The organism is Paenibacillus tritici (genome assembly GCF_013204885.1).
GTDB lineage: Bacteria > Bacillota > Bacilli > Paenibacillales > Paenibacillaceae > Paenibacillus_AQ > Paenibacillus_AQ tritici.
The window spans coordinates 1-57,671 of record NZ_JABMKX010000017.1 but is presented as its reverse complement, the minus strand read 5'-3'; the positions used below and the strand labels follow the sequence as shown (position 1 = coordinate 57,671).

The 57,671-nt window shown below is 54.0% G+C and carries 46 protein-coding genes (1 of these 46 running past the window's edge); 16 read left to right on the top strand and 30 right to left on the bottom strand.

Features of this window, described 5'->3' with window-relative positions; translation table 11 throughout:
- Both HQN87_RS25500 and HQN87_RS25495 read right to left on the bottom strand, forming a co-directional pair.
- Positions 1–110, bottom strand: partial view of a saccharopine dehydrogenase family protein gene (locus HQN87_RS25500; RefSeq protein WP_173139075.1) — the 5' portion only. 1,090 nt of this gene lie to the left of the window's left edge; the window shows 110 of its 1,200 coding nt (coding positions 1–110); it begins with the start codon at positions 108–110; its stop codon lies off the left edge, out of view.
- Positions 111–627: 517 nt separating this feature from the next.
- On the bottom strand, positions 628–1,536 hold the full coding sequence (locus HQN87_RS25495) for a helix-turn-helix transcriptional regulator (RefSeq protein ID WP_173139073.1): 909 nt from the start codon (positions 1,534–1,536) through the stop codon (positions 628–630).
- Positions 1,537–1,622: 86 nt separating this feature from the next.
- Here HQN87_RS25495 and HQN87_RS25490 point away from each other — a divergent pair, with 86 nt between their 5' ends.
- Positions 1,623–3,368 carry an acyltransferase gene (locus HQN87_RS25490; protein WP_173139071.1) on the top strand — a complete coding sequence of 582 codons (1,746 nt, stop codon included), beginning with the start codon at positions 1,623–1,625 and terminating at the stop codon, positions 3,366–3,368.
- An 88-nt stretch (positions 3,369–3,456) separates the two neighbouring features.
- Here the strand turns inward: HQN87_RS25490 and HQN87_RS25485 are convergent, their stop codons facing one another.
- Positions 3,457–4,362: a helix-turn-helix transcriptional regulator gene (locus HQN87_RS25485; RefSeq protein WP_173139069.1), complete on the bottom strand. Its 906-nt coding sequence runs from the start codon at positions 4,360–4,362 to the stop codon at positions 3,457–3,459.
- Between the two features lie 119 nt (positions 4,363–4,481).
- Between HQN87_RS25485 and HQN87_RS25480 the strand changes: the two genes are divergently transcribed.
- Positions 4,482–6,755, top strand: a complete 2,274-nt coding sequence (locus HQN87_RS25480; RefSeq protein WP_436836496.1) for an ATP-binding cassette domain-containing protein — start codon at positions 4,482–4,484, stop codon at positions 6,753–6,755.
- An 84-nt stretch (positions 6,756–6,839) separates the two neighbouring features.
- Here the strand turns inward: HQN87_RS25480 and HQN87_RS25475 are convergent, their stop codons facing one another.
- The gene (locus HQN87_RS25475; RefSeq protein WP_173139067.1) at positions 6,840–7,451 is read right to left on the bottom strand and encodes a TetR/AcrR family transcriptional regulator; all 612 of its coding nucleotides are present in this window, start codon (positions 7,449–7,451) and stop codon (positions 6,840–6,842) included.
- Between the two features lie 154 nt (positions 7,452–7,605).
- On the opposite strand from HQN87_RS25475, the gene HQN87_RS25470 reads away from it, so the two are divergent.
- Complete coding sequence (locus tag HQN87_RS25470; RefSeq protein WP_173139065.1) at positions 7,606–9,051, top strand: MDR family MFS transporter; 1,446 nt, start codon at positions 7,606–7,608, stop codon at positions 9,049–9,051.
- A 114-nt stretch (positions 9,052–9,165) separates the two neighbouring features.
- Here the strand turns inward: HQN87_RS25470 and HQN87_RS25465 are convergent, their stop codons facing one another.
- Together HQN87_RS25465 and HQN87_RS25460 are read right to left on the bottom strand one after the other, a co-directional pair.
- Positions 9,166–9,372, bottom strand: a complete 207-nt coding sequence (locus tag HQN87_RS25465; protein WP_173139063.1) for a hypothetical protein — start codon at positions 9,370–9,372, stop codon at positions 9,166–9,168.
- Positions 9,373–9,391: 19 nt separating this feature from the next.
- Positions 9,392–9,973, bottom strand: coding sequence for an ATP-dependent Clp protease proteolytic subunit (locus HQN87_RS25460; protein WP_173139061.1), 582 nt, complete (start codon positions 9,971–9,973; stop codon positions 9,392–9,394).
- A gap of 194 nt (positions 9,974–10,167) precedes the next feature.
- Here HQN87_RS25460 and HQN87_RS25455 point away from each other — a divergent pair, with 194 nt between their 5' ends.
- Together HQN87_RS25455 and HQN87_RS25450 are read left to right on the top strand one after the other, a co-directional pair.
- Positions 10,168–10,929 (top strand): RNA polymerase sigma factor, encoded by a 762-nt coding sequence (locus HQN87_RS25455; protein WP_173139059.1) that lies wholly within the window; start codon positions 10,168–10,170, stop codon positions 10,927–10,929.
- A gap of 69 nt (positions 10,930–10,998) precedes the next feature.
- A complete protein-coding gene (locus HQN87_RS25450; protein ID WP_173139057.1) occupies positions 10,999–11,898 on the top strand; it encodes an NAD-dependent epimerase/dehydratase family protein in 900 nt (299 codons plus the stop codon).
- On the opposite strand, the gene HQN87_RS25445 is transcribed toward HQN87_RS25450, so the two are convergent.
- Entirely contained in the window at positions 11,878–13,911 is a 2,034-nt protein-coding gene (locus HQN87_RS25445; RefSeq protein ID WP_173139055.1) for a methyl-accepting chemotaxis protein, read from the bottom strand. The genes HQN87_RS25450 and HQN87_RS25445 overlap by 21 nt on opposite strands.
- A gap of 520 nt (positions 13,912–14,431) precedes the next feature.
- Between HQN87_RS25445 and HQN87_RS25440 the strand changes: the two genes are divergently transcribed.
- Positions 14,432–15,001: a YdeI/OmpD-associated family protein gene (locus HQN87_RS25440; protein WP_173139053.1), complete on the top strand. Its 570-nt coding sequence runs from the start codon at positions 14,432–14,434 to the stop codon at positions 14,999–15,001.
- 1,222 nt (positions 15,002–16,223) lie between these two features.
- Here the strand turns inward: HQN87_RS25440 and HQN87_RS25435 are convergent.
- The 7 genes from HQN87_RS25435 to HQN87_RS25405 form a co-directional block, all read right to left on the bottom strand.
- Positions 16,224–17,399: an N-acetylglucosamine-6-phosphate deacetylase gene (locus HQN87_RS25435; protein WP_173139051.1), complete on the bottom strand. Its 1,176-nt coding sequence runs from the start codon at positions 17,397–17,399 to the stop codon at positions 16,224–16,226.
- Positions 17,396–18,175 (bottom strand): 6-phosphogluconolactonase, encoded by a 780-nt coding sequence (locus HQN87_RS25430; RefSeq protein ID WP_173139049.1) that lies wholly within the window; start codon positions 18,173–18,175, stop codon positions 17,396–17,398. Before HQN87_RS25430 ends, HQN87_RS25435 begins: the two co-directional genes overlap by 4 nt.
- A complete protein-coding gene (locus HQN87_RS25425) occupies positions 18,169–19,833 on the bottom strand; it encodes a response regulator transcription factor (protein WP_173139047.1) in 1,665 nt (554 codons plus the stop codon). Before HQN87_RS25425 ends, HQN87_RS25430 begins: the two co-directional genes overlap by 7 nt.
- Positions 19,805–21,631, bottom strand: a complete 1,827-nt coding sequence (locus tag HQN87_RS25420) for a cache domain-containing sensor histidine kinase (RefSeq protein WP_173139045.1) — start codon at positions 21,629–21,631, stop codon at positions 19,805–19,807. Before HQN87_RS25420 ends, HQN87_RS25425 begins: the two co-directional genes overlap by 29 nt.
- A gap of 126 nt (positions 21,632–21,757) precedes the next feature.
- Complete coding sequence (locus HQN87_RS25415; protein WP_173139043.1) at positions 21,758–23,116, bottom strand: ABC transporter substrate-binding protein; 1,359 nt, start codon at positions 23,114–23,116, stop codon at positions 21,758–21,760.
- Positions 23,117–23,232: 116 nt separating this feature from the next.
- Entirely contained in the window at positions 23,233–24,021 is a 789-nt protein-coding gene (locus tag HQN87_RS25410) for a carbohydrate ABC transporter permease (RefSeq protein ID WP_173139144.1), read from the bottom strand.
- A gap of 67 nt (positions 24,022–24,088) precedes the next feature.
- The gene (locus HQN87_RS25405; RefSeq protein ID WP_173139146.1) at positions 24,089–24,943 is read right to left on the bottom strand and encodes a carbohydrate ABC transporter permease; all 855 of its coding nucleotides are present in this window, start codon (positions 24,941–24,943) and stop codon (positions 24,089–24,091) included.
- Positions 24,944–25,367: 424 nt separating this feature from the next.
- Here HQN87_RS25405 and HQN87_RS25400 point away from each other — a divergent pair, with 424 nt between their 5' ends.
- Genes HQN87_RS25400 through HQN87_RS25390 form a run of 3 tightly spaced genes read left to right on the top strand, consistent with a single transcriptional unit; the run spans position 25,368 to position 28,419 of the window.
- Positions 25,368–26,132, top strand: coding sequence for a sugar isomerase domain-containing protein (locus HQN87_RS25400; RefSeq protein ID WP_173139034.1), 765 nt, complete (start codon positions 25,368–25,370; stop codon positions 26,130–26,132).
- Complete coding sequence (locus tag HQN87_RS25395; protein WP_173139032.1) at positions 26,129–27,940, top strand: family 20 glycosylhydrolase; 1,812 nt, start codon at positions 26,129–26,131, stop codon at positions 27,938–27,940. The genes HQN87_RS25400 and HQN87_RS25395 overlap by 4 nt, the downstream gene beginning before the upstream one ends.
- Positions 27,940–28,419, top strand: a complete 480-nt coding sequence (locus HQN87_RS25390) for a GNAT family N-acetyltransferase (RefSeq protein WP_173139030.1) — start codon at positions 27,940–27,942, stop codon at positions 28,417–28,419. The genes HQN87_RS25395 and HQN87_RS25390 overlap by 1 nt, the downstream gene beginning before the upstream one ends.
- Positions 28,420–28,502: 83 nt before the next feature.
- On the opposite strand, the gene HQN87_RS25385 is transcribed toward HQN87_RS25390, so the two are convergent.
- Together HQN87_RS25385 and HQN87_RS25380 are read right to left on the bottom strand one after the other, a co-directional pair.
- Entirely contained in the window at positions 28,503–29,297 is a 795-nt protein-coding gene (locus tag HQN87_RS25385; protein ID WP_173139028.1) for an SDR family NAD(P)-dependent oxidoreductase, read from the bottom strand.
- Positions 29,298–29,443: 146 nt separating this feature from the next.
- Positions 29,444–30,451, bottom strand: coding sequence for an AraC family transcriptional regulator (locus tag HQN87_RS25380; RefSeq protein WP_173139026.1), 1,008 nt, complete (start codon positions 30,449–30,451; stop codon positions 29,444–29,446).
- 223 nt (positions 30,452–30,674) lie between these two features.
- Between HQN87_RS25380 and HQN87_RS25375 the strand changes: the two genes are divergently transcribed.
- The gene (locus HQN87_RS25375) at positions 30,675–31,661 is read left to right on the top strand and encodes a zinc dependent phospholipase C family protein (RefSeq protein ID WP_173139024.1); all 987 of its coding nucleotides are present in this window, start codon (positions 30,675–30,677) and stop codon (positions 31,659–31,661) included.
- Between the two features lie 585 nt (positions 31,662–32,246).
- On the opposite strand, the gene HQN87_RS25370 is transcribed toward HQN87_RS25375, so the two are convergent.
- Positions 32,247–32,435, bottom strand: a complete 189-nt coding sequence (locus HQN87_RS25370; RefSeq protein WP_173139022.1) for a hypothetical protein — start codon at positions 32,433–32,435, stop codon at positions 32,247–32,249.
- Positions 32,436–32,638: 203 nt separating this feature from the next.
- Here HQN87_RS25370 and HQN87_RS25365 point away from each other — a divergent pair, with 203 nt between their 5' ends.
- Positions 32,639–34,036 carry a transcriptional regulator gene (locus HQN87_RS25365; protein WP_173139020.1) on the top strand — a complete coding sequence of 466 codons (1,398 nt, stop codon included), beginning with the start codon at positions 32,639–32,641 and terminating at the stop codon, positions 34,034–34,036.
- 317 nt (positions 34,037–34,353) lie between these two features.
- Here HQN87_RS25365 and HQN87_RS25360 read toward each other — a convergent pair whose 3' ends face one another.
- Positions 34,354–36,192: a UbiD family decarboxylase gene (locus HQN87_RS25360; RefSeq protein WP_173139018.1), complete on the bottom strand. Its 1,839-nt coding sequence runs from the start codon at positions 36,190–36,192 to the stop codon at positions 34,354–34,356.
- A 187-nt stretch (positions 36,193–36,379) separates the two neighbouring features.
- Between HQN87_RS25360 and HQN87_RS25355 the strand changes: the two genes are divergently transcribed.
- Positions 36,380–37,468 (top strand): low temperature requirement protein A, encoded by a 1,089-nt coding sequence (locus tag HQN87_RS25355; RefSeq protein WP_173139016.1) that lies wholly within the window; start codon positions 36,380–36,382, stop codon positions 37,466–37,468.
- A gap of 215 nt (positions 37,469–37,683) precedes the next feature.
- On the opposite strand, the gene HQN87_RS25350 is transcribed toward HQN87_RS25355, so the two are convergent.
- From HQN87_RS25350 to HQN87_RS25340, 3 genes are all read right to left on the bottom strand, one after another.
- A complete protein-coding gene (locus tag HQN87_RS25350; RefSeq protein WP_173139014.1) occupies positions 37,684–39,087 on the bottom strand; it encodes an NAD(P)-binding domain-containing protein in 1,404 nt (467 codons plus the stop codon).
- 1,084 nt (positions 39,088–40,171) lie between these two features.
- Positions 40,172–41,173: a hypothetical protein gene (locus tag HQN87_RS25345; RefSeq protein ID WP_173139012.1), complete on the bottom strand. Its 1,002-nt coding sequence runs from the start codon at positions 41,171–41,173 to the stop codon at positions 40,172–40,174.
- A 198-nt stretch (positions 41,174–41,371) separates the two neighbouring features.
- Entirely contained in the window at positions 41,372–41,707 is a 336-nt protein-coding gene (locus tag HQN87_RS25340; RefSeq protein WP_173139010.1) for a hypothetical protein, read from the bottom strand.
- Positions 41,708–41,901: 194 nt separating this feature from the next.
- On the opposite strand from HQN87_RS25340, the gene HQN87_RS25335 reads away from it, so the two are divergent.
- Entirely contained in the window at positions 41,902–43,170 is a 1,269-nt protein-coding gene (locus tag HQN87_RS25335; protein WP_173139008.1) for a S8 family peptidase, read from the top strand.
- Between the two features lie 172 nt (positions 43,171–43,342).
- Here the strand turns inward: HQN87_RS25335 and HQN87_RS25330 are convergent, their stop codons facing one another.
- A complete protein-coding gene (locus HQN87_RS25330) occupies positions 43,343–44,662 on the bottom strand; it encodes an amidase (RefSeq protein WP_173139006.1) in 1,320 nt (439 codons plus the stop codon).
- A 129-nt stretch (positions 44,663–44,791) separates the two neighbouring features.
- Positions 44,792–45,067, bottom strand: a complete 276-nt coding sequence (locus HQN87_RS25325; protein WP_173139004.1) for a CD3324 family protein — start codon at positions 45,065–45,067, stop codon at positions 44,792–44,794.
- 312 nt (positions 45,068–45,379) lie between these two features.
- Here HQN87_RS25325 and HQN87_RS25320 point away from each other — a divergent pair, with 312 nt between their 5' ends.
- On the top strand, positions 45,380–47,071 hold the full coding sequence (locus HQN87_RS25320) for a M3 family oligoendopeptidase (RefSeq protein ID WP_173139002.1): 1,692 nt from the start codon (positions 45,380–45,382) through the stop codon (positions 47,069–47,071).
- A 109-nt stretch (positions 47,072–47,180) separates the two neighbouring features.
- Here the strand turns inward: HQN87_RS25320 and HQN87_RS25315 are convergent, their stop codons facing one another.
- From HQN87_RS25315 to HQN87_RS25305, 3 genes are all read right to left on the bottom strand, one after another.
- Complete coding sequence (locus tag HQN87_RS25315) at positions 47,181–47,567, bottom strand: iron chaperone (RefSeq protein ID WP_173139000.1); 387 nt, start codon at positions 47,565–47,567, stop codon at positions 47,181–47,183.
- Between the two features lie 144 nt (positions 47,568–47,711).
- Positions 47,712–48,956: an RICIN domain-containing protein gene (locus tag HQN87_RS25310; RefSeq protein WP_173138998.1), complete on the bottom strand. Its 1,245-nt coding sequence runs from the start codon at positions 48,954–48,956 to the stop codon at positions 47,712–47,714.
- A gap of 591 nt (positions 48,957–49,547) precedes the next feature.
- Positions 49,548–50,195, bottom strand: a complete 648-nt coding sequence (locus HQN87_RS25305; RefSeq protein ID WP_173138996.1) for a hypothetical protein — start codon at positions 50,193–50,195, stop codon at positions 49,548–49,550.
- 173 nt (positions 50,196–50,368) lie between these two features.
- Between HQN87_RS25305 and HQN87_RS25300 the strand changes: the two genes are divergently transcribed.
- Positions 50,369–51,256, top strand: a complete 888-nt coding sequence (locus HQN87_RS25300; RefSeq protein ID WP_173138994.1) for a fructose bisphosphate aldolase — start codon at positions 50,369–50,371, stop codon at positions 51,254–51,256.
- Between the two features lie 187 nt (positions 51,257–51,443).
- Here HQN87_RS25300 and HQN87_RS25295 read toward each other — a convergent pair whose 3' ends face one another.
- The 4 genes from HQN87_RS25295 to HQN87_RS25280 all read right to left on the bottom strand — a co-directional run bounded on the left by HQN87_RS25295 (position 51,444) and on the right by HQN87_RS25280 (position 56,626).
- Positions 51,444–52,493 (bottom strand): LLM class flavin-dependent oxidoreductase, encoded by a 1,050-nt coding sequence (locus tag HQN87_RS25295; protein WP_173138991.1) that lies wholly within the window; start codon positions 52,491–52,493, stop codon positions 51,444–51,446.
- Between the two features lie 27 nt (positions 52,494–52,520).
- On the bottom strand, positions 52,521–53,186 hold the full coding sequence (locus HQN87_RS25290) for a class I SAM-dependent methyltransferase (protein WP_173138989.1): 666 nt from the start codon (positions 53,184–53,186) through the stop codon (positions 52,521–52,523).
- Between the two features lie 12 nt (positions 53,187–53,198).
- Positions 53,199–56,129 carry an insulinase family protein gene (locus tag HQN87_RS25285; RefSeq protein ID WP_173138987.1) on the bottom strand — a complete coding sequence of 977 codons (2,931 nt, stop codon included), beginning with the start codon at positions 56,127–56,129 and terminating at the stop codon, positions 53,199–53,201.
- Between the two features lie 131 nt (positions 56,130–56,260).
- Positions 56,261–56,626 carry a DUF4180 domain-containing protein gene (locus tag HQN87_RS25280; protein WP_173138985.1) on the bottom strand — a complete coding sequence of 122 codons (366 nt, stop codon included), beginning with the start codon at positions 56,624–56,626 and terminating at the stop codon, positions 56,261–56,263.
- Between the two features lie 298 nt (positions 56,627–56,924).
- On the opposite strand from HQN87_RS25280, the gene HQN87_RS25275 reads away from it, so the two are divergent.
- Complete coding sequence (locus HQN87_RS25275; protein WP_173138983.1) at positions 56,925–57,290, top strand: VOC family protein; 366 nt, start codon at positions 56,925–56,927, stop codon at positions 57,288–57,290.
- Positions 57,291–57,671 lie beyond the last annotated feature (381 nt).

Below are 57,671 nucleotides of genomic sequence, written 5' to 3'. Positions count from 1 at the left end.
ACCGTACGGCTGGCAATGCAGATCTCTTCGAATACATCCGGGTTCTGGCAGCATTTATGAACAACAACGCTCGCTACACCGCCAGCGCCAATAATTAACGCTTTTCCCAAATTAATAACCCCCTAATTTTGCTTAAGTTATTAGTTATTAGCCTTGCTGCTCTGGAACAGGCTACATCCTATGAAAAATCAACAACGCTGATTATACAGAAACTTTCTCAATAAATCAATAAAATCCGACAAAAAATGAGTTGTTCCGTGTAAAATCTGCGGTTTTCTCCATTAATACTCTTGAATTCACTTCATTACACTGAAATCCTTCGTTTTGCTGCGATTTTGACATTCATATTACCTGACATCACTTGCAGCCTTGTTCACTTCTTAGTCCATAAGGCCAACCGGATAATTATATCACAGTGGCGGAGTTCTTCAACATTTTTATTTCAAATTTAAGCGGACCATCACACCAAAGGGCAACCTGCGGCACATTATAGTTATTTACCCGTTTTTCACTCCCGCTAACTGCTCAGCGCAATGTTACATCAGGTCTCTCCCATTCCATTCCATCCGGTTAGTATGTGTAACACGGTCTATCCCATACCTGTCCGGCCCCCGGATCAGAACATTCTTAGCCCTGCCCGTCACTTCGGGTGCGGATCACAGACGGCGGCTGTCCGCCGAGCTGCTTGAAGGCTTTGCTGAAATGAAATTCATCGCTGTACCCGCAGGCGGCCGCAATCTCCTTCAAGGTCAATCTGGTGTACAGCAGCAGCTTCTTCGCATGCTCATAGCGGATTTCACTTAGATAAACCTTGGGACTCTGGTGCAGATATTGCTGAAAAAGACTGCGTAAATACGAGGAGGATATCCCGTAGCGCACCGCCAGATCATGAATATGCAAGGGGTCACTATAGCGCCGTTCCAGATCATCCTTGATCCGTAAAAACAGCTCGTACCCCTGCCCCCGGTCAGGGTGGGCATGAGCCTCGGCCTGAAGCAATTCGTTCAGTAGCTGATAGAGCAGCGATTGCGTCATGAGCTGGCTTCCCGTGCTTGCGGGGACCCAGTCGGCAGCAATCCGGTGGAACAACAGGCTTAGCTGTTTTCCCTGCTCCTTCCCCGGCTTCACCAGGAAGGGCAGCGGCAGCACCTCCAGCGGCTCTACCCTGCCCCGGTTATCCGCAGAAGGCGATAAGGTATAGAGCGAGAGCAGGATCATCGTGATCCGCAGTGGCTGTGCACTTCCGCTCTTCATCTCCATGGACAGCCCCGGCCGCAGATAGAACAGCATACCCGGCGAGACCGGGTGCTCATCGTCCGTACGAAAGACACCCTCCCCCTCCTGAATCCAGTACAAGCTGTGCACGTTCATATTCTGGCGGATGTCACTCCAGTGCGGGAAGGTGATTTTATCGTGAATCCAGTGAATATCTATAGCCAGGTTCTGCAGAACCTTCTCCACCTCCGGCTCCCCCCTTCCGTTCGGACTGTCATTCTTGGAATTAGCATAGAAGACGGAAGCGTTTTTGACAAGCAAGTCATGGTCTTTATGCCATGTTTCCGCCCTCCCAAGGCTGCTACACTTAGGGAATCAACGACCTCAATAATGAAGGAGAGAATCAGATGTATGAACCCTTACCCGCCTCACGGAAGGCGCTGGATTATATGCCCTGGATCGGCCCGTCGGCACAGGAGCGCCCGGAGCAAATCCAGTACCAGCAGCAGCTTGCTGCGGAATACCCCTGCACCTTCGGGGAGTCCTGTTACGTCTCGCCGCAGGCGGTTGTCTTGCCGGATAAGCTTCAGATGGGCGACCGGAGTTATATTGCCGGGGGAGCGGTTGTCCGCAGCGCCCGGCTGATCATGGGCAGCGACTGCTCCCTCAACAGCTACAGTGTATTGTCAGGCGATATTACCATGGGCGACGGGGTCAGGATTGCTTCCCATGCCAGTATGTATGGCTTCAACCACGGCTTCGCTTCGGCGGATATCCCGGTCTTCCGCCAGCCCTGTACGGTCAAAGGGATTATCATCGGGGACGATGTATGGATTGGGGCCAATGCTGTTATTCTGGACGGGGTGCGGATCGGTTCGCACAGTATTATTGCTGCCGGTGCCATAGTTACCAGAGAGGTGCCGCCTTACAGCATAGTTGGCGGCAACCCCGCAAGGGTAATCCGCACCCGGCTGGCCGGGGATGCAGCAGCAACGGCGGAGATTATGGAAGCTAAGGAGGATTCAGCGATGACAACGGAGGATCATGGGGGAGGAGCACAGCCGGTTGCTGGCGCGGCCCCGGCTTCCAGCAGGCTCGGGCTACAGCTCGCGGATTTCGGCAGACAGGTCCAGGAGCAGCTTGTTCCCCTGCTGGAGTACTACTCCGAAAATACGGAGGGGGAGAAGCTGTTCAGGGACCGGCCGGGATATAAGCGGACCGTCCGTGCTTACTGTGATGCGGTGGAGATTGCAGCGATGTTCGGCAGCCTGCCGCCGGGCTGGACGCAGGCCGAATTGGTCACTACCTTGCAGGGATTCCAGGATGCCGGGACAGGGCTGCTGCCCGACCCGTGGTCGCCGCCCGGACCGGAAGACCGGCCGGAGCTGTTAACCGACCATCTCTCGCGTTATCATCTGCTCGCTGTAGGTTATGCGCTTGAGGTGCTGGATTCTGCTCTGCCCTTCCCCGTTGCGGTTGTCGAGAATATGGATACCCCCAAGCTCTATCAGCAGCTTAATGAACTGCCTTGGGAGAAGAATGCCTGGGGCGGAGGGGACTGGATTGACTGCTACGCCACGGGTCTGTACCACAACCTGAAGACCTTCGGCTCCCGCAAACGGCCCGATGATCTGTTCGGCTGGCTGGCGACGCATTGCCGCCGGGACTCAGGGCTATGGGGCCAGCCTACTGCGGAGGAAGGCTGGCTGCAGCCGGTGAACGGCTTCTACCGGCTGACCCGCGCGACTTACGCCCAGTTCGGCCTGCCGCTGCCGTATCCAGAGCGAAGCATTGATACTGTTCTGGCCCACAGCAGGGACCGCCGGTTCTTCCGCGCAGAAGTACTCAATGCGTGCAACGTGCTGGATGTCGTCCATCCGCTCTGGCTGTGCCTGAAGCAGACCGATTACCGCCGGGCAGAGATCCGCGCCTGGGCGGAGAACATGCTCGGCGAGGTGCTGGGATACTGGGTACCGGATCGCGGCTTCGCCTTCCAGCTATCGCAGCAGCAGGACACCGGTCTGCAAGGAACCGAGATGTGGCTGAGCATCCTCTATCTGCTGGCTGATCTGTGCGGTGTAAGTTCAGCGCTGGGTTACTCTCCTAAGGGAGTTCACCATCTGGAGCCCGCCTTCCTGTTATCTGCGCAGTAACACCCTTACTGATACTTTTTCATAAGAAAAGTGTGATTTTCCCTCAAAGCATGTAAAAAACACTCCCCATCATGGGAGTGTTTTTTGCTTATTCCTTGTACTGATCCATGCTCTCCCGCAAGAGCTGGAGCACCATATCTCTCAGCCGGGGTGGGGATAGCACCCGTACATCGGGGCCGAAGCGGATAAGCATCCGGGCCGTAAATGGGAACTCTTCTAGCGGAACCGGACCGCTCCAATGACCGTCCGTAACCGTATTAAAAAAAGGGGTGTCTTTGGCGAGGCGCGCCCCAAAAGGGGAAAACCGAAGCAACACCTCGGCTGTCTCACGGTTCTCGGGAGTTTGCATCCATTCGGTGAGGGAAGGAACTTCGGGATCAACCGGGCCAGTCCTCTCCACGTTTTGAATCCGGTCCACCCGAAAGAGGAGCACCTTATCCCCGTTACGAGCTGGCATGTACCAATATCCGTTTTCGAAATATAAGCCGAAGGGATACAATATGTGCTCCTTCTCCCCTGTGGAGGACCTATAGACGATCCGGATTTCCTGCTTGGTAATCGCTGCCTCCAAAATTTCCGTCGTCCAGGGTGCAGGCTCAGATAGGTGAATCATGCGGAAGGAAATGTGGCTGCGCATCTCATCAATGTTCGTCTGCACATCAGAAGGCAAGCTCCCGTAATATTGCACGGACAGGTGGGAGCGAATCGCATCAAACGGGAAGTCGGGCACCCTCTCCAGTATTTCAAGCATCAGAAACAAGCCGAGCGCCTCGCTGCGGGTTAACTGCAACGGAGGCAAAATACGGTTCTCCAGCGCCCGGTATCCGCCATGAGCTCCTTGCTTGCTGTATAGCGGAAAACCGATTTGCTGCAGGTAATCCAGGTCGCGCTGGATGGTCCGAACCGATACGTTAAAGCGTTCTGCCAGCTCACGGGCCGTAAACTTCTTTCGGGAGTCGATGATCCGCATCATGGTTAATCTCCGCTCGTTCATAAACGCCCTCCAATTACGACAGTTTTTGACGTAGTTGTATTGTAACATACAGATTAGAAGGGAGCCACTAGGGCGTTAGCAACTAATCTATCATTTGGATAATAAAATATAAATCGGAGGTGGATTCTATTAACGTCGATAACATCATAATCCAAGGAGCACGCGAGAATAACCTGAAAAACGTGAATGTCCGTATTCCGAAGCGGAAAATCACAGTCTTCACAGGTGTCTCGGGGTCAGGAAAATCTTCCTTGGTTTTCGACACCATCGGCGCCGAAGCCCAGAGACAGCTTAATGAGACTTTTACCGCATTCATCCGAAACCGTCTACCCCGATTCAACCAGCCGGATACCGATCTTATCGAGAATCTGTCTACGGCGGTTGTGATTGATCAGAAAAGACTCGGAGGCAACTCCCGTTCGACGGTCGGAACGATCACGGATATTTATGCGATGCTCCGGCTGTTGTTCTCCAGGATTGGCAAACCGTTTGCCGGCTATTCGAATGTTTTCTCATTTAACGACCCGGCCGGCATGTGTCCGGAATGCTCCGGTGTCGGAGAGGTAGTGCAGTTCGATGTGGAGAAGCTGTTTGACAGGTCCAAGTCGTTGAATGAAGGCGCAATCCTGTTCCCCGTATTTAAAGTGGGAAGCTGGTATTTGAATACGTATACTCATTCCGGCTTGTTTGACAACGACAGGCGGCTTGCCGACTATACGCAGTCAGAATGGCTTACCCTCCTCCACGGCAAAGCAAGCAAGATCGTATACCATACCAAAGGCGGCGATATCGAATCGGATTATGAAGGTCTGCTGCCCAAGCTCACCCGCCTGTATTTAAAGCGGGACAACAGCGAGATGTCAGACAGCAAACGCGAAACCCTTGACCGATTTCTATCCTACAGCGAGTGTAACCTTTGCGGGGGAAGCCGGCTTAATCAAGAGGCCTTGAACTGCCGGATTAATGGATATAACATTGCAGAGTGCGCAGCGATGGAGATTGGCGGGCTAATAGAAATGATTGAAGCCATTCGGATTCCTGTTGCCGGTCCGATGATTGACGGGCTTCTTATCCGGTTGAACCATCTGGTATCTATTGGGCTGGAGTATCTGAGTCTGGACCGTCAAACTGCCACCTTGTCGGGTGGAGAGTCGCAACGCATCAAGATGGTCCGGCATCTGAGCAGTAGTCTTACCGACATGATCTACATTTTCGATGAACCGAGCGTCGGACTGCATCCACGGGATGTCCATCGTCTGAACGGCATGCTGTGCCGGCTCCGGGACAAAGGGAATACCGTACTTGTCGTCGAACATGACCGTGAAGTCATAGAGATCGCCGATTACATCATAGATGTCGGACCTCATGCGGGAACCCGCGGCGGAGAAATCGTCTATGAAGGCGACTTTGCGGGCTTGCTCTGCGCAGATACCTTGACTGGACAGTATCTGAAGCAAAGTCTGCCCTTGAAAACTTCAACTAGGGTGCCCAAGGGCCGGATGACCGTAACCGGCGTCAGTCTGCACAATTTGAAGGATGTGACAGTCGATATACCCGTCGGTGTGCTGACCGTGGTAACGGGAGTAGCCGGCTCAGGCAAAAGCACACTGATTAACAGAGCATTTCTGCCGTCGCATCCGCAAGCGATTGTCATTGATCAGACGGCCGTAGGCACATCAATCCGCTCCAATCCGGCTACCTACACGGGGATGATGAACGAGATCCGCCGGCTGTTCGCAGCAGCCAACAAGGTGAGCGCTTCCCTGTTCAGCTTCAACTCCAAGGGAGCCTGTTCGAACTGTCAGGGTCTTGGGATGATCTACACGGATTTGGCCTTTCTCGAGCCGGTTAGGACGACATGTGAAATATGCGCAGGCAAGCGGTTCAGCGATGAAGTGCTGCAGTATACACTGAACGGAAAATCTATTAGCGACGTCCTCGCTATGACGGTACGGGAAGCTTCGGCGTTCTTCAGGAATAAGGAACTGCTTCGTCAAATGCAAACGCTTGAGGATGTAGGACTCGGATACGTAACGCTGGGCCAGCCTCTGAGCACCTTGTCGGGCGGGGAATGCCAACGCATCAAACTGGCCGGGGAGCTTCACAAGGAAGGCAGCCTCTATGTCATGGACGAGCCGACAACCGGACTGCATATGTCCGATATCTCCCGTCTGATGGACATTATGAACCGCTTGGTGGACGGGGGCAACACGGTGGTGGTCATCGAACACAACCTGGATGTGATCAAGAGCGCAGACTGGATCATTGATATGGGTCCCGAGGGCGGCCACCGGGGTGGCCGAATTGTATTCGAAGGCACCCCGGTCCAGCTTGCTGCTGCAGAGCATTCGATAACGGGGGCGTATTTGCGCAAGGCAGAAACCAGGCCCTAAATAACGATATTAATTTGCGTAGACTTAAGCGGTATTTGTCGATTGCAGGATAATCGGCAGTGCCGCTATTTTTTCATGGATCAGTCAGACCAGCACTAAGGGCAGAAAAATATCATCAATAATCCCGGTGATCGTCTCCTCGGAGACCGGTTCATGGGTAGTAAGCAGCTCGTAGCGCAGCAGATCCGCGGGGAGCGAAATCACCCGATCGGCAATCTTGTCCAGACGTACCTCTCCCCGTCTCTGCGCATTCTCCAGAATCGTCTTCATCACCGGATGCAGCTTGCTGCCGGCCTCAGGATGCATGATCTGCGGCAGCTTCGCAATAAGATCATTGCCGAGATGCTCCACCATCAGCCCGTGAATGGTTTCCGCACCAATACTCTGGAAAGGCTTAAAGATCCCCTGAAAAAACTGCAGCAGATCTGTACGCAGATCGCCTGAGTCCGGGACCGTCACATCAGGTTTAGGCATATGATGCTTAATTGCAGCGATCACAATCTTCGCTTTATTCGGCCAACGGCGGTAGAGTGCGGTTTTATTGGTTTTTGCGCGGATAGCGATTCCCTCCATGGTCAGGCGGGCATACCCGGCTTCACCCAGCTCTTCCCAGGCAGCCAGCAGAATGGCTTGTTCCAGCACCTCTCCCCGGCGGCGTCCGCCAGCGGGCTGATTGTCATGCTTCATCTCGTCCATTTCGATTCCTACTTTCGGGATATTTCCGGATAAAAATACTATGGCAAAAAAACGGCAGCGAAATCTCTTGTTGCATTCTGGCTGCTTTTACTTTATCTTAAGTCCATAAGGTACGGTACGTACCGTACCTTATTATATAGAGAGGAGCATTCATATGTCTGACATTACAACTAATCCTAAGAAATCCCCGAAGGAGAAAATCGATCCGGCGATACTCAAGGTAGCTCTCATCCTGGTATTCGGTGCGCTCGCGCCGTTATTTGACTCCACGATGATTAATGTAGCCATCAAGACGCTTACTTCAGATCTGCATAGCTCCGTTGCCGTTATCCAGTGGGTGGTTACAGGCTACGTGTTGACCATGGGTATGGCCATTCCTGTGTCCGGCTGGGCTGTCAACCGGTTCGGCGGCAAAAAAGTATACCTGTTCTCACTGGCCTTATTCATGGCAGGTTCCGTCCTCTGCTCCTTATCCTGGAATCCCGGCAGCCTGATCGGCTTCCGTCTCTTGCAGGGGATAGGTGCAGGAATATTAATCCCGACGATGCAGACTGTGCTCGTCCAGAATACCGGCGGCCGCAACATCGGACGCATCATCTCCATCATCAGCATCCCTACCCTGCTGGGTCCGATTCTGGGGCCGGTGCTTGGCGGAGTTATTCTTGACAGCTTGGGATGGCGCTTCATATTTTATGTGAATATACCGATTACCCTGGTCGCAGGTCTGCTGGCCTGGCGGGGGATTCCGGCGGATGAGCCTTCCACACGCAAACAGTCTCTCGACCTTACCGGACTACTCCTGTTGTCCCCCGCATTTGCTATTCTCATCTATGGCATCTCCCAGATCAGTACCGGCGCAGGGCTGACTAGCAGCCAAGTAGCCATTCCACTGGCAATCGGCCTCATCCTCATGGCAGCATTCATCGTCTACGCTTTGCGGACACACATTGAACCGCTGCTGGATCTGCGCCTGTTTCAATCGCGTATTTTCTCCGCATCGAATCTCACGGTCTTCCTGGCCGGCATGGTCATGAACGGAGCACTGCTGCTCCTGCCATTATACTATCAGCAGGTACGCGGTGAAAGTGTATTATATACCGGGCTGATGCTGATTCCCCAAGGAATCGGTATGCTGCTGACCCGAAGCTGGATCGGCAATCTGTCTGACCGCATCGGCTCGCGGATTATTGTCGTTCTCAGCTTGCTCGTTACGATTGCTGCGACACTTCCCTTTGCCTTCGCGGGTACGGATACAAATCTGATCCTGCTCGCGGTGGCGCTGGTCGTCCGGGGATCAGCCCTGAACGGACTCCTGATTCCGGTAATGGTATCCGCCTATATCGGGCTGCGCAAAGACCAGATCCCCCATGCCAGTATCTCGATGAAAATCTGCCAGACCATCGGCGGCGCGTTCGGGGCAGCGATACTGGCAACGGTTATTCAGCATCAGCTGTCCGGTCCTTCTGCCCATAATCCCGGGGCGGTTGCCAGCGCCTACGATACTGCCTTCTGGTGGTCGATTGGTTTTGCAGTAATCGCACTGCTTCCCGCGCTTATGCTGCCATCGCGCCACAGCAGCTCTCTGACTCCCAAAGGATAGACTGCCTACCTTCGGACATCGGCCAAAATAACAGAATGCAAACAGCCCCCGGATCTCATAGGTCAGAGAACCGGGGGCTGCTTATGTGCCGCGTGTCACGGGAATTACCTACGGTTATTGCCCGAAGCCGACACGCGGACGTTCCCGTTCCTTAGTCTGCACATCTACCGCCCGGATCGAAGTGATTGGAATGTAGAGGGTCTGATATTCCGTACTGTATTTCACGAACCGCTCGTCCAGCTCCTCCAGGATTCCTCCTCTTACAGTAGTTCCATCCAGAAAATGAATCGTGACTTCCTGTCCCTTAAGCGCTGCCAGCATAGCTGATCGTCTCCTTCTTTTACAAATGGGTGATGATAGTGTCGATAATCCCGTATTCCAGTGCCTCCTCAGCCGACATGAAATAATCCCGGTCCATGTCCTTCTCTACCTTCTCCGCCGGCTGTCCGGTCCGCTGCGCGGTAATCCCGACAATCTTCTCGCGGATCTGAAGAATACGTCTGGCGCTGATGGCAATGTCGCTGGCCTGCCCCTGCACCCCGCCATGCGGCTGATGGATCATAATTTCGCTGTTCGGCAGGGCGGATCTTTTGCCAGTAGCGCCTGACAGCAGCAACAGCGATGCGAACGAAGCAGCAAAACCGGTGCAGATCGTGTTGACTTGAGGTTTGATTACCTGCATCGTATCATAAATGCCAAAGCCTGCGGTAGTCGAACCTCCCGGGCTGTTAATGAACATCTGAATATCCTTGTCCGGCTCATCCGCCGCGAGGAACAGCAACTGGGCGATAATGCTGTTGGCCAGCCCGTCATCTATCGCCGCACCCACGAATACAATCCGGTCCTTCAGCAGCCGTGAATAGATATCGTAGGACCTCTCCCCTCCGGCCGTCTGTTCAATTACGTATGGAATTACACTCATTCTGATATGCCTCCTCGGATCTGTCTCCTGTAATAGTGTTGGTGTTGATACCCTGTAAACGGCCCGGGGCAGCTCAAAGATACGGGCAAGAGAAACATCCGCTGTAATAAGGGGACCGCGTATCTTTTACAAAGTCCCGTTCGTTTATATAATAGAAGCAACCGTCTGAATCCCCAGCGAAGGAGAGGACCACAATGATGATTCTTGAACAGCACCGTATACCGGAGACTATAGAGTTGGACAGAAACCGTCTGGAGGAGCTGAGGAGCGTACTGCACCGGTATTGCCTGTCGCTCACCCGCTCCAGCTATGGCGCCGACGATCTGGCGCAGGAGACCTGGGCCAAAGCGCTGGGATACCGCAAATTCACCGGAAGCCCCAATCCCGAAGCCCTGCTGCTGCGGATAGCCAAGAATACCTGGATTGATGCCGCCCGCCGCCAGAACGGACTAATTCATGCCCTGGAAAGGTCAGGAACGGCACCAGATCCTGCCTCTGAAGCAGCAATTCCAGGTGATCTTGCTGATATGGAGCTGACCTTTCAGGCCCTGCTCAACCATCTGTCTCCGCTGCAGCGGACTGCTTTTGTACTGCGCGATGTGCTGGGATATTCAGCCGCCGAGGCAGCCGGATGCCTGGGAACGACTGAAGGGGCCGTCAAAGCTGCTCTGCACCGGGCCCGGCTGGCCTTAGCGAAGGTCAGGGAAGAACTGGCGGAGCATGAGGGTCCGGCTCTTCCGCAGAACGCCGATTACCGGGCCTATCTCCGGGCGCTGGCCCACGCCTATGAGCAGGGCCAAATTCCAGTGATGCTGGAGCTGCTGCGCCAGGACAACGCCGGAAATGTAACTGCTGCGGTAAGCACCCATACCGTACAGGCCGTATATTCAGACAATGTAAGGTATTCCTATAGCTATGGAAGCCCTGCGACCCATGAGCTGCGGATGGCTGCCTAATGATGATTGAATGATGATTAATACCTATTTTTGGAGCGTGAACTTACAATAGGACAGGAGTGTGATCGCATGAAGAAGGTACTTGTACTTGGAGGGACAAGATTTTTCGGCAAAAGGCTGGTAGAGCTGCTGCTTGAGGACCAGAACAGCGAGGTCACCATTCTGACCCGGGGTTTGACCGGCGATGCTTTCGGTGACCGTGTGACCCGGCTGGCCGTGGACCGGACGGATGAAGCGGCGCTGAAGCAGGCTGTAGGCGGTACGTCCTGGGATATCGTCTATGATAATATTTGCTTCTCACCGGATGAGGCTGCGGCGGCGGTGAGGATTTTTGCGGGGCGGGCGCAGCGTTATATCCTGACTTCAAGCTTGTCGGTATATGACCCGCAGCCGGAGGTGCTGACTGAAGCCGATTTCGATCCGGCACACTATCCGCTGAAGCCGGGCGGCAAAGACGATCTCAGTTACCAGGATGGCAAAAGACTGGCGGAAGCGGTGCTGCTGCAAACGGCGGACTTCCCGGTAGCAGCGGTGCGGTTCCCGATTGTGCTGGGCACGGATGATTATACGCGCAGACTTCATTTTCACATAGAGCATGTACAAGCGGGGCAGCCGGTCGGTATCCCGAATCCGCAAGCGGAGATCTCGTTCATCCGTTCCGACGAAGCCGCCTGTTTCCTGCACTGGCTGGGTCTAGGCGGCGCTGCATTGACAGGACCGGTGAACGCCTGCTCGGACGGCACATTAACCATCGGCGGAGTCCTCTCCATCATTGAACAGATTACCGGACGGACGGCTGTCATCCGGGATGATGCCGCTGAAGCGGATCAATCCCCTTTTGGGATACCGGAATCCTGGTTCATGGATACGGCAAAAGCCCGCAGCGCGGGCTTCAGCTTCCTGCAGTTATCCGATTGGTTCCCGGAGCTGGTGACTTCGCTGGACCGTTCACTTCGCCAGGACCAGTAAGTCCTCCGCCAGCTCTTTGGAGATTTCTTGCTGCGGTTCGTTAACAAGTATACTCAGGCCGGGCGCAGACTTATCCTGCACCGGTATTCCCGCAGGCAGGGGCCGGTGAATTCCGGCTTCTGCCTTTTTTTCTGTCTGTTGCGTCTGCTTCGTATACATCTCCCGCTGTCGCTCGTCCTCGGTCTTCCCTTCTGTCTCCTGCTTCTCTTCGAGCGTTGCTTGCCTCGGCGCTTCTGTCTTCGCTTGCGCATTCACTTCCGATATCTGCACCTTTCCGCGAACCGTTGTATCGGCATACGATTGCTTCGTGCCGACTTCGGCTGCCTCCTGTATTTTGAACACATTGATCTCCCGGAACAGCCGCTGCGAGATATCATTAATCTCCTCGGCCTGCTGTGCAATATTGCTGATCGCCTGATCCTGCTGCGTACTGGAAGCATTAACCTCCTGAACCCCGGCAGCGGTCTGTTCCGCCACGGAGGCTACCGAATGAACGGATTCAGTAAGCCGCAGGTTAATCATGCGGGTCTCTTCCACCTTGCGGTGAATTTGCCCGATCTGTGCGCTGATGCCCGTAATGGATTCATCAATGGCTTCGAAGGAAGCCAGAGTCTCCGCCACCTGATGATCCTGCTGCTCCAGGCTGTCCCGGGTCTCCAGCATATATCCCTGGAATTCAGCCATTCCGGCCTCAAGCTCCTGGATAATACGGCTAATATGTACCGAGGAATCACTGGTCTGCACGGACAAATGCCTGACTTCTCCGGCGATGACCGCGAAGCCCTGGCCCGCAGCGCCGGCCCTTGCCGCCTCTATGGCAGCATTCAGCGAGAGAATGTTCGTCTGCTTCGAGATCTCTGTGATCGAATGGGTGATGCGTGAGATATCCTTCGACTGATTCACCAGCTTCTCCAGTGCCCCGTAAATCTTGCTGATCGACTCCCGGGAATGCCGGGAGATCTGGTGCAGCGCGGTGACCGTAGCTGCCCCCTGCTGCGTATTCCGGTTAGCCGTTTCACTGGTTGCCAGCATAACGTCCGTATACTCGGTGATGTCTTGAACCCCGCGGGCCAGCTCCTCCAGCAGCAGCGTGCTCTGCTCCGACTGAACCGCCTGCTGGCCGGCGCCCAGCGAGATCTCCTGAATGGTTCTGACAATATCCCGGTTGGTATGCGCCGTAATCTTCGAGGAATGCTGGAAGGAGTGCGAATAGTCCGCCAGCGAGCCCGCAGCAGACAACGTCTGCCGCAGCATCTCCTGCACCCGGCCCACCATATGGTCGAAATGATGGCTCAGCTGTCCAAGCTCGTCATTATAAGGGGAGTTGATCTGCTGCCGCAGATCTCCGGCGGCGATCTGGCTGAGCGCAGCCTGCAGCTTGCGCACCGGCAGCAGGAATGAGCGGATCAGCAGCCAGGCGAGGATCAGCATGAACAGGAACACCCCGGCAGCGGCATAGGTGACGACCGAAACGGTATCATCCAGCAGCGCGAAGGAGACATTCTGCGCCTGTCCGGCATTTTTGGCAGCAGCGGTGTACAGCTCCCCGTTCGTCTTCAACATGTCTTGATTCAATGCGAGCGCCTTCGTATGTATAACATCGCTTGTCTCCAACACACTTAGCGGGTCCAGGGTCTCGTCCGACAACACGGTTACCAGTTCCTGCGTTAGTTCCCCGTATGCTGCCGTCTGGTCAGCCAGACGTCCGAGCATCTTGAAGGCAGGCGTGCCCTGCTCAAAATTCACCTTGGCGAGCTCGGCAGACAACTGCCGCTGCTTCTCCTGTAAAGGTTCTGCCTGTTCCAGATCGCTGGATTCAGCGAATGAAGTCTCTGCACGGTTCAGCTCCTGGAGCTGCTGGGTGATGGTGGAGACGGTGATTCTATTCTCCATTTCGCTCTTCTGCCGTTCCATGGATCGCTCCACCTGATTAATCTTATGTCCCTGATACACAGCCACGCCCAGAAAAATGAGTGTAATGGCCGAGAAACTTAAAATCAGCTTCCATTTCATCGAAAAGTGCAGCAGGTTCCCCTTCAAAAGTATCATCCCTTCATATCAAGCCTGATTATGCAATAGGTATATTATGCTAATAACCTCATTGTAAAAGCCGGATATTAATTACTCTCGCAAGTTGTGTATGCGGAGCGTAAAGAATGTGTTGCGAAAATGTTAACAAAGCGGCAAAATTTAAGTAAATAGTAGGATTAGATGAAGAAATGTGGGGAGCGGCAGCGGCCGGAAGTCCAAAGGTTCACCGCAGTGACGAGGAAGCTTCAAGTTCAAAGCTTAAGTGTTGCACAAGTTGCAACTTTGATTCATGGATACTGGTGGAATGCCAGGATTGTTGTATAAAATGCAGGAATTCTCGCCGCCTAGCCACTTCGAGTAGAGGGAATGCTGTCATTTGTGCAACAATTCCGGATTAGGGGGATTTTATTGAAGGAGAAGCTGCATAATGTGCAGGATTTCGATTGGGAAGAGAGCAGACAGAGAGCCGAACGCAGAAGACAGAGGGGAATGAACCGTATCTATGAGTAACGAAAACAGGCTTGCCGCTGCAACAAGAGAAGAGTTGAGAAATTGGCTGCTGGTGAACAGCACGGCGGAAGGTTGTTGCTGGGTAGAGGTCAGTATGAAGCCGCTCCCGGATACGCTGCTGTACCTGGACGCCGTAGAAGAAGCGCTGTGCTTCGGCTGGATTGACGGGGTGAAGAAGGTGAACGCTGAAGGCAAGCTGATGCAACGGCTGTCTCCACGCAGCAAGCGGAGTTCATGGACGGAGCTTAATAAAGAGCGTGTCCGCCGCCTTGAGAAGCTGGGGTTGATGCGCGAGGAAGGCAGGCGGGTACTGCCGGATATGGACATCCAGTCTTTTAGCATACACAAAATTATCGAAGAACGGCTGAACGAGGATGCGCAGACGGCTCAGAACTTCATGGCTTTTCCGGCACTGTATCAGCGGGTGCGGATCGACACCATCCAGAGCTATATCCATCAGCCCGAACTATTCCAGAGCAGACTGGAGAAGTTCATCACAAGCACCCGGGAGAATATAATGTACGGGCAGTGGCATGACAACGGGCGTCTGCTTGATTATTAGTTCTGCTGTACTCCTATAGCGTTCTGGATCTGATTCCGCAAACGGTGGGGTGTAGATGCGGATGTGCGATTGCGAGTTGAAAGTATGCGGTTTGAAAGTAACTGGGGTTTGCTTCAGGATGATAAGGAATTAGTTGGAAAAACGCAGCTTAATCTGGCTCATTTGGAGCGTTCGCGGAAATTAAGTGGATTAATGTTATTTATTCTCGTGCATTTTCCTTCATTATTCTGATTCCAGCATATTAAGTGCTTTTTTTCCAACTACGACTGTATTTGTACCCTTCCGCCCCTGAACAAGTGTTGAAAATCCAACTATTTCCTGAAGCAGCTCTGGTCCAGGCGCTGGCGCAGATGTTGAGGCTAAGCGGATGTATGCGGAAAACCGAATACAATACGCTACGCGAAGGTAATCAGGCCGGATGTATGCGGAAAACCGAACATATTTCGCTGCGCGAAGGCGATCGGGGCAAATGTATACCGAAAACCGAATACATTTCGCTGCGCGAAGGTAATCGGGGCAAATGTATGCGGAAAACCGAATACATTACGCTACGCGAAAGTAATCGGGCCGGATGTATGCGGAAAACCGAATACATTACGCTACGCGAAGGTAATCGGGGCAAATGTATGCAGAAAACCGAATACATTTCGCTGCGCGAAGGCGATCGGGCCGGATGTATGCGGAAAACCGAATACATTTCGGCTGCGCGAAGGTAATCAGGGCCGATGTATGCGGAAAACCGAACACAATACGCTGCGCGAAGGTAATCGGGCCGGATGTATGCGGAAAACCGAATACATTACGCTACGCGAAGGTAATCGGGGCAAATGTATGCGGAAAACCGAATACATTACGCTACGCGATAGTAATCGGACCGGATGTATGCGGAAAACCGAATACATTACGCTACGCGAAGGTAATCGGGGCAAATGTATGCAGAAAACCGAATACATTTCGCTGCGCGAAGGCGTTCGGGGCAAATGTATGCGGAAAACCGAACATATTTCGCTGCGCGAAGGCGATCGGGGCAAATGTATGCGGAAAACCGAATACATTTACTGTTAATGTTACTGGCGTGGTGCAGACGCTGGCGCAACAGCCATGCCCATGCCCAGCCCATACTGCTCCCGCCCTCTGGAATCGCTCAATTTGAGCGATTCACTTCCATATCATAACAGTCCCCCGTAACCGGGGGGCTGTCCTCATTCAGCCGCCGCTTCACTCACTCCCGGCGGTACACCCAGCAACCGGCCTGGCACAGCGCCGTCAGCGCAAGCCCGGCAGCGCCGGTGCCGGTGCGGCGGATCAGCGCCAGATCCGCCGGCGCTCCTGCGGCCAGGCCCGCGGCCGCAGGCAGGGCCATGAAGCCTGCCGGCTGCACGGACGCCATGTCCCAGGCGTCCGGCAGGCTGGCCAGGCCCGCGGCGCTAAGGCGCGCGATGTGGCGCAGCAGCATCTGCGCCGAACCCGCCAGCAGCCCGGGCTCGCCGGCGAGATGCAGCCGGCCCGCCGGGGTCAGCACGACACGGCCGCCGACCGGCGTGTCATAGCTGCCGGGCGCAAGCCCGGCCAGGGCAACGGCATCGCTGACCAGCAGTGCCTGCCGGCCCTTGACCTTCATCGCCACCTTCAGCACCTCATCCGGGAGGTGGAAGCCGTCGGCGATCAACGTGCACCACAGCGCCTCTTCCGCGAGCTGGGTCCACAGGTAGTTCGGATGGCGCGGCAGCATGGCATGGGCGCCATTGCCCAGATGCGTGGACAGCCGCGCTCCGGCGGCCACCGCTCCGGCAATCTGCGCGGCATCCGCTGACGTATGCCCGATCGAGACCGTCACTCCCTGCCGTACGCAGTGGCGGATGAATTCCGCGCTCCCCTCCCATTCGGGGGACAGCGTCACAATGGAGATGCGTCCGCCCGCCGCCGCCTGCCACTGATCGAACAAGGCCGTGTCCGGCGGACGGATGTGCTCCAGCGCGTGTGCCCCGCGCGGCCCGTCCTCCGGCGAGAGAAACGGGCCTTCCAGATGGATGCCCTTGATCGTCGCAGCGCTGGCTTCATCCTCCTCACAGGCCCGGGCAATCGCCCGCATTGCTCCGAGAATCGTATACGGAGCGCCGGTAATGACAGTCGGGTAGAAGCCGGTTACCCCCTCCTTCCACACAGCGCGGACAGCCTCCTTAACGACCGCTGCGCTCAGCGCCGGATGGTTGAAGTCATATCCGCCGTAGCCGTTGATCTGCAGATCGACTAGACCCGGTGCAACAATTGGAAGCCCCTCTCGTTCCTCCAGCGGCAGCTCCCGTATGCCCAAGGCTTCAATGGCAGCGATCTCCCCATCCTCCACAGTAACCCGGACCGGTTCGCCTGTCCGGTAATGCAGCGCGTCAATGTTCATGAGAAGACCGCCCCGAAGGAGTCAGTATCCACAAACATCCGGCAATCCCCATGCTCCCGCAAGATGGTGGACGGACATGCTGTAGAGATAGATTCATGCAGTGTGCGGGTAACCGCACCGCGCTTGGAAGCGCCCGGCACCATGCAGAACAGCCATTGCGCGGACAGCAGGACCGGAATCGTCAGCGTCAAGGCCTGCTGCGGCACTTCCGCCAGGCTCGCGAAGCATCCGTCATTCACCTGCTGGTTCCGGCAGACCTCATCCAGCACCACCAGCTTCACGGGAAGCGGGTCATTGAAGTCGGCCACGGGCGGATCATTGAAGGCCAGGTGGCCATTCTCCCCGATGCCGAGGCAGACTATATCTATCGGCGCTTCCGCCAGCAGCCGTCCGTAACGCTCAGCTTCGGCTTCCGCACCGGCGGCAGGATTCAGATAATGGACCGTTCCCGGCGAGACCTTGCCGAACAGCGCCTCCCGGAGGAAGGTGCCGAAGCTCTGCGGCGAGCCTGCCGGCAGGCCGACATATTCATCCATATGAAATGCGGTAATCCGGCTCCAGTCCAGATCCGGCGCAGCGGCAAGCTCCGCAAGGAATTCATTCTGGGAGGGTGCAGCGGCGAACACGATCCGCACCTGGGCCTTGGAGGCCAGCAGCGCCCGGATGGCCGCCGCCGCCTCACGCCCGGCAGCAGCTCCGAGCTGTGAGCGGTTCTCGTATACGCGGACAAGCATGGCGCCCGACAGTTCTGTATGAATCGGTTTGATGTTCAGCATGGGTAGTGCCTCCTTGTGCCTGGTGTCTGTGCGGACCGGTTGCCTTCCTCCCCCCGGAATTCTCCGGGTGTAGTGCCTGTATGCAGCTTGAAGAGCTTCGTGAAATAGCTTTTATTCTCATATCCAAGCTGCTCGGCAACCTGCTCCACACTCTGTGGAGACTGGTCCAGCCATTCCTTGGCCTGCTCCATTTTGGTATGGGTAACATAGTGGATGAAGCTCATTCCGGTTTCTTTTTTGAACAGCCGGCTGAAATAGCTTGAATTCAAATGCGTGTATTCCGCCACCTCCTCCAGGGTGATTTTACGGTTCAGATGGCGGTCAACATACTGTTTCACCTTCTTGATCTCATCCCGGCGGGTCTCCTGATACATCTCGCGGATCACCGGCAGGCGTTCGTTGAAGAATTGTAGGGACCATTCCTCCAGATGATCGATATGATCAATCGCCGTTAGGGTATCATGCAGCAGCTCCAGGGAAAAGGTGGACTGGAATTGCTGGCGGGCAATCAGCCGCATCTGGTTATCGTAGAGCAGCTTGAGCATCCACTCCTTCACCTGGCGCGGCGCATACCGTCTGGCACGGATATAATCCATCCATTTCGACAGCAAGGCCGCAAGCCTGTCGGCCGCCTCCTCCAGGAAGGCCTCACGGATCTCCTGCGAGGCTTCGGCATAATGGAGGAACAGATCCTCCTCCGTGAACGGCAGGAGCGTCTTCAGACTGCTCAGCTCGCCCGGCTTCAGATAGAAGGCATATTCACGGCCTTGACTAAGCAGCTCAATGATCCCTTCCCGGAAATGCCCGCCGCCCGCCGGTATACACAAATATTGAAAGGAAGCCGTAACCCCCGGCAGCGCTTGAATCGCGGAACGCAGCCTGCCGAGCATAGAGATATGGCCTGAGTCCGCGCCATTGCCCATCCCGCCGCTGAAGACGAGCACACAATCGCGCCCGCTGTAGGGCAGGCATACGGCAGCGGTGTCCTCCTGCCGCACGGCTTCGGCGGCGGACTCCACACATGACATTAGCGCAAGCTCCTCCGCTTCGTTCTCCCCGGCGTTGCCGCTGATCCGGCAGAGCACGGCTACATGGGCCGTGAGATCCGGCAGAATTCCCAGCTCGGCAGCATCCGCCCGCCATTCGCTGTCCGGCAGCTCCCGGGCAGCCATGCGCCGCAGCACACTTTGCTTCAGCAGCACCTTCTGGTTCTCGGCCATGCTTTTCCACTTCTGCGTCTGGGCTTTGTCGGCATCCCGGCGGCGCAAATCGTCGCCCAGCTCCCGCAGCAGCCCGGTAATCAGCTCGCGGCTGATCATCTCCTTCAGGATATAGTCGCTCACCATCAGCTTCACCGCCTGCTGGGCGTACGTGAAGTCATCCATGCAGGACAATACCACTACACGCAGCTCTTCGCTGCGCAGCTTCAGCTCGCGGATCAGCTCCAGACCATCCATATAGGGCATTCCAATATCCGTAATGACAATATCGGGCATACCGGCCTGCGCTTTCTCCAGGGCAACCAGACCATTCTTGCAGGCAGAATGCAGCGTTAATCCAAGCTCGTCCCACGGGATCACCGCCGAGAGAAAGTCCAGTACCGGCTGATCATCATCCACCAGCATTACGCTATACATCGCTTCCACGCTCCCTTTCATAGCCTTGATCCGGAATCTCTTCAGGCAGCTCGAACCGGAAGGTAGTCCCTTGACCGGGCAGGCTGTTAATCGTGATCTGGAAGGCAGCACCGTAAGTCAGATACAGCCGCTCATAGACATTGGACATTCCGATATGGGCCAGTCTGCTGGACGGCATCGCTTCCTTCTCTTGCCATTCAGAGCTTAACTCGGCCCGCAGGCGGCCCAGGGTCACCTCATCCATCCCCTGCCCGTTGTCTTCGATCTCGATCAGCAGCCGGTGATCCTGCGTCCGGGTCCGGATCAGAATACGTCCGCTCTCCTGATGCAGGCCGTGAATGTAGGCATTCTCGATGACCGGCTGCAGCAGGAACCGGGGGATTTTCACGCCAAGGCTCTCCGAGGTGCAGTCTGTATCCAGCGTAACCTCCTCGGACTGGCGGAAATTCAGCAGCTCCACATAACTCCTGACAATATGCAGCTCATCATGCAAAGTCGTGTACTCGTCCCGCTGTTGAATGGTCATCCGCAGCAGCCGGGAGAGCGAGAACAGCAGCTCCGCATTCTCCTCATCGCCGCGCATTATGATGCGCAGGCGGATCGAATTCAGAATATTGAACAGGAAATGGGGATTGATCTGCGATTGCAGCATCGCCAGCTCGGCCTTGCGCTTCTGCGCCTGCTCCACCTTGATCTGGATAATCATCCGTTCCACCCGGTCCAGCATATGGTCGAAGGACTTACCCAGCCGTCCGATCTCATCATAGCCGCGAACGCCTGAGCGGATGCCCAGCTCTCCCCGGTCCACCCGCGCTGCGACCTGATCCAGCCGGATCACCGGCTTCGTGAACTGCCGGACCAGCAGAACCAGGATCAGCAGGAAGAAGGCGCCCGATACGATCTGCACAGCACTGCTCCAGCGGTGGGTTGCACTGATCTGGCTCACGGCCTCGCGGTATGGCGCAAGGCTGACAATCCGGTAATTCCCGTAGGGAATCTCCAGGCTGCTCAGCAGATATTGCTCGCCCCGGTAATCCATGAACCCGGAATCCGCTGAATGCTTCACAGCATCCATAAGCGCGAACGGCTGGCCCAGCCGGGTCTTGTCCCTGGAGGCAAGGACGGTTCCGTCGGGCGCAATCAGCAGCGTCTCCTGCCCCTGCCGGTTATCATTAAAAATCTGGCTGATCCGGCTCTCGGCAATACTGATGATCAATGTTGCATAGGTTGAATCGGAGGACAGCTTGAGATTCCTGGCAATGGTCAGCACCTGCGGGCTGCTTGGGGCAGCGGTCGGGATATAGTTGGCAAGCACACCCGCCCAATACAGCTCGAAGGCAGGCTGCTGACGGGCCTGTTCCATCCAGGGCTGCTTCAGCAGTGCGCCGACATCCAGCTTGGCGTAAGCATAGTTTGAATAATATTGTCCATCTGAGGTGAGGACGGTGACGAACGTTTTTTCCATCATGGAGGTGACGCTGTTCAGCTTGTCCGTAACCTCTTTGAAATCGAGAATGTGCTTGGCGTTATCAGGCTCGTGCAGCTTATTGCGCTGCCAGTTTTCTTTGAGAATAAGAGTGATGCCGGGGTCGAACTGGATATAATTCGCCACCAGCACCATATTGCTGAGAAGGTTAGAGATATATAGGCTCTCCTGCTCCAGCGAACGGCGTTCATTCTGAATCACCTGGGAGCGGAGGATATGCTCGGTGTAGGAATTGGAGATATACAAGGTAATAGAGGCGGGAAGCAGCAGACAGAGCAGAGAAGCGACGAGCAGCTTATTGCGAAAACCGAGTCTCCATCCTCTAGGCAGCAATGGCAATCCCCCTTCACAATCAGACTATCGTTTTCTATGCCTCTATCATATCAGCTTTCCGCCTCCAGCAGCTCATTTCAATCTATTATTTCGGGTAAAAAAGGGCTATTCCGCGCTTCCAATTTTTTACTTGTTGGCATCTACAATCTTCTGCAGCTCTGCCTGTGCTTTGCTGATCGTAGTCTCCAGATCCTGCTGTTTCAGGATGTACAGCTCGGTTTCTTTGGTAAAGGCCGTTTCCAGCTCTCCCTGATAGGTCGGCGGCACGCTGAGCGGTGCGGGCTTGGCATTCTTGATTACATAGGCCAGTGAGCTCTCGTCAATATTGTCGGGGCTGATGGCACCTGATTTGACGCCTGCAATGAACTTGTCCACATCCTGCTTCTTCCATGCGGAATATACATTCTGCATCTGCTCGCCCTCTGTGGAGTACCAGCGGATGAAATCATAAGCTTCCTGCTGATGGCCCGACTTCTCCAGGATGCCTACATAGTTGCCGTTGGCAATGCTGACTCCCGCAGGTTGTCCGGCACTGTTCGACGGCATGGGAGCGAACGCGGTGGTGAAGGTCGCCGGGAATTCCTCCGAGCCTCCTGCTTCGCCGATCATCCAGTTGCCCGTTACGATCATCGCGGCATGTCCGGTGAAGAATTCCGAGCGGTAAGCGAGCTTCTGGGAGATGGTGTCGGCATACGGCACCGCTACTCCCGATGCCTCTGCCTTGCTGCGCAGCTCCAGCGATTGACGGATCCCCGCACTGTCGATATTCACGACACCATTGTTGACCAGATTATTGTCCTTCTCCTGGTTGATGACGGCCAGCTCCCAGTACATAGCCCAGGTATGGAAATACGTACCGAAGGTCTTGGACGGCCCGGTGCCGCTGGTCAGCTTGGCTGCGTAATCCAGATAATCGTCCCAGCTCCATTCGGTGGGAACGGCTAAGCCTGCCGCATCCAGCTTGTCCTTGTTCAGCAGGACGAAATAATTCTCCAGCGTATCCGGCAGGGCATACACTTTACCGTCAACGGACGGATCAACTGTATACTCATCTGTCAGCGTGATGCCTTCCTTGCTGATCAGATCATTCAGCGGAGCCAGCAGTCCGAGTCCGGCACGCTGTGAATAGTCGGTGGCCCCCGGCATGAAGACCACATCCAGGTTCTCGCCGGATGCGACGAGCAGATCCAGCTTCTTCATCCCGGCCACCGAATCGCCGTTGTCAGCCAGCTCCACGTATTCCAGGGTAACTCCCGGATGGGCATCCTCGTACGCCTGCAGAATCGGTTCCATATCCGCCGCAGGCGACCAGTTGGCGACCTTGATCGTTACCGCTTCCGCGGAAGGTGCGGCACTCGCCCCCGCCTCCGGCGCGGCCGTACTGCCAGAAGTTGGAGCTGCACTATTAGTGTTTGAATTGCCGCAGCCCGCCAGGGCTACCAGAAGCACGATGATCCATACCAGAGCGAACACATTCTTTTTCATAACTAACACCCCTTCTAATGTGGTCTACAGTTCCATGCAGTTCTCATGTACTCCCTTAACCGTCCTATCCGCCCGCCTGTCTTCCGGTTATGCAGCTTCCGGGAACTTGCCAGCCCTCACCCCTTCACCCCCCCCAAGGAAATCCCTTCGATAACCTGCTTCTGCCCGAGGATGAACACCACCAGCAGCGGTACAATCGCCGAGACAGAAGCCGCCATGATCAGTGAATAAAAGGCTCCGTTACGGTCAGCGAAGGCATTCATGCCCAGCTGAAGCGTATAGAGAGTCTTGCTGTTCAGGAAGACCAGCGGCGTCTGGAAGTCATTCCAGGTCCAGATGAACCGCAGAATGGCATAAGTGGCAATCGCGGGCCGGACCAGCGGGAACAGAATCGAGAGGAAGATGCGGATATGTCCCGCGCCGTCGATCTGCGCCGATTCGATATACTCATTCGAGAGTGAAGCGAAAAACTGGCGGAGCAGAAAGGTACCCAGTACGCTGAACCCGCCCAGCAGAATCAGGCCCAGATGCGTATCGTACAGGCCGGTGGAGCGGAAGATAATGAACAGCGGCACCAGCGTGGCTTCCGCTGGAATCATATAAGTCGCCAGCACCACTACGAACAGTGCATTTCTGCCGGGAAAGCGGATTTTGGTGAAGCCGTAGGCCGCCATGCTGGACACCGCTACGGAGAGAAGTGTCGTGAGCGCCGTGACTTTAATTGAGTTCCAGTAATACAGGGTGAAGTTGGCCTTGCCGAACCAGACGGAATGGTAGTTGAATGCCGCCCTCCATGTCTGCGGAATCCATTCGATCGGATATTTGAAAACATCGGCCTCAGGCTTGAGCGAAGCGGACAGCATCCATATAAAAGGGAGCAGAAATACGATGCCCAGCAGCGCCATGATCAGGGTGATGATGGCTTTTCCCCAGTCCAGATTGCCTATTCTCACAGGTATGTGCCTCCCTTATCTAGTAATTGACCCAATAACGCTGTCCCAGCCACTGCAGGCCGGTAATGGCAAGCACGATGACGAACAGAATCATGACCATGGATGAAGCATAACCGGTCTGAAGATCGACGAATGCGGTCTGGTACATGTCGTACACAACGACAGAAGTAGAGTTAGCCGGTCCGCCGTCCGTCAGCACCTTGACCAGGGCGAAGGATTTGAAATTGCCGATAATGCCGGTCACGAGCAGGAAAAAGGTCGTCGGCGTCAGCAGCGGAAAAGTAATGGAGCGGAACTGGGCGAACTTCGACGCGCCGTCAATCGTCGCCGCTTCATACAGATCGGCCGGAATATTCTTGATCCCGGCAATGTAGATAATCAGCGAGACCCCGAGGTCAATCCAGATCATCAGCAGCATGACCGATGGAAGCGCATACGTTGGATCGGCCAGCCATTTGGGCGGATTGTCCACCCCGAGCGCCGACAGGAATCCGTTGACCGGACCGTACGAAGGATGGAAGAGTACCTGCCACACTACCGCCACAGCCACTACACTGGATATCTGGGGCATGAAGTAGATGACCTTGAATACACCTGGCGCATACACATGGCTCGTGATCATAACCCCCAGGATCAGCGCGATCGCCATCCCGATGGGTACGGCCAGCAGCATAATGAAGTTATTGCCCAGTGACTTCAGGAACACCTCATCCTGAAACAGCTGGCGGAAGTTATCCAGGCCGCTCCAGCGGATCTTGTCGAAGCCGGTGACAAACGACCATTTGGTGAAGCTGAGCATGAAGGAGAATATCATCGGAATCAGTGTGAATACCAGTACCCCCAGCAGCATGGGACCGGTGAAAAAGTAGCCCATCCCCGCTTCGATCCGTTTTCTTTTTCTGCTGCCGGCGGTTGGTTTATTATGAGACTGCGGTAAGGTAACTGACGTCTTCAAAGGCTCTGTCCCCCCTCTTGCGTGATCTTATCTCTCATTATAGAAAAGCAAAGAATGTTACATAAGCTACGATCCTGACCCGTTCAGAAAAATTTTTACCTGCCGAAGACGGGAGTTGTCCATTAGAGCGTCTGGTCCGGCATATCGCACTGAGGCGCGCTTATTCCGGATGAAAGTCTCCACTTGGGCCAAGGAACGGTCCGTTAGAAGCAAACTCGACCGGCCAAATCAGTCAAAAACGGTGCGGATTTGCGCAAAATAGTTGATTTACTTGGTTTCCCCGCTTTGTTATCTTCAAGGCAAGCACAAGCTTATGCTTACCAAACTTTTAGGAGGAATCCAGATGAACGTTAAGTCAGATATTATGTCCGCTTATATGGAAAGTATTGTAGAGCTGCTGAATGAGATACGGAGCGAACCGAAGGAGAAGCTGCTGGAAGTCGCAGAGCTGCTCGCGGATCATATTGCGGAGGACAAGCTGGTCTACCTCTACGGTCCGGGCGGCCATTCCAATATGAATGCAACCGAGGTTTTCTTCCGCGCCGGCGGGCTGATGCACATCAGCGCCATATTAGATGAAGGCACGATGATCTCGAACGGCGCCCTGCGCTCGATGGCGGTGGAACGCACTCCCGGCTACGGAACGCTTGTTATTGAAGACAACCGGCTGGGACAAGGCGATATTCTGATCCTTGCCAATGCTTACGGCATTAACACGGCCTGTGTCGATGCCGCTCTGGAAGCACGGCGCCGGGGAGTGACCACGATTGCCGTTACCTCGGTCGGCCATGCCGAAGCTACGCCCAAGGGTCATATTGCCCGCCACCCTTCAGGGCAGAATCTGTACGAGCTGTGCGACTATGTCCTGGACAGCAAGGTGAAGCCCGGCGATGCTGCGCTGCATATTGACGGGATTGAACCGAAGATGGGCTCGACCTCCACCTTCGCCAACGCTTTTCTGCTCAATTCCCTGATGATGACTACAGCGGCCTGTCTCGGGGCCAAAGGGATCGAGGTGCCGGTCTGGCGCAGCGGCAACGCTCCCGGCGGGGATGAGTGGAACAACCGCTTCATTGAACGCTTCAAGGGCCGGGTCCGCTGGCTATGAACCTTCAGCTGATTCCAGAGCCTCAGGTGGTGCAGAGCCGGGGAACGGAGCCGGTCAGCGGTATTCGCGGCTGGACGGTGCAGCTTCAGCTCCCCGTGAAGGATGTCCGGCTGCTCACGGCCGCGCAAAGGATATTCGCAGAGGTGACGGTGCGTACTACGCATGACGGCAGCGGTATATTCTCCCTGGTCACGGAGGGTACCCCGCTCAACCCGCTGCTGGCCCGGCGGGTTGAGGGCAAGCATGACGGCTATGTGCTGATTACAGACACGGACCGGATCGAGCTGTATGCGCTCAGCGCGTCCGGCCTGTTCTACGGGCTGAAGACGCTGGAACAACTGCTCCATACAGGCGGCGACAGGGTGCCCGCCCTAACCATTGCCGACTGGGCGGAGCTGAAGCTGCGCAGCGATTATCTCGATCTGCGCACAGTCTATCCGACCTATGAGCATATCCTGGAGTATATCGCGGAGCTGGCCGATTATAAGATCAATACACTGGTCATCGAATATGAAGACAAGCTGCCCTTCCGTAAGCTGGGCTTCCTGCGCCATCCTGAGCTTGCCTTCACGGAAGAAGAACATCAGCGGCTGCTGAAGACGGCACATGACCACTTCGTCACCGTGATTCCGAAGCAGCAGTCCTTCGGCCATCTGGAATATATTTTGAAGCATCCGGCTTATATCGGCCTGCGCGAGGTCCCGGAGACGGTCTCGGAGCTGTGTCCGCACCGCCCAGGCTCCTTCGAGATGATGGCCGGCATTCTGGAAGAAGTGGCTGCCCTTCATCCCCACAGCGACTATCTTCACCTTGGCTGCGATGAGGTCTGGACCCTTGGCACCTGTGAGGACTGCAAGCGGTCCGGGCTTACCCCGGAGGCTTCGTTCATCCGCTTCGTCAATCAGCTGGCGGAGAAGACGGTCAGCCTTGGCAAGCAGCCGATGATCTGGCATGATATGATCATGCATGCTACTGCGGAAGAGATTGCGGCGCTGGACAAACGGATTGTGGTCGTCGTCTGGATCTATGGCGGTCACCGGATGAAGGCCGATGCCCGGCTGATTCTTCATAAGCTGCGGGATGCGGGCATCGAGACCCTCGGCGCTTCCTCTGTCCGCTGCTGGGATGATAACGGGGACCAGAATTATCCGGTCATCCATAACCGGGTCAAGAATGTGCTGGACTGGATTGAGCTCGCCCGTTCCGAGCAGCTGGGCGGTATTATTCATACGAATTGGGGTTGCCCGTTCTCGCTGGGCAGTCCTTACGGGCTGTTCGAGACCTCGCGTTATCCGGCCTTCCTGGCCGCAGAGCAGAGCTGGAATGCCGGGGCAGATCTCTCTACCTTCCTGGTCCGGTTTCTGCACCGCTTCCACGGACTGCCCGCCGCTCTCCTAAGCGGGGAAGAATGGGCGGATTATGCAGTAACCGACTATTATGCCCTGATCCCGCAACTGCTGCCGGAGGTGAGAAAGAACCGCTTGACCGCCGAGCTGATCGACGCCATGATCCAGTATGAGATTCCGGCGCAGCGCCGATCCCCGCTGCATACCTTCCTCTTCCGGGGCGCAATGTCACCGGGCAGTGAGGAAGTGCTGACCTTCCTCCGGGACAAATACAGGAGCGGATACGGAGATCTGCTAAGAGCCAAGCAGCGGATGGAGACCGTGCTTGCCGAACTGCTTCCGCCGCAGATGGCGGAGCTGTTCATCCGCTCCCGGTTCTACCGGCCCGAACTATTTGAAGCGGACCTGCACGCCATGATTACCGATCTTGAGATCATAGAACAGAAAGCGGGGGATAGCTGATGCCTGATATGCTTGTGAAGTTATATGATCTGCCGGACAATGGGGCGCTGCTGGAGCGTCTGCGGGGACAAGGCATTGTTATTAAACGGGCGATGACCGGAGATAAGCAGGCCATTGTCGATTTTGTCGGCCGCCATTTCACGGAGAGCTGGCGGAATGAATGCGAGGTAGCCTTCGCCCACCTGCCCGTCCACTGCTATATCGCCGTGAAGCAGGGCGAGGTGATCGGCTTCGCCTGTCACGAGGTTGTAGTGAAGAACTTCTTCGGCCCGACCGGCGTGCTGGATGAGTACCGGGGGCTGGGCATCGGGAAGGCCCTGCTGCTGGAATGCCTGTCCGCGATGCACCAGAACGGCTACGGCTACGCCATCATAGGCTGGGTCGAGGACGCACTGGCCTTCTATGAGAAGACCGTCGGTGCGATAGCGATCCCTGACTCTTTTCCCGGGGTATTCCGCGACTTGATCAAACTGGGCTGAATCCGGCCCTGATACAGCACAACAGCGGCACCCCGGGGCTTAACCGTCCCGGGGTGCCGCTGTTTTTGTTGAGCATATACCCATCAATATATAGTCGGCACCATCCCTCCATCCATGCGGATAGGGGAACCTTTAAAGGCCGCCGCATAAGGACTGCATACAAAGGCAGCCAGCCTGCCGATTTCCACCGGCTTGATGAAGCGCTGTAATTCAGATTGCGGCAGATTGGCCGCCATGAATTTCTGCTCTTTTTCTGCAAAAGTTAAATTTTCGTCAGGATACATACCCTCAATGATGTGATGCACTTTTTCTGAGAGTGTAGGCCCGGGCATGATGGTATTCACTGTAACCTCTGTTCCTGCTGTCCCTTTAGATATACTTTTGGACAGGGACAGCAGCATGGATTTGGTCATCGCATATTGTGGCATTTGTCCTGAGGGCATGACCGCCTCTTCGCTGGCAATGAAGATCACACGGCCATAATTCCTGCTCAACATTCCAGGTAAATATAATTTCGTTAATCCGTTTGCAGCAAGCACATTCGTCCGGAAATACTTCTCCCAGATGTCATCGTCCACTTCCTCATACTGCATCAATTCATAAATGCCCATACTGTTGATCAGAATATCGACGCTGGGGAATTGGGCGAATACGGCTTGTCTTTGTTCAGGATCAGCCATATCGGCGGCAGCATTCTGAGGAGTGGTGGCCGGGTAATTCAGCTTCAATTCACGGACAGTCTGTTCTACCTCTTCCCTATTCCGCCCATTGACCAAGACGTTGACGCCTTCTTTGGCAAGCTCTATGGCGATAGCTTTTCCTATCCCCTTCGTTGATCCTGTAACTAGTGCTGTTGTGTTGTGTAATCCCATCTCCATAATGCACTTCTCCTTATTCATTCCTTGTTGTGTTGCGGATAGTGATTATATTATCTCGTTGGGATCGTTCAGTAACTAGCACCTTACGCCAAGCTTCTTGCCGGACACGCCAAAAAATACAGCTCCCCTCAGCGGCATTCCGGTGTTCAACTATTCAGGTGTTCCGCACGCCACTGTGAAGGCGTAACCCCTTCCCAGTGGCGGAAGCCACGGAAGAAAGAGTTCTGATCATCATACCCGATGAGATATGCCACCTCGTTAAGCTCAAGCGAAGGATTGGCCAAGTACCTCCGTGCCTGCTCATGTCTGACTTGTGTCAAAAGCTGCTTGAAGGTCGTATTCTCGCCAGTCAGCCGGCGCTGCAAGGTCCGCTCGCTCATAGCAAGCTCCTTCGCAACCGTCTGGAGGTCGGGGCTTCCGCCTGCGAGACTGTGTGCAATAATCACCCTGACCCTCCCGGATACAGAGAAGCTGCCAAGCTGTTCATCGAGTGAGCGGTCCAGTGCGGGAGCAAGGATCTCCAGCAGTTCTTCGTTATACGAAACAAAGGGAAGGTCCAGCTGGCTTGACAGCAGCGTCAACCGGTTATACTTCCCGCCTGTTTGGATCGCGCAGCCGAAATAAGCTTCGAGCACTTGTTCATCGCCCATGGAGTGGACAAATTCGGCGGCCTGCGCCTTCAAGGGCTGCCCGGTCCCCTTTCTTCCCAGCTCCAAGAGAAAAGCCAGCGTGATCCCCGCCAGCACCGGCGGACCGGGCAGCCCTGTATCCCCCCACTCCAGTTCAATGGTACACAGCCCGTTCTCTTCCGTCATCCGCAGGCTTTCGGGCGGACACATCTGTTTGTACCTGACCATGCGGTGCAGGGCATCGCGGTAGTCGCGGGCGTGATAAGTCGCTAATACGGCGGGCGGATACTGCGCGGTGTCAAAGGCGGCCGCAAGCCTGGTGATGCCTGATGCAAGATCCCCGGCAAGCTCGGAATACGCCTGCCAGATGGCGAAATATTGGGCAGTGGTAACTGTGGCTTCTGTTGTTATGGTTACAGGGAGCTGTGCCATGCGGGCTACGTCGGTTGCAGCAATCCCCAGGCGGCTTATCCCTGTCCAGAATCCCGGAGGCATTTTAACGCGTTCAGAGGGACGGGACTTCATAGGTGGGCCTCCTTTTGCCAGTTGCATTTTACAGTGTTATGGTTGTCTTAAGGCCTTATAAGAATACTCTTGTGCCCGTAATCATGTCTACCTTAATGTACAGCAATGGTACTTCTCTGCCTAATTTCACACATATTTCTTATTTTGTTTTAACATATAGGGATTACAATGGATTCAGATCATCACTGTACGGTGTTCATCATAACTAGTAGGAGGATCAATCATGCCTAATATCTGGATGCATATTGAATTCGGCCAGCAGCTGGCCGTAGAATTCAGCAGCCGTTTCACGTGTCTCCAGCTGCTGGAGCAACAGCAGCGTCTCTATAATCTCGGCTGTCAGGGTCCGGATTTCCTGCTGTATCACAGCTTTCTTCCATGGAGAAGAGATACCGGGGCACTTCATCTCGGAGACCAGATGCATACGCAGAGCTGCGGGCCTGTACTTGTTGATTTCTGGGAGGCTGCCCGGAGACTTGAAGGAACAGAAGCGGCTCAGGCCCAGCTCTATTTCCTCGGTTTCCTGACCCATCATCTGCTGGACCGTAACCTCCATCCCTATATTAACTGGAAGGCAGGCTATAAGTACCGTGCCCATCAGCGGTTTGAGATTGACCTGGATACTTTGTATATGAAGCGGCTGCACGGGATGAACACCTGGCAGCACGCTGCCTGGGCCACAATCGACACAGGTGCCCGGCTGCCTGAGCCGGTTCATCGCATTCTTCATACCACCGCCCTTAAGCATTATCCGGAGGCTATGGAGAGACTGCCCGCAGAGATCTGGCAGAGCTCATACCGCGATATGGTACTGGCTCAGAAATGCCTCTATGATCCGAAGGGCTGGAAGAAGGCTATCACCTGGGGCAGGACCCGCCGGCTGTTCTCACGGAAGCTCACTGCCCGCGAGGAACGGCTGGATTATCTCAATGAGCGGCACTCCCGGTGGCGGCATCCGGCGCTATATTCCGAGGTGCGGACGGAATCTGTGTGGGAGCTGTGGGACGAGGCTCTTGCAGAGGGGCGGACTGTACTCGGCGCGCTTGCCGATTGGCTGGACTCTACGGAGGACTCCGCCGCGGCAAGCCGTAAGCTCGGGCAGTTCACACTGGCACTGGGCAACCGTTCTTACGATACCGGCAAGGACTGCAGCATGAACCTGCAGAACCAATACGCTGAACCCATTTGGACAAGTATCCCGAGCGGTTGAACGCGGTGAACCGGCAGCCAGTCAGGAGTCTGGCTTCACGCCTCACCTCTTTTTCCGGCTGAATCCGAAGGATAGATCTGTCCGATTGGAGGCCAACGCCAGCAGCTAGTTGCCAGCGGCTAGTTGCCAGCGGCCAGTTGCCAGCGACCAGTTGCCAGCGACCAGCGGCCAGCGGCCAGTAAGTGGAATTATGTATCTTAATCCTGCGATTTCTGTCCGATGTACGGCAGCAAGTGGAAAAATGGCATCTACTCACATTGGTTTTTGCTACTTGGGATGAAATCTGCTTATTTAAGTGCTGTTTGTCCAACTCCTGTTACCGCAAGGGCCTTTCGCTCCCTAATAAGTGTAGAAAATCCAACTGCTATATAAGGCGCACCCTTTTTCCTGTCAGTATATTTTTAAGTTCAATCTGTATATTCCTCCCGGTTTTTCGGCTTCCCGCCCGGCTACTCCCCCAAACAGAGAAAAATAGAAGGATAAATTATAGGTTTCACCTGAAATTCATCCTCCTATTTCCACAAAACGCCCGGTTGCCCGGGCGCTCAGCACAATCTATCCCCTATTCTGCTATTCCGCAGATGATTACAGCGGAGCGGGAGGAGTAATCTCGGGCGGGGCCGGCGGCACCATATCCGGCTTCTCCGGCGGGACGATCTCGGGATGCTCCTCAGGTACAATCTCCGGCGGAGTGACAACCGGTTCCGGGAGGATATCCGGCTTCACATCGGGAACAACCTTCGGCGGAACCTCTGGCGGCAGATCTTTATTCATATCTTAACCCTCCTTCATTCCTGATATCACTTGTATACCCGATTCGTTCCTGCTTAAACAATGTAGCCCTGGTTTGTGCGGGAATGCTTTTTGCTATTGTTCACCGTTTCTACCCATCACACTATTGACCACCGGTGCAATGACTTATATTATACAACTATGACAATAACCTAAATAATGGAATTCGATTAGGCGGTGATTCCTTGAAGCCAGCAACAACGATTCGCAGTCATCTAGAGGCTTATCTGTATACTCAGCAAATGTCCATTAATCAATTCTCCATACAGTCCGGCATTAATTCCGGCACCTTAAGCCGTCTGCTTAGCGGCCAGCAGCCTATTGCTATGAATCATCTGAAGTTGATCACCCGGGGAATGGGATTGCCTGAGGACTATTTCTATAGTATGTATGTCGATGAGTGCTTCTTATATTCAGCACCGACCTGGCGGCGTCTGCGGCCCTTCATTCTGAATTCAGCAGAGCTGGGGCGGCTGGACTGCATTGAGCTTGTAGTCAAGAATCTGCTGGACAACCTGATCTATGCTCCCATGCTGTTCGAGGTGGCCGAGGGGTTATTTCACGAGCATCAGTGGGAAGCGGCGGCTGTCCTGTACAAGAATGTAAGCACCAGCGAAAAGTATCAGCATTCCGAGCGTCTGGCCATTTGCCAGTACCGTCTGTTCCGCATTGCTGTGGGCGATAGCCAAACTCTCAATTTGCAGGCCGCCCTCCTGTTCGAATGTTATATTGACCGGCTGGAGGTGATGGATCAGCTGGAGGGGCTGAAGCATCTGATGCATGTCTATTACTCGCTGCACAAGTGGGACAAGGTCGATGAGCTGGCCCAGGAAATGCACCGTCTAGCTAAGCTAAGCTACCGCCATCTGCATCGTTCAGAGCGCAAGGACAAGCATGACAAGTCTCCGGAGAAGCCGCTTTTTTTCTATGTGCTGTATTCTCATCTCATGCGTGCAAGTGTCTGTGAAGAGCACAGGGATTATGAATCGGCGTTGAAATACGTATCTCTGTATATGGATAAGAGCTGGATTCTGGAGAACGGGGAAGAAGACCGGCGAATCCTGGAGCAATTTCAGGAGTGGGGTACGGCCAATACGCTTCTCTACCGCATGATGTCCGGCGATTATGGGGTGCTTCCTGAATATGTGGCATATATCGCTCCACATGCCAATGAGATCTTCGTGGCCCTGTACCATATTATGATCTCAGCTAACCGCTTCTCCTGGAATGTAGACGAGATCCTGGAGCAGTTCCCTTCCTATATTCCCTACCGGACCAATCTGAGAGACTTCGGGCTGCTGCACAATCAGCAGATTCTGGCTGACCAATATTCTACCTTTCTAGCTGAACTAGCCTTGTATTTCTTACGTCATCAACGTCAGGAGGGCATTGGATTCCTGCTTCAAAGTCTAGAAACCTCTGCTAAAATCAAGAGTGAGAGCATAATCATTAAATGTGTTAATCTGTTTGAACAATTCCGGCAGCAGGCCAGTGAAGATCAGACGGAGCAATACAAACTTCTGATTGGAGAGGTGCAAGAATCCAATGACAAGAAAATTGATCATGCTTCTAGTTTCGTGTAGCTTGGCAGTTATAGCCATTCTCCCTCTTGAGGGTTATGAATCTGTAACAGATGCTACAGCACAATCTGTGTTTCAGCCTATGGGACACGGGACGGGAAATGGCTGAGTAGCCGTAATGACCGTTGCACCAAGCGGAAACGGCTTTGCCGTCCTTTTATAAGGACGGTATTCGTTTCAGCGAGAAATATAAGGATAAGTTATTATGTGAAACATATAAATTCTTATATTTCTAAAAAGGGACGCCCCCGACATCGACATCCGGGAGCGTCCTTTTTGCGAGAATATAAGGTTGTATCTTTCCCGTAACTGGCCCTATCCTATCTCCGCAGACCGCCCAAGCTGGCACCTTGCGCAAACACCCGCTGGATATTCTTCTGTACCTCAGGGTCCGGGATCAACGGCGGAGCCTGATGCGGCTTCACCCGGGCATCAATAATAACATTATCGCAGGCCCAGTGCTTATGCTCCACCCTGCTGTTCACCCCATGGATATCATGCGAAGGATTGCTCCGCGTAAAGGTCGCCCACAGGAAATTATTCAGATGCTCCGACATGAACGTGCTGTCATCGCACAGAATAATCATCGGGCAGGAATCCAGCGGCCCCGCCGCCGCTATATCTGCGCTCAGGCCGGAGATTTCCTGCGCTGCTGAGGCGTAATCCTCGAATGGCTTACCCTGCACAGCAACAATGCCCGGCATAATCATCGACGCCGGTCCCCAGCTCTGCTGCAGCCGCTGAAGAACCTCGGGCACCTCCGTGCACAAGCTTCGTTTCTGTTCCCCTACCGCTGCGAATACCACCTTGCTTCCGCTGTTGATCCCGGTACCGGAATAATCCAGCGTATCTATCGTGGTATTCGTCTGGAAGTGAATGTCGCGGTGCAGATTGATCCGCTCCAGAATATAGGTCAGGAATCCGGCAATATCATGCGTGCTGACCGGCTGGTCCTCTTCTGCGGTGATGAACAGATATTTCGCCAGACTAAGCTGTCCGGTTCCGAGAATCCGGTTGGCAATGGTCAGCAGCTCTGCCGGCTGCTTCAGCTGCTGATAAGGCGTATAACGTTCACTGCCGATAGCGAATAGCAGCGGATGCACTCCCGAGGCATCTACCGCATGGACTTCCTTCACGCCGGGAATCTCCGAACGGATGGCTCCGCCGGTCAGCTCATGGATGAGTTCCCCGAAGGCCGTATCCTCCTGCGGCGGACGGCCGACGACCGTGAAGGGGAAGATCGCGCCTTTTTTGGCGTAGACCTTATGCACTCTCATCACCGGAAACGGATGGGTCAGACTGTAATAGCCCAGATGGTCTCCGAACGGACCTTCCGGCTTCGTCTCCCCGGGATGAATCTCTCCGGTGATCACGAAGTCGGCATCGCTGCTGATGCAGAAGCCATCTGCATAGGTATAGCGGAAATGGCGCCCGGCCAGCAGACCGGCGAATGTCATCTCGCTTAAGCCTTCGGGCAGCGGCATCACCGCCGAGAGCGTATGCGCCGGAGGGCCGCCGATGAAGCAGCTGACCTTGAGCGGCTCGCCCCGTTTGTTAGCCTGGGACTGGTGGATGCCGATGCCGCGGTGAATCTGGTAATGTACGCCTACTTCCTTATTGATCTCGTACTCATTGCCGCTAAGCTGGATGCGGTACATCCCGAGATTGGAGTTCATGATGCCCGGCTTGTCTGGATCTTCGGAATAAACCTGTGGAAGTGTGACGAACGCTCCTCCGTCCCCCTGCCAGTGCTTAATCTGCGGAAGGTCGGAGATCTGAATCTCCTTGAAGCCGGCAGGCACACTGCTGCCTTTCTTCAGCGGCAATGCTTTTCTGGCGGCAAGGGCGGTGCCAATATATCTGAAAGGCTGCTTAAGCGCCTTCATGGGATTGCTGCGCAGTGCGATAACAGCCTGGGATGATGCCCAGGTATCGCGGAAGATGAACTTGCTGCGCTCGATGGTTCCGAACAGATTCGATACCGCGCGGTACTTCGAGCCTCTGACGTTCTCGAACAGCAGCGCGGGTCCGCCCGCTTCATAGACCTTCATATGGATCGCCGCCATCTCCAGATGCGGGTCCACTTCTTCATGGATGCGAATTAAATGCCCGTGCTTCTCCAAGTCAATAATACATTCTTCCATATTGCGATATGACATGCTTCTACCCCGATCCCACAAAAATTATGAACCTCTTTATTATCAATGAGTGCGCCCGCCAGGTCAATTGCCGCCGCCCCCCTCTCCGGTTTCACCAATATTCTTGCCAGGTGCCGTGCCGAGACTTTATTATACTTGTAGACCGGATTGATCCGGATAAACAATACAGCAAAGGAGATCCCGCGGAATGATTATCAAAAAAGTAACCTGGCTGGAACTCTTCTACGATCTGCTGTTTGTCGCTGCAGTATCCAAGGCCAGTCATGTGCTGCTGCATGTTGAAGACGAGACGCTCTCTCTGGAGACACTGGGCAAATTCGTCCTGATCTTCATTCCGATCTGGTGGGCCTGGGTGGGCCAGACGCTTTTCGTCAACCGCTATGGTCAGGATACGGTGACACACCGGATTTTTCTGATTATCCAGTTGTTCTTCGTCTTAATTATGACCGCCAGCCTGTCTGTAGATTTCGACGCCAACTATCTGCCGTTTCTGATCGGGTACCTCGGACTACGGATCATGACCGCTGTCCAGTACCATTACAGCCACGCCAGAGAAACCGGTCATCTGCGGAGCACCGCCCGTTATTTGGGATCACGCTTCTGGATCGGGCTTACTCTCTCAGCCTGCTCCCTGTTCTTCGACTCATGGCTCCGCTACGCGGTGCTGTATGCCGGGATTGTGCTGGACGTGCTTCTCCCGCTAACCGGACGGCGGATTCTTGTGAAGACCCCTGCCAATACCCATCATCTGCTGGAGCGGTTCTCCCTGTTCACGCTAATTCTGCTGGGCGAATCTGTAGTCAGCATTCTTGCCGTCCTGCAATCCAGTACATGGACCGGACAATCGGTCGGCTTCGCTGCACTTACCTTCGTGCTGATTATCGCGGTATGGTGGCAGTACTATGACAATCTGGAGAAAAAAGTCGATATGCACATCCACACTGCCGGGCAGACGATCATCTACGGACATCTGTTCATCTATCTGTCGCTATGTATGCTTGCTGCGTCGATCCAGCTGCTTTTCCTGAATACCCTTCATTATGACCTGATGCTGAATCTGCTGTTCGGCTCGGCGCTGCTCTACTTTGCTTCTACTACCCTTGTCTTCCATGTCTACAGACAGAAGCAGCACCGGCTGGGAATGAAGACTCTGGTGCTGCTTACCGCCATTCTGGCCTGTTTCTATGGGGTGGATCTGATGATCCAGGTACCCAATGTAATCATCATGGGCGAGATGGCGTTGTTCTTCGCGCTGTATGCCAGGATTACGGCCTGACCTTTTAATGATTTGAAACCAAGTGGAAGGATAAGTTATCAGGTATAACCTATATATTCTATATTTCCAAGGAGAAACGGCTGTGTCGTCCTTATTGAAGGATGGCATCCGTTTCAGCGGGACAAGACTTATTGCGCGAAGCATATATAAATTCTTTCTTTAAATAAAGGCTGTACCTGAGGTCTAGTTGGACCCGGGTACAGCCTTTTCGCGACTTATTGTCCCGTAAATTCAATCTCATCGTAGTCATAATAGGCTTGCAGGATCTGCCTCCGGTCATCCATGAACAACTGATCGGCCACGCCGCAGGCAAGCTTCGGAATCGCATTCCTTAGCCCGGAGATGGCCGATGCCGATAACCCGCAGCTGACCAGAGCGGAATAATTGAAAACAAATAATCCATGCAGCAGCTTACGGCCCGTCTCATCCCGGCTCTGAAGCGCAAACCCGGGGCTAAGATACGGATGGGCATCCAGCAGCGCATTTCTTGCCCCGGCAGGTGCCTGGTAGCGGTCGCTCCAGCGGGCAATATGCGCTTCAACCTGCTGGAGCTCCGGCCGCAGCGCAGGATCACTGAGCAGCCCGGTGCTGACAATCAGATAGTCGAAGCTGAACCGGCCTTGGGGCGTGGTCACTACCGCTCCTTCGCCGGAAGCTTCTACCTGAAGCCACGGTGAACCGAGATGCAGCCGGAAGCCGGGCCATGCCGCAGCACGCGTGAAGGTGTCACGGGTTGGAGGCTGATTATAATGGAAGAAATGCGAGATCACCGCATACTTATCCTCGTCCGCGAGGGCATGAAACCGTTCAATCATGCCCGAGACCTCCATCTGGCGGATCGGATTAACACCCGGAAGCTGCTCACGGCGGACGAATACCTGCACCTCAGCCGCCCCTTCACTTAACGCAAAATTAGCATTGTCGAAAGCAGAGGCCCCGCCGCCAAGAATTCCTATACGCTTGCCGCGAAGGGCAGTGAAATCAATCGGCTGCGAGGTATGTGCATACAGATGCTCCGGCAGACTGTCTGCGATCATCGGCGGGACATGCCACTGTCCGCCGCCTTGAATGCCGGTCGCCAGTACAACCTTGCGGGCCAGCAGGGGCCCGGACGGAGCGCCCGCTCCCGAGACCTGAAGACGGTATATCCCATCTTCACCGGGTTCAATCAGCAGCAGCCGCACCTCGTTGATCACCGGAAGCTTCAGGATCTGCCGGTACCAGCGCAGATAATTCATCCACTCCCCGCGCGGGATTTTGTCCACCTCATCCCAGGCAGCTACTCCATTCCGGGCCTCCCACCAGGAACGGAAGGTAAGCGACGGGATGCCCAAGTCGATGGACGTTAGATGCTTGGGCGTACGCAGAGTCACCATCCGGGCGTAGGTCTCCCAAGGCCCCTCCAGCCCGTCACGGTTCTCATCAATAACCAGGAGGTTCGATATCCGCTCGCGCAATAAGCCGAAGGCCGCTCCAAGCCCACTTTGCCCCCCGCCCACAATAATCACATCATAGACATGGCCTTCGGAATGCTCCCAAGGGCGTACCCAATCCGCGCCGCCGTAGGCAAGATAGGACAGATCCGTCTTCACACGTTCGTTCAAGGATTCCAGGCTCATCATTCCTCAGACCTTTCGGATGGCGTCTTAAGGCTGCAGCACACACTCTGTTCCACAGTCCATTACATATATATAGCCATATTATATCTGGGATGTGCCTGCTTTTGAATATTCATGGAAGGTTTATTGTCATTATCGCTAAAATCTGCGGATTAGATTGTACATTCAACCTACATTTCATCTAATCCCAGCCTAAACTGTTGACTTAATGAAGGGTTGATAATGAGTGGATCAATCTAGACAGCTCAATCGTGGAAGGTTGTCTGTCATGAGAGATGTATTCACCCTGATAGGTGAGCCTCATCGGGTGGTATTCAGGTGCACTTCTGCTCCTCATGCGCTCATTTGGCTCGTACCCAGGGAATTCAGGTGCACTTCTGCTCCTTATGCGCTCATATGGCTCGTACCCGGGGAATTCAGGTGTACTTATGCTCCTCATGCGCTCATTTGGCTCGTACCCAGGGAATTCAGGTGCACTTCTGCTCCTCTTTCCCTCATATGGCTCGTGTCCGGGGAATTGAGGTGTACTTATGCTCCTCTTTCCCTCATATGGCCCGTACCCAGGGAATTCAGGTGCACTAATGCTCCTCATGCGCTCATTTGGCCCGTACCCGGGGAATTCAGGTGTACTTATGCTCCTCATGCGCTCATTTGGCTCGTACCCGGGGAATTCAGGTGTACTAGTGCTCCTCATACGCTCATTTGGCCGCTTCCTGTAATATTAGTGGGATTTATCCTTCCGATTTCCCCTCCCGCCCGACTTTCAGCTTCATTAGTGGGATTTATCCCTTTGATTTCCCCTTTCACCCGACTTTCAGCCGCATCAATGGGATTTATCCCTCTGATCTCCCCTCCCGCCCGACTTTCAACTCCATTAGTGGGATTTATCCCTTGATTTCCCCTTTCACCCAACTTTCAGCCGCATCAATGGGATTTATCCCTCTGATTTCCCCTCCCGCCCGACTTTCAGCTTCATTAGTGGGATTTATCCCTCTGATCTCCCCTCCCGCCCGACTTTCAGCTCCATTAGTGGGATTTATCCCTCCGATTTCCCCGTATATCCCTGGAACAGTATCGCTCATATTTACTCTTTAAAGGTCTCCAGCTCCCGATTGACGGTTTCCACCATCCTTGTGAGTGTATCGGTATCATAGAATAAGCTCACCCCGGCTGGTATCGGCCTGGCGGTAAGATGATCAAAGTCCGCGAAAGCTCCTTCGGGCGGCATCAGGTACACCCGTGCCTCTTCATGCAGATCTGCCCAGCGCTCAAGTCTGCCCTGCTTGCTCAGATCGATCACATGAACGAGCTTGCTGCCCAGGTCCAGATAGAGAACATTGCCATTTCTCCGCGGGGGCTGCGGCTCTTCATCGTATAGCAGAACCGGATGCGTGAATTCCTGCGCTGAGAGGTCAATGCTAATCACTTCCAGAGTCTCTTCATCTACTCCTAGCGTCAGGTACGGTACGAATCCGGCCAGGAAGCGCAGCACAACGGAATGCTGAAGCTGATCATCGAACTGCCACCCTAGAGGCATCAGTCCAAAGTCATCACCCGGCGGTTCAAAATACAGCTTCCGCAGCAACGCCTGCAACTTCGCTATCCCCTCAGCCTCATAAGGAGCTAACGCCTGAACGTTAACCGGATACATCACCACTGTCCGCTTCCTGGTATTCTGCCATCCGCTTGTATCCTGATGCCGGTACAAATCGTCGATCAACGGCATCACACAGGTAGTTGTGACCCGGAACAGTTCACCCGAGCTTGGCTTCAGCTTCTGCAGAACCAGCTCACTGTCCCCTCCGGCACCGGTATGCTGCCGGGCTTCGGCGAAATGCGGACTTACTTCTTCCAGCACCCGCTCCGCGGCTTTCCTATTGCGCATAGGGATCGAAGTATACGTATTCTCTGACAGCAAAGCGCTGGCAGCAATGAAATATTGGGCCAGCGCTGACATTATAGCAGGCTGCGGCTGTGGCTCCAGCCTGTGAATTCGCGGCCGGTTCTCCGCCGCGAAGCCGAAGTCAAAGGGTTCTTCCTCCGTAAGGTATTCCAGCTTCGTATAATTCTGAATCCAGTTATACATCGAGTTGCCTCCATTCAGCGGACCTATCATCCGGATAGTCCAATCTCATTCCTTCTATAATTTCACACTTCTGCCAGGTGGACAAGGCAGCCTTTCTGCTTTCTAATCTAATAGGTACTTTCTAATAGGTACTTTCCAATAGATATATGTAATGACGCAGCGCGCCCCGGATGATAGAGAACGCGCTGCCCTGCTAGTTTAGAAGCGTGCCACAAAAAACTCACGGTTAGCAGGCACGAATTTCTGCGTACGCTGGTTGTTATCCGCATCAATAATTCTAAGCGTATAGCTCACACTGGTCAGAGTGCTGATGGTATTGAATTGGGCTACTCCGAATTCATCGAACTGGGCGGTAATTACGGTGCCGGAGCTTCTGGTTAATGTAGCCTTCCAGTCTTGCGTTTCATAAGGTACGTTGTTGTTATTGACCGCAAGCACGATGAAATTATTGAGAACCTGTCTGATTCTCCGTCTCTTGGGTCTTACTACCGCCGATGCTTTTGCTTTTTTAGCCATCAGGAGACGTTTTGCCATCAATGCTCTTTTCTCTGATTCTTTCATTTTGCTTCACCACTTTCTGTTGGGATAGAGTAGTAAATGCAAGAGAAGAACCGGCTGAAACGAGTTTTTGCCTGTTATTTCCATAAATGTAGTACTGTCCTCATTCATAGTTTCGTACCCGCCGGACAGATGGCCGCATACAATGCTTCCATAGAGGTGATCACATAATGATGAGTAAGAAGTCATGGGTCAGGCGTCATGCCGCCAAGCTCAATCGTCCCCTGAAGCATAGAATCCGCAGAGCCTATACGTCTGCTGCCACAACTGCTGCTATACCGGTTATCATCCAGTTCCGTCAACCCCTTACTCCAGCGGAATTGCGGGCACTAAGGAGCCATTTGGGAAAACATCCACTCCCGGTCAAACATCATCTGCGGCTGCACCAGGCCGTCGCCTCACAGGTTTCGCTGAAAGGTCTTGAGCAGATATGCAGCTGGAACGGGGTCCGCAAAGTCTATCTCGACGGAATCAAAAAAGCTTCCCTGAATATTGCCACTCCGTCCATTGGTGCCACAGCCGTTAAACGCTCAAGAGGGCTTACCGGGAAAGGAATCAACATTGCCGTGCTCGATACCGGGGTGTATCCGCATACCGATCTGACCCGGCCTGTGAACCGCATCCTTGCCTTCAAGGATTATATCAATCACCGGAAATGCCCGTATGATGATAACGGACATGGCACACATATCACCGGGGATGCCGCCGGAAACGGCTGGTCCAGCAAAGGCAAATACCGGGGTCCGGCACCTGAAGCCGGAATTATCGGCATCAAGGTACTTGACAAGAACGGAGACGGCTACGACTCCACCATTATCAAGGCCATTGAATGGTGCATCGACCGGCGCAAAAAGCTGAAGCTGCGCATCCTGTCCATGTCCTTCGGCGGACCGGTAAGCCCGTTAGCCGAGGATGATCTGCTTGTCCAGGCGGTGGAGAAGGCGGTCAAGGCCGGACTCACCGTAGTCATTGCCGCGGGCAACAGCGGCCCCGGACGCAGAACCGTGGAGTCCCCCGGAATCAGTCCCTCCGCCATCACAGTCGGAGCCGTGAATGACCGCCGGACGCTGACGCAGAAGGATGACCGTATCAGTGTGTATTCCAGCCGCGGTCCTGCCCCCGGGGGCAAGGTGAAGCCTGATCTGGTCGCACCCGGTGATGCGATAATCTCCCTGCGCGCCCCCGGCTCGCAGCTAGTCCGCGAATCGCCGCACAATAAGGTCGGCAAGCGATACTTCAAGCTGTCCGGCACCAGTATCTCCACGCCCATCGTCTCCGGTGCCGCCGCGCAGCTGCTCCAGCTCCGCCCTTGCCTATCGCCGAGCCAGGTCAAGACCTTGCTGAAGCGCAATGCCTTCCCCCTCCGCCTGAAGCCAAATACCGGCGGCAGCGGGGAGATCGACATGCGGTTTCTGAAGCGCCGCTGCCGCTCGAAATAAACCAGTGGAAGCGGATTTGCCATCCTTTCAAGGACAGCACCGTTTCATCTGGAAATAGAAGGATAAGTTATCATGCGAAGTATATAAACTTATATTTCAAAAAAACTTTAAGCAGAATGGAAGCCCCGCGCCCCCAATCTGCTTAAAGTGGTATCACCGCTATTCAGCTTCTTTACGCCCCTGTCCCCTTATAATTGAGGTGCGGCCCTATCTCCCGCACCCAAGCCAATAGCGCCTCATCTTCCCCATAGGAGCCGATGCACTGGAAGCCGAGCGGCAACTCCCCGATCGTTGCGACAGGCAAGCTAACCGACGGACATCCGGCGAATCCCCAGACGGCAGGCATCCCTGACCAGCCTGTATTGTGATCTTCTACCTTCGGAGCCGTTCCTCCTTGAGCAGGAGACACCCACAGATCAATCCCCTCTTGAGTCATTAGCTCCTTCAGGTCGCGCCGCAGTGTTCCCTGCAAGCGGCGGCATTGCTCCAGCTCCTCTTCCGGGATCTGCTGGCCCCGAAGGATAGCCTCCTGTACCGGAACGCCGTAGTCTGCCCGATGCTCCGCGAACATGTGCTCATGTCCCCGCGCCAGCTCGCCCTCAATGAAGCGCAGCATGGCATTACCGTAGATGAGTTCATCTTCCCATGGCATTTTGACGTAGCGCACTTCATAGCCAAGCCGTTCAAGCCCGGCGATCTGAGCCTCGAATACCGCTTTGACTTCACCGCTCATCAGCTCCATATATACGCCCTTGGGAATGCCCAGCACCGGCCTACGGGGGTCTTCAACCGAATGGGCTGTCCAGTCCGGGACAAGCAGGGCTGCAGCCGCCTCCATATCAGCCAAGTCTTGCGTGAAGAATCCTATCGTGTCAAAAGAGGGGGAGAGCAGCAGCACCCCATCCAGCGGAACCCGGCCATAGCTGGGCTTGAAGCCGACCACACCGCAGAAGGATGCGGGAGCGATCACCGAACGCAAGGTTTGTGTGCCGACCGCCAGAGGACAGAGTCCCGCAGCAACCGCCGCTGCTGAACCGGCACTTGATCCTCCGGGAGTATGCCCGGTATGATGCGGATTACGTGTAGCAATAGGCCCGTTGTAGGCAAATTCCTCGGTAACTGTTTTTCCGGCAATCAGCGCCCCCAAAGCACGCAGCTTAGTTACCAATGATCCCTGTGCACCTGTCAGCAGTTCAGCGGATAACTGCGAACCGGCACGGGTAGGCAGCCCATCCACATGCAGCAGATCCTTAACTGCAACAGGAATGCCGAATAAGGGCGGCTTCATTTCCTCTCCGCTGTACGAACGCAGCAGCTCCTCTTGCTCCAAGTCAAGATGTAATTTGGCATCAATCTCAGGAACAAACGCATGGATGTGCGGTTCAAGCTGCCCTAGGCGCTCCAGGTACAGGTCAAGCACATTCCCTAGTGAATACCCGGGGTTATGGATACGGTTCATCATTTCTGTCAGGGATACCTTGTGAATCAGCATCATATCATCTCCAAGGAAGATTATGTATAACACCAGGCTTATTACGGCTCAGAGTGCAAAAGGTAACAGGATGGCAGCCGCATACACAACGTTCCCCGGGTCGCTCCCTCCACAGCAAGAACCCGCAGATCAGCTCTGCGGGTTCTTGGAATATACGATTTTGCGGATGCTGTCTATAGATAGCCCATATTGCTCGCACAATTGGTCCATATGTGCACCTTCACGGAAGCCTTTACGGATCTCCTGGTTCCGGACTCTGTAATAACCGGCTGCGCCTGAGCTTTCGCCCCATTTGCGGCGTTTGCTAGGACAGGTAGGGATGTACAAGGCTTCACCTTGAATGTATTGCTGAATCTCCTTCAGCAGGTGGTCGGGCAATAACGTTGCTGCATTTACACATTTCATAGCTGGCTCGCTCCTTAAAATATATTGAACTTTTAAGGGCAAAGCCTGTGTAATAACTGTATCCATCTGTTACTTCAGGCGAATGAAATCCGCTCCATGCCAAGCTTTCGCCTTAGTTATTTCACAGGCTTTGCATGGAGCGTGCCGTTTACATAGTGATTCATCTCAAACATCGTTCCTCACCTCCCGGGCAGTGTCAAAGATTAACTCTATTCTAGATTGATTTCCATATTAGTTCAACCCAGATTAGTTTTTTGCTGAAGTCGATTATATAATAGGATGTATATGGCAAAGAAAGGGTGTTGATATCCTATGAAATTCACAGAGTACCGTTACGAACGTCCGGATGTAGAGCAGTTCAAAACCGATTTCACAAATTTGCTCAAAGGTCTGAAGACAGGCAATCTGGAAGAACAAAAGGCTGCCGTAAAAGCGATGAATGAGCTGCGCAGTAGCTTTGATACCATGTCAACCCTTGTCAGCGTCCGCCACTCGATCAACACCGAGGATGCCTTCTATAAGGCTGAACAAGATTACATGGACGAGATCGGTCCGGTAGTACAGGAGTACATAACCGACTATTACAGAGCACTTGTTAACTCCAGGTATAGAGCAGAGTTTGAGCAGGAATGGGGTACACAGCTCTTGCGCTTGGCCGAAATCTCACTGCGCACCTTCAGTCCTGAGGTGATTGGAGACCTGCAGCTGGAGAATAAGCTGTCCTCCGAATACTCCCAGCTGATCGCCTCCGCCAAAATCATGTTTGAGGGTGAAGAACGCACCCTGTCCCAGCTAACGCCATTCGACTCCTCCACAGACCGTGAAGTACGCAAAGGAGCCTTTGCCGCGCGATACGGCTTCATGTCCGAGCATGAACCGGAGCTTGACCGGATTTATGATGAACTCGTTAAGGTCCGTGCCAGCATAGCGGCCAAGCTTGGATACAAGAGCTTCGTGGAGCTGGGCTATGACCGGATGGGACGTACCGATTACAACGCGGCTATGGTGGCGAATTTCCGCAAGCAGGTGCTGGAGCATATCGTTCCCGTTGCCGGCAAGCTGAAGAAGCGCCAGCGTGAGCGCCTAAGCCTTAATGAGCTGAAATTTTATGATGAGGGGATTAACTTCAATTCCGGCAATGCGAAGCCTAAGGGTGATCCGGACTGGATCGTGGCGAACGGGGCGAAGATGTACCAGGAGCTGTCCCCGGAGACCGGTGAATTCTTCACCTTCATGCAGGAGAACGGGCTGATGGATCTGGTCAGTCAACAAGGCAAGGAATTCGGCGGCTACTGTACGTACTTCAGCGATTACCAAGCGCCTTTTATCTTCTCCAACTTTAACGGCACCTCCGGGGATATTGATGTGCTGACCCATGAGGTCGGCCATGCCTTCCAGGCGTATTCCAGCCGGGATTTAGGCGTGCCTGAATATGTATTCCCGACCTCGGAAGCCGCTGAGATTCATTCGATGAGCATGGAGTTCTTCGCCTGGCCGTGGATGGATCTGTTCTTCAAGAAGGATGCGGACAAATACCGCTTCAACCACCTCGCTGACAGTCTGGAGTTTATCCCCTACGGCGTGTCCGTCGATGAATTCCAGCATTTCGTCTATGAGCATCCGGAGGCCACTCCGCAGGAACGCAAACAGGCCTGGCGGGACATTGAGCAGAAATATCTGCCACACCGCGATTATGACGGCAATGTGTACCTGGAGCAGGGCGGATTCTGGCAAAAGCAGGCCCATATCTTCCGTTCTCCGTTCTACTATATTGACTACACGCTGGCCCAGCTCTGCGCCTTCCAGTTCTGGAAACGCTCGAATGAGGATTTCAAATCCGCATGGTCCGATTATCTGCGCCTCTGCCAGGCCGGAGGAAGCCAGTCCTTCACCGGGCTGGTGAAGCTTGCCGGATTAATCTCCCCGTTCGAGGATGGCTGCGTCAGCTCCGTAATCGGAGACATTGAAGGCTGGCTGAACAGCATCGACGATAAGGCGCTGTAAGCGGCCGGCCACCTTTTCACCACAGGTTAATGCTTGTCCCGCGGCAGAACTTCAGGTCATCGCCCAGCCTTCATGGAGCGGAATTCCTGGAGAGCCTGCCGCGGGATATTTATTTCTTCCCCCGCTTCTCCGCTGCCTGCTGCTTATTCTCTGCCACTCTGAATTGGACGATTCTCGTAATGAGTTCATAAGGAAGCGGTTCGCCTATCGGGAATTGCACCGAACCTTTGGCCCCTTTATACCGCGATAATTCTTCCTTAAAGGCTTCAATTCCGCTCGGGTCCGGGTAGAATCCGATGTGATTCTTGAAGGCAGCGAAATGCACCAGATTCTTATGCAGGAACCAGGTAGGCATCTGATAGCTGATCTTCTCCTCTGCCTCTGGTGCGGCCTCCCGGATGACCTTCCGTAAGGTCTGCAGGATCTCCTGAACCTCTGGCGCACAGGATGCAATATATTGATCGACAGATGCATAGGTCACTTTATTCTCTTCCACTTCAGCTTCATCTCCCTTAAGTACATTTGTGGATATTCATTCCTAACTTATATGTAGCACATAGCTTTTCACAATTCAAATAGACCGCATAAGCTGCGGTCCATTCGTGACATTCCCCGGCCTTTAGTAGCTTGGAATCCCTTGCTAATTAACCTTGGTCAGCTTCCACTTCTGGGCATCGGTTCCGTTGTCCGTCCACTGCTGCACGGCAGCACCATCCTCTGGAGAGGAGTTAGCGACATCAAGAGCCAGCCCGCTGGCTTTGGAGATCAGCTTATAATACCCTCCGCCCACATCGACGATACTCCACCGCTGGGCATTGCTGCCATTGTCATTGGCCTGCTGCAATTGGACTCCGCTTGCTGTAGAGGCGTTAGGAACATCCAGTACTTTACCGCTGTGTATCGCAGTAAGCTTATAGAAGCCATCCCCTGTGCTATCTACCCGGAATTGCTGATTCGTGGCTGTGTAGTTGGTCCACTGGTGTACTTTGGCTCCGTCTGCTGTAGAGACATCCTTCACATCCAGCACCTTGCCGCTTGCTTTGGACATTAAAGTATAGACTCCGCCGCTGACGATGCCGCTCGAAGGGGCACCCTCCTGATACACGCGCACATAATCTACCAGCATTTGCGCCGGGAAGCTGGTTGCGCCGTTCGGCGCGCCCGGCCAATTCCCGCCTACCGCAAGGTTCAGCAGCAGGAAGAACGGTTTCTGGAATTCCTCTGTATTGCCGGTTCCGTTCTCAATATAGAATTGATTGAACTGGGTGCCGTCCACAAACCATTTGATATACTTGGAATCCCATTCCACGCTGTACGTATGATACTGGGAGAAATCCAGATTGCCTGTTACCTGCCCGTATTCGGCATGACCACCGGCATCCCAGTGTACTGTACCGTTAACGACAGCGTTATTGTTCACCCGCTCCATGATATCTATCTCTCCGCAGGCCGGCCAGCCGGGCGGAGTGGTGATATTGGAGCCAAGCATCCAGAAGGCAGGCCATAGCCCCTGGCCGGAGGGGAGCTTGATTCTTGCTTCTATTTTGCCGTACGTGAAATTCTTCAGTCCCTGGGTCTTGATCCGGGCCGAGGTATAGTTCATGCCGCTATAGTTTTCCTTCTGCGCTGTAATGACCAGATTGCCGCCGGTAACCTTCAGATTCTGCTCCCGGTTGGTGTAGAATTGCAATTCATTGTTGCCCCAGCCTCCGCTGCCTGTGCCGGTCTCCGCCGTCCAGTTGGCGGTGTTCAGGGAAGAGCCGTCGAACTCGTCGCTCCAGGCCAGATTCCAGGTCGGAGCTGCGCTTGCGCTCCCCACAGGCACCAGTGCGATTAATAACGTGAACAGCAGGCACAGACTTAAGACTTTACCTCTTCTCAACATCGTTGTCCTCCTCTTTGCTATTCAGAATTGCCAGCCTTATTTCAATGCACGTGTCCATTCGTGCAGTTGAAACCTTACCCAACCGGTTTCGATTATGGCCTCTGATAACGCCCTCATGCGCTACATCCCATATATATCGTTTTTGCTTCCGGTAAGAACTTCATTTTTGACAATTTAGCGAACCCGGCATACATGGGCTTGCTGACCTTCGGAAGACACTGTAGAGCATCAGAGTTCAATTGGTGAATAGGAGCTGTAAGACGAGACCGCTTAATATTGTATTGGGTTTTTCTGTGAAAATACTTCTGGCACAACCTGCGATAAACGCACGGCCTACGAGGTGCACCCAGTCCAATTGTGTGCGGTTTTTCGATTACATTTGGCCTACGCGGTGCACCCAGTCCAATTATGTTCGGTTTTTAGCATACATTCTCCCAATGACTTCACTCTTTTAGTCCTTCAGGCCTCATCAAGCCCATCTACATTTTAAAACCTGATGCTGCGCTTCCTTGTCAGCCTGAGCACAGCAAAAAACCGCTCTCCAACGGAGGCGGTTTATGCTTTTGCAAAGATGAAGCCGTTATTGCCGTACTACTCCATTCCGTGCTCTTCACGGATCTTATACATGCCTTGGACGAGCAGCTCCGAAGGATCACGGTTGAGCTGCAAATGCGTCAATAACAGATGGAGCGGAATCGCGCATACGTTATTCCCTTCAGTGACCGCAGGGAAGCCTGCTTCAAAGACCGGTCCATGCTCCTCGTTCCAGGCCAGGCCGGCGTGTACCTGCTCCGGTGCGAACTCCTCCGTTACCGCTGAGATGCACATCGGAACGAGCACATTATCGACAACCGCCTTAGCTTCCTCTTCGCTGGCGAGAGGCTTAGGCATAGTGTTGCCACCCTTGGTCTTCATCATCTCGTGGAAGAAGGAAGCCATCCAGATCTCCGGGCTGTTGCCGGACTGGAATCTGCCAGCCAGCTCACGAAGGAAGAATCCGCAGTAGTAGTCAGCGTTCTCATTATCCTTCACGCGGTACACAAATACCGGGCCGTAGGTGTCGAGGTTCAGAACCTGACCCTCCACATCACTGAAGCTCATTTTTAGAGCTACAATGCCGTTATGAAAAACAGCCTTAAGCAGCTCATTCCAATTCTCTTCAGTCATGACTTTCTCGGCAGCTTCTGCTTCCTCGTTCGTTGTCTCATTCGTAGTCTCGTTGGTTGTTTCATTTGTCATAATTAAATTCACCCCACTTTCTATCATACCATCCTATTGAACAAGGTAACATACCATATCTCTCAACTCAAATGGAAAGCTCTGCCGGGCCGGATGTATGTCCTGATGCGGAAGTGCTATACTAGACAGATGAAGTCACCATCTCAGCTTGCAGAAGGGAATGACCACAATCCATGAATACCGAACAATTGGACAGAATTCACACGGGCCAAGGCTTTATAGCTGCTCTGGACCAGAGTGGTGGAAGTACACCCAAGGCGCTGCTGCAATACGGCATTAAGGAAGACCGCTATTCAGGTGATGAAGAGATGTACGCGATGGTCCACGGAATGAGAACACGCATTATTCAGAGTCCAGCTTTCAACTCGGAGCATATTCTTGGTGCGATCCTGTTTGAGAACACGATGGACCGTTTCATAGACGGCCAATTAACCGCCGATTACTTGTGGGAGCAGAAGGGCATTGTGCCTTTTCTCAAAATAGATCAGGGACTGGCTGAGCCTGAACTTGGGGTTCAGCTCATGAAGCCCATTCCCGGCCTCAGCGACCTGCTGAAGCGGGCGGTCAGCAAGCACATCTTCGGCACCAAGATGCGCTCCGTCATTCATGAGGCTAACCCGGAGGGTATCCGGCAAGCCGTGCAGCAGCAGTTCGAGCTTGCCCGGCAGATCGCCGCGTCCGGGCTCGTTCCGATTATTGAACCGGAAGTAGATATCCTAAGCAAGGATAAAGAGGCGTCCGAGCAGCTCCTGAAGCGTGAACTGGTCACCCAGTTATCCGCTCTGGAGGAAGGTGTCAAGGTCATGCTTAAGCTGTCTCTCCCGAGTGAAGATGATTTCTACAGAGAGCTCGCCGCTGATCCCCATGTGGTCCGGATCGTTGCCCTGTCCGGGGGATATACCCAGGCTGAAGCCAATGAGAAGCTGGCCCGCCAGCATGGACTTATTGCCAGCTTCTCGCGTGCTTTGTCCCAGGGCCTCAGCGACCAGCAGACAGACGAGGAATTTAACAGCACCCTTGCGGCGTCTATCCAGGCCATATATGAGGCTTCGATTACTTAACCCCGCTACCCTTCCAGCTCTTCACTGGTAGACCAAGACCCCGGGCCTAATGGCTCGGGGTCTCTTTGTTGTATAACCACTCTGCATTTTAGACAACAATGTCCGGTTAAGCCCAGGCTACTCAGGAAGATGTTGTATTTCAGGCAGGATTCCGGGATTAACGTGAGCTATCCTGCGGCAACAGCAGTCAGGCTTTTTTCAAACGGGCGACTTCCTCCCGCACCCTTGGCGCTACCTCGGTTCCGAAGAGGCGGATCGCCTGCATGACCTCGGCATGGGGCATGGAGCCATGCGGAACATGGAGCAGAAACCGCGTAATCCCCACATGCTGATACAGGTGGATGATTTTACGGGCAACAGTCTCCGGATCTCCTATGTACAAGGCCCCGTCCATACTGCTCGCTGCGTCATAATCCGCACGGCTATACGGAGGCAGACCTTTCTCCACAGCCCGGACATTGGTCCGCGCATGAGTGGACGGGAAGAACTTCTCCAGCGCCAGCTCATTGCTCTCTGCCACAAAGCCATGAGAGTGGGAAGCAATCGGGAGCTGTGACACATCATGACCGGCCTTGGCCGCTGCTTCCTTATATAGCTGCACATGCCTGGCATAATCGGAAGGATTCACATTGCCGATAATCGCCAGGGCAAAAGGCAGACCCAAGGTGCCGGCACGGACCGCAGATTCCGGACTTCCGGCACTCGCAATCCATACAGGCAGCGGGTTCTGCTGCGGGCGCGGATAGATTCCCAGATGGGTTATCGCCGGACGGTGCTTGCCGCTCCAGGTCACTTGGCCGGATTCACGCAGCTTCAGCAGCAGCTCCAGCTTCTCGTCAAACAGCTCTTCATAGTCCTTCAGATCATAGCCGAATAACGGAAACGATTCGACGAACGAGCCGCGCCCCACCATAATCTCGGCACGGCCGTCAGATAATCCGTCCAGTGTGGCGAAATCCTGGAATACCCGTACCGGATCGGCTGAAGACAGAATCATGACTGCACTGGTCAGCCGGATTCGGGTCGTCAGCGGTGCCGCGGCAGCCATCAGCACCGCAGGCGATGAAGCTGCAAAATCAGGCCGGTGATGCTCACCTACGCCGTATACATCCAGTCCCACCTGATCCGCGAGTACGATCTCCTTCACCACTTCGCGCAGCCGCTCAGCATGGCTCAAGGTCTCCCCCGTATCTACATCAGGCGTTGTCTCGACAAAGGTGCTTATTCCAAGTTCCACTTGTGTTCCTCCTAGAAGTCAGTAATTCTACTGTTTTTCCCATACGATGCCCATAGCCCAGCCCATTTTTTGCAAACGGCAATCAGGTAATAGCCTTCTGTATAACTCGTGATATTGTTGTTCTGATTTATACTTATCGGATGTTACATGTTCGAGCCAAGATCTCGAGGTTTGGTGGTTAAATATGCGGACGGCGTTCCTGAATCCGAATTTGCGGATATGGGGAATGAACTCAATTACCGCCCCCGCAACGTACACGTATGCCGGCGGAGTTTCTCTTTCCGATACATTATCCAGAATTACAAGCTTTCCGCCGTCATTCAGCAGGGTCTGCAGCTGGCGGATCACCTTTGGTATATCGTTCAGATGGTGGAAGGTGGTTCTGCTCACGATGAAGTCGAACTTTCCAACCAACACGAGATTTTCGGCATCCATATTCAAATAGGTAGTATTGGAAGGCTGACGCTTCACTGTGGCGATCTCCAGCATCTCGTCTGAAATATCAATACCGATTACCTCGCCGAAATGAGCGGACAGTTCATTCACTAATATTCCGGAACCGCAGCCGACATCGAGGGCTCGCCCGGTTTGCACGGGAAGGTTGTTCATGAAAAAAGAATAGTCATTGAGTAACGTGTTCACAAAATCGTATTCTTCCGCAACCCTGTTAAACTGATGAATGGTTGTCTGCATACCTGCCCCTCCTTACTTCACCAGTTCCTCCAGGCTGCCGAATAGGCCGGAGGCCGATTTCAGCTTGGCTTCATTGCCAACGACACAGAAGTAATTCTGCTGCGTTACCGCCTGAAGCAGACCGGCATAACTTCTTATATCTTCGGCTGTGGCCGATAGAATCTCATTACGTTCCTGCTGAAGATCTTCAGCGCTAATCTGTTCGAAATAATACCGGTCCGCCTGACGGCCTTGCGCGCCAGGACTCAGCGGCTGGTCAAGCATCGCCAGGGTGCCAATGATTGCACTCTCCATCTCCGCTTCATCCGCAGCGAATTCAGCGGCAAACTGATAAGCCCGGTCATAAATCTCCAGCGTCCCTTCCAGGTTCGGATCACGGTAGGAAGTGAAGATAAGTACCCCGTCCCGGCGAAGGAGCAGATTTCCGCCATACGCCCCGCCCTTGACCCGCACTGCATTCCATAGGTAGGTCAGGCTGAGGATTTTTTTGAGCACCTGCAGCTTGCCGGAATAGGCGTAACCCAGTTTCGTATAGTCATACCCTTTGATGACATACTGCACCTGGCTGGCCGACATGAAGCCTTCATTGACCGCCTGGTTCTGTGCAGACAATAACGGCATGGACGCAACCGGACGGTTCCGCAGGTCCAGCTCCGCCATATGTGCGGTGAATTCCGCATAAGCAGCCGGGGTTCCGGTTACGGACAATATGACATTCTGCTTATTGAACAGAACCCCGCAGATTTCCTTCAGCGTCTCCGCCAGTTGATCGGCCTGCCGGTCAATGTCACTTGCAAGCTCTTTGATGAAGCGGTAATAGGCCACACCGTTCAGCTGCTCCTCATACATCCCTCTGTCCGAGAAATACGACAGCACACGGCTGGCTGCGATTTCGTTGCCCTTCTGGGTCAGCATCGCTTCCATGCCGGAAGCTTCCCGGCGGACAATCTCCTGGAGCTTGGACAGATGATCCAGATTGCTGCCATAGAGCAGCTCGTGCAGCAGCTTCAGAGAACCGCCAATGTTGCCCTGCATGACTTTGATGCGTGCGCTGAACTTGGCCTGATAGCTTCCTTCCCCGGTCTTACTGGCGCCAAACACCTCGTTCTGAAAACGGATGCCCCCGGTCGTAATCCCGATCTCACTGGTCAGCTCCTCAATACTGTAGGTTTCCGTCTCCAGTTGTCCAAGCACTCTGGCCAGAAGCTCCAGATAAGGAATCTGTTCTGCCGTCAGCACACTGGTATCCCAATACAGCTTGATGTAGGCAATGGTTCCCGCAGCCACTTCATGGTGCAGCACCTTGATTCCTTCCAGCACATGCTCCTGTGTGGGCACCCCGGCCGGGGCATTGGGGTTAATGTCCTGAAGGGTCAGCTTCGGAAGCTTCTCCAGCTCCACGGCGGCGTCCGGAGTATTCTGGCGGGCCAGCAGCTTCTGTGTGCTCAGAACAAGCTGATCAAGCTGTGCCGGAGTCAGGGATGCTTTATATTCAGCCAGACGGCTTCGGGCCGCCGCTGCCTGCTCTGCCGCAAGGGTCTGAGAGGGCTTCAGCACAACGACACTACAGTGACCGCTGTTCAGCAGGTAGGTCTCAATCAGCCGCTCGAAATAGCGCCCCGAGCTTTGTTCGCGGATTGCCGTAATTGCTGCCTCATACTCCAGATACGTGGACGGCGAGCCATCATACAGCCAGGCCTTCATGGCTTCCATACCGTAGGTCAGACCCTTGGGATACTGGCTGAAGTCGGCCTCCCGCAGTTCAAATTCCTTGCTGTTCACCGCGGCCAGCACCAGCTTCTCATCCAGACCTTCGGCTGCAAGGCGGGTTAACGTTGATCTCACCAGGTTCACGAATTCCTCTTTGGCAGAGGGATTGGAATGCGTCAATGCAATTCCGAGCATAGGCTGAACCATACTATCCGAATAAAAGGCAACGACATCCTTGCCCAGACCGCTCTCCAGCAAAGCTTGTTTCAGCGGTGCCGCGTTGCTGTCCATCAGCATACTTTTCAGAATAGCAAAAGCCAGATTCAGCTCCCGGTCCAGAGAGGTCCCCATTACGTAATTGAGGCTCACATACGTCTTGTCCGCAGGAGTCTCGGTCTCCAGAATGGGATACTCCGCCGTAAGCTCGGTAATGCCGGTCGGCTGCTGCAGGGCAATGGACGTATCCATCTCCTTGCGGGTATAGCGGCTGAGATATTCCTCATGGATAAATTGCAGTCTCGCTTCAATATCCAAGCTGCCATAGAGATAGAAATAACTGTTCGACGGATGGTAGTAATTCCGGTGCGCCTCCAGAAACTGCTCATAGGTCAAGGCAGGAATATCCTTCGGATCTCCCCCGGAGGAATGATGGTATATCGTGTCGGGGTAGAGCGACTTTTTGATCCGGTCGATCAATACTGTAACCGGCGAGGAATAGGAGCCCTTCATCTCGTTGTAGACCACACCCTTGTAGATCAGCTCATCCCCGGAATGCGGCAGTTCGTAATGCCAGCCCTCCTGCTCAAAAATCTCCGGCTGGCTGTAAATGCTCGGCCGGAAAACGCTGTCCAGATAAACCTCCATCAGGTTAGCAAAATCCTGATCATTCTGGCTGGCGACCGGATACATCGTTTTGTCCCCAAAGGTAAATGCGTTCAGGAAGGTTTTCATCGAGCCTTTCAGCAGCTCTACAAACGGTTCCTTCACAGGGAATTTGTCCGAGCCGCACAGGACCGAATGCTCCAGGATGTGAAACACTCCCGTGCTGTCCGCAGGCGGAGTCCGAAAGCTGACACTGAACACCTTGTTGTCATCCTGGTTCTGCACATATAACAGCCGTGCACCGCTCTGCTGATGCTCCATCGTATATACGGAGGATTCAATTTCGCGGATATATTCTTCACGTATGACTTGAAACCCGGAATAGATCTCACCTGTAATTAAGCTGCTCATAACTTTCCCTCCTTAGTTCAGGGCTGCCCTGATTTCATGAGCTTATCATATCCGGGGTTTCGGGTTCCACTACAGCCTGCTTAGCGGCCCGTCTGCCGGCTGACTGACTCTGCTTCTGCTGCTGCGGAATCCTAGACCCGGCTTAATCTCTCCACTGCCTGCTGCTCATCCGCTACGAAAAATATATCCTTCCCGTTATTGCATTCATAGATGAAATCACGCAGGCTGCGGCTGGTATAGCTGCTGAAATCACCTACCACCGCCGCTTTCACCTGATAGTTGATGAACTTCTGCAGAATCTCGCCGGCCAGCCGTGTTTTGAGGTCGAAGAACTCTTCGCTCAGCAGGGCCTTATGAAACACCATCCGGTCACAATCCGTTTCATATCGAACCGTTGCCATGAGATCCAGCGCACTCTGGACATCACCCACTATAGCCTCGCTGCCGCTCACAACAGCAATAGCTTTTCCCCCGGCTTCTATAGTTGTAATCTTCATTGTTATACCCTCCTGATCTAATGTGGTAAAATGTGCAGATATATAAGACGCACTAAAGTATTGAACTTGAAGCTTCATCGTCACTGCGGTGAACATTTGGACTTCCGGCCGCTGTTGTCCCCAGATTTCTTGATCAATACCGCTATTCGCGGGTGAAATCCGGTGACAAAGGCGGTCGCTACCGCTCCTCCAGTTCCAAATTTCCCCTCCGTTTCTTTTGCTTTTTGTTTATTTCTTTAGAGCCTCTTATATAGCCTACATCGGCGTTAATTGAATTTTACAGCAAAGGATGAGAATCATGAAGCTCCGTATGAATTGGATCACACTACGAGTGCGCGACCTGGAGGCTTCCCTTGAGTTCTATCACAGAATTCTGGGACTTCCGGTGGAACGCAGATTCGAGAGCAGAGGAAGGCAGATTGTCATGCTGGGCACAGAGGGGCAGCCGAAGCTGGAGCTGATACAGGGCAGTGACCCGGCGCTGAAGCCGGAATGCGGGGTCTCCGTAGGGTTCGAGGTCGGATCGCTGGATGAGGCCATGGTCGAACTAAGCAGAGAAGGAATCCCGGTAGCCCGTGGCCCCGTCTCGCCAAATCCCAGCCTGCGTTTCTTGTATATCCTGGACCCGGATGGGTTCGAGGTACAGCTTGCGGAGCATCTGTAGCAATAATGCTCCTCATTTGCTCATCTGGCCCGCGTCCGCTAAATTAAGGTGCACTTATGCTCCTCATTCGCTTATTTGGCCTGCATCCGATAAATTAAGGTGCACTTATGCTCCTCATTCGCTCAGATGGCCCGCGTCCGCTAAATTAAGGTGCACTTATGCTCCTCATTCGCTCATTTGGCCTGCATCCGATAAATTAAGGTGCACTTATGCTCCTCATTCGCTCAGATGGCCCGCGTCCGCTAAATTAAGGTGCACTTTGGACCTTTGTCAAGAAAGTAGACGCTCACGCAACGGATTTTTCAGTACATTGCTTAGCAAAACGGATGGGTGAAAGATACCCTAGCGCGCCGTGCATTCGCTTACGGTTATAGTAAAATT

Bases quoted from the DNA above. Each gene is read 5' to 3' on its own strand.
- HQN87_RS25490 (WP_173139071.1), top strand. From the start codon at position 1,623: ATGTATGAACCCTTACCCGCCTCACGGAAGGCGCTGGATTATATGCCC.
- HQN87_RS25485 (WP_173139069.1), bottom strand. From the start codon at position 4,362: ATGAACGAGCGGAGATTAACCATGATGCGGATCATCGACTCCCGAAAG.
- HQN87_RS25475 (WP_173139067.1), bottom strand. From the start codon at position 7,451: ATGGACGAGATGAAGCATGACAATCAGCCCGCTGGCGGACGCCGCCGG.
- HQN87_RS25470 (WP_173139065.1), top strand. From the start codon at position 7,606: ATGTCTGACATTACAACTAATCCTAAGAAATCCCCGAAGGAGAAAATC.
- HQN87_RS25465 (WP_173139063.1), bottom strand. From the start codon at position 9,372: ATGCTGGCAGCGCTTAAGGGACAGGAAGTCACGATTCATTTTCTGGAT.
- HQN87_RS25460 (WP_173139061.1), bottom strand. From the start codon at position 9,973: ATGAGTGTAATTCCATACGTAATTGAACAGACGGCCGGAGGGGAGAGG.
- HQN87_RS25455 (WP_173139059.1), top strand. From the start codon at position 10,168: ATGATGATTCTTGAACAGCACCGTATACCGGAGACTATAGAGTTGGAC.
- HQN87_RS25450 (WP_173139057.1), top strand. From the start codon at position 10,999: ATGAAGAAGGTACTTGTACTTGGAGGGACAAGATTTTTCGGCAAAAGG.
- HQN87_RS25445 (WP_173139055.1), bottom strand. From the start codon at position 13,911: ATGAAATGGAAGCTGATTTTAAGTTTCTCGGCCATTACACTCATTTTT.
- HQN87_RS25440 (WP_173139053.1), top strand. From the start codon at position 14,432: ATGAGTAACGAAAACAGGCTTGCCGCTGCAACAAGAGAAGAGTTGAGA.
- HQN87_RS25435 (WP_173139051.1), bottom strand. From the start codon at position 17,399: ATGAACATTGACGCGCTGCATTACCGGACAGGCGAACCGGTCCGGGTT.
- HQN87_RS25430 (WP_173139049.1), bottom strand. From the start codon at position 18,175: ATGCTGAACATCAAACCGATTCATACAGAACTGTCGGGCGCCATGCTT.
- HQN87_RS25425 (WP_173139047.1), bottom strand. From the start codon at position 19,833: ATGAAAGGGAGCGTGGAAGCGATGTATAGCGTAATGCTGGTGGATGAT.
- HQN87_RS25415 (WP_173139043.1), bottom strand. From the start codon at position 23,116: ATGAAAAAGAATGTGTTCGCTCTGGTATGGATCATCGTGCTTCTGGTA.
- HQN87_RS25410 (WP_173139144.1), bottom strand. From the start codon at position 24,021: ATGGCGCTGCTGGGCATCGTATTTCTGCTCCCTTTTATATGGATGCTG.
- HQN87_RS25405 (WP_173139146.1), bottom strand. From the start codon at position 24,943: ATGGGCTACTTTTTCACCGGTCCCATGCTGCTGGGGGTACTGGTATTC.
- HQN87_RS25400 (WP_173139034.1), top strand. From the start codon at position 25,368: ATGAACGTTAAGTCAGATATTATGTCCGCTTATATGGAAAGTATTGTA.
- HQN87_RS25395 (WP_173139032.1), top strand. From the start codon at position 26,129: ATGAACCTTCAGCTGATTCCAGAGCCTCAGGTGGTGCAGAGCCGGGGA.
- HQN87_RS25390 (WP_173139030.1), top strand. From the start codon at position 27,940: ATGCCTGATATGCTTGTGAAGTTATATGATCTGCCGGACAATGGGGCG.
- HQN87_RS25385 (WP_173139028.1), bottom strand. From the start codon at position 29,297: ATGGAGATGGGATTACACAACACAACAGCACTAGTTACAGGATCAACG.
- HQN87_RS25380 (WP_173139026.1), bottom strand. From the start codon at position 30,451: ATGAAGTCCCGTCCCTCTGAACGCGTTAAAATGCCTCCGGGATTCTGG.
- HQN87_RS25375 (WP_173139024.1), top strand. From the start codon at position 30,675: ATGCCTAATATCTGGATGCATATTGAATTCGGCCAGCAGCTGGCCGTA.
- HQN87_RS25370 (WP_173139022.1), bottom strand. From the start codon at position 32,435: ATGAATAAAGATCTGCCGCCAGAGGTTCCGCCGAAGGTTGTTCCCGAT.
- HQN87_RS25360 (WP_173139018.1), bottom strand. From the start codon at position 36,192: ATGTCATATCGCAATATGGAAGAATGTATTATTGACTTGGAGAAGCAC.
- HQN87_RS25355 (WP_173139016.1), top strand. From the start codon at position 36,380: ATGATTATCAAAAAAGTAACCTGGCTGGAACTCTTCTACGATCTGCTG.
- HQN87_RS25350 (WP_173139014.1), bottom strand. From the start codon at position 39,087: ATGAGCCTGGAATCCTTGAACGAACGTGTGAAGACGGATCTGTCCTAT.
- HQN87_RS25345 (WP_173139012.1), bottom strand. From the start codon at position 41,173: ATGTATAACTGGATTCAGAATTATACGAAGCTGGAATACCTTACGGAG.
- HQN87_RS25340 (WP_173139010.1), bottom strand. From the start codon at position 41,707: ATGGCAAAACGTCTCCTGATGGCTAAAAAAGCAAAAGCATCGGCGGTA.
- HQN87_RS25335 (WP_173139008.1), top strand. From the start codon at position 41,902: ATGATGAGTAAGAAGTCATGGGTCAGGCGTCATGCCGCCAAGCTCAAT.
- HQN87_RS25330 (WP_173139006.1), bottom strand. From the start codon at position 44,662: ATGCTGATTCACAAGGTATCCCTGACAGAAATGATGAACCGTATCCAT.
- HQN87_RS25325 (WP_173139004.1), bottom strand. From the start codon at position 45,067: ATGAAATGTGTAAATGCAGCAACGTTATTGCCCGACCACCTGCTGAAG.
- HQN87_RS25320 (WP_173139002.1), top strand. From the start codon at position 45,380: ATGAAATTCACAGAGTACCGTTACGAACGTCCGGATGTAGAGCAGTTC.
- HQN87_RS25310 (WP_173138998.1), bottom strand. From the start codon at position 48,956: ATGTTGAGAAGAGGTAAAGTCTTAAGTCTGTGCCTGCTGTTCACGTTA.
- HQN87_RS25305 (WP_173138996.1), bottom strand. From the start codon at position 50,195: ATGACAAATGAAACAACCAACGAGACTACGAATGAGACAACGAACGAG.
- HQN87_RS25300 (WP_173138994.1), top strand. From the start codon at position 50,369: ATGAATACCGAACAATTGGACAGAATTCACACGGGCCAAGGCTTTATA.
- HQN87_RS25290 (WP_173138989.1), bottom strand. From the start codon at position 53,186: ATGCAGACAACCATTCATCAGTTTAACAGGGTTGCGGAAGAATACGAT.
- HQN87_RS25285 (WP_173138987.1), bottom strand. From the start codon at position 56,129: ATGAGCAGCTTAATTACAGGTGAGATCTATTCCGGGTTTCAAGTCATA.
- HQN87_RS25280 (WP_173138985.1), bottom strand. From the start codon at position 56,626: ATGAAGATTACAACTATAGAAGCCGGGGGAAAAGCTATTGCTGTTGTG.
- HQN87_RS25275 (WP_173138983.1), top strand. From the start codon at position 56,925: ATGAAGCTCCGTATGAATTGGATCACACTACGAGTGCGCGACCTGGAG.